The organism is Vibrio sp. D417a, assembly GCF_030248595.1.
Lineage (GTDB): Bacteria > Pseudomonadota > Gammaproteobacteria > Enterobacterales > Vibrionaceae > Vibrio > Vibrio alginolyticus.
The window spans coordinates 57,672-115,342 of sequence record NZ_JAHGAM010000010.1; the positions used below are offsets into that span (position 1 = coordinate 57,672).

A 57,671-nucleotide genomic window follows, 5' to 3' on the forward strand; every position below is an offset into this window, starting at 1 on the left:
ATTGGCCGAACAAGGTATGGAAGGCTTAGAGCAGTTTGAGGAAATCTTCAATGCAATGCCAGTGATGTTATGTGGTCTTACCCAGCGCGGTGTTGCATTAGCTGAAGAACAATAGACGCAACGCTGTCGACCATCAAGATTGAACGGCTGAATAGACAAAAAGCTCTCCAAATGGAGAGCTTTTTTGATCATGTTAAAATTACATGTGGAATATACCGCGCCATATCTTGAGTCACTAAGCTACTGTCTTCCCTAATCGAAATACCGGCAGCTCTATCATTGACCAACCAACTGCCAATTAACGTATGGTTTTGCCCAAACTTAGGTAGTGGATGGTATTGCTGGACGATATTGAATTGAGATTCATAAGGCCCTGACGTTTTAACAAAACGTTTTCCATCGATGACGATCTCGATGTTCGCGCCCTCTCGAGAAAATAGTGGCTTGATGACATAATCTCTCATAGTGTTCGCTTTTGAATCGTTAGCAAAATAAGCGGGCAAAAGGTTCGGGTGGTTAGGAAAGCGCTCCCACAATAACGGTAAAAGTGCTTTATTGGATAGAATCGACTTCCACATCGGTTCTAACCAGTTTACGTTCGCAGTCGCTAAGTACTTCGCATATTCCTCTTCAAACATAAACTCCCAAGGGTAAAGCTTAAACATCCAACGAATCGCTCTGTCGTCAGCATCCACAAACAGACCATCTTCCGTCACTCCAATATCTTCGACATGCACGAATGCCGTTGCTAACCCTGCCTCTCGCGCGCAATCCTCTAAATACTGGACAGTCCCTTTATCTTCTTCAGTGTACTTGCAGCAGCTAAAGTGAAGTGTTTGTCCTGGTTGGTATTTTGCTATTTCGGCAAAGCGCTCGATCAAAAAGTCTTGAAGAATATTGAATTGATCCGCGCTCTGGTGAACTCGACCTTTATTTACAACATCTTCTAGCCACACCCACTGCCAAAAGCCAGTTTCAAACAAGCTGGTTGGCGTATCCGCATTGTTTTCCAGTAATTTTGCTGGCGAGGTCCCGTTGTACGCGAAATCCAGCCGCGAATAAAGCGAAGGTTCGCTTCGTCTCCATGAAGAAGCGACCTGCTCCCACATAGATTCAGGGATCGCACATTGCGTCAGCAACCACTCACTCCGAACGACTTCATCCACAATAGCCAGGCACATCTGATGCAGCTCTTCAGTGGGCGCTTCTATATCGCGCTCAATTTGCTCAAGCGTGAATTGATAGTAAGCACTCTCATCCCAATACGGTTGGTCATACATGGTATGGAAACCAAAACCAAACTGGCGTGCTAATTCACGCCAGTTTTCGCGCTCTTGTATTTCTCGTCGAAACATAGTGCTTTTTAACCGCCTCGACTGACCGACACCGCTTTACCAAACCCGCCTCGAGACATCGCCCTGCCAATGGTGCCGCCACCACGTTTGTTAAGGCTATTCGTCGCGACTTTGGTCGGCTGATTTCGGTAGGAGCCAAAGAATTGTCCTGCTCCATTATAGAATTTGGATTTATAACGGTACATCGGCTCTGAGTAATAGCTCTTGTTATAACCTTTCAACCCGCTTAATGAGCGACTGTAAAAAAAACCGCCAAAGTTAGGTACATAAGCTCGGGAACTGGAACTGTAGTAACAATCATCCTCGTAGAAATCATTCTCGCATTCGAACTCGCTGCGGTAGCGAGGGGCATTTTGTTCGGCACGAGCTAAAGCTTCTTGGTATGCAATGTCACACTGTTCACTAAACTCAGGCGAGTTAGATTTACACTCATCGGCATCAGAAAAAATGTACCCTTCTGTTTTTGACTCGTACGTAGCAAAGAAGAAAATACCACCAAAGGCAGCAAAGGGAAGAATTTTCCCAAGCTTTAAGCTTTTGTCCATGGAAGAACGTTTAACGTTAGAACTCCGCTTCATCGTTCCTCCTAGTAAGTCATGCAAGCGGCATTCAATACGCCGACCGAAACAGAAACTGCTGCTAATACGATACCGGCTGGCAGTTCATCTTTTTCGATACGCTCTGCCACTTTCGGAAGTAAAATAAAGCGTACAATTGCAAATGCGATAATTTGAGCAAGCATTGCGACAACGCCCCAAACCATAAAATCGACGATATTGACTGAGTTTTTTGCCGCCCCCGAAATCGCGAGACAGTAACCAAGGAAAGCCCCACTTAGCGCAATCGCTGCTGCTGTATTTTGTTTTTCTTTAATCAGATGCCACTCATCGTATGGCGTCAACTTGACGTAGATGAACTTAAACGCCAATACAAAAATAATAGAAACAGAGAAATAGAGTAAAAAGTTTGGGAAGCCTGCTAACAGGCCGGCAATCATGTGCATTATTGTTCCTTGTTCATTTCTTTCCAGGCAAAATCTTCAATACGTTCATCTGCAATGTAAAACAGCTTGGTACTCGCGGGTACTTCAGCATCTAAATCTGGGTTGAGTTGAATACCATCGCCAATATCAAAAGCAATCAGCGTGGCATGATGGCGTCTTTTGAGAAAAACGAAGAGATTCTCAATAGTGGTGGCAGACTGCCCCTCAGGATAAATAACTGAGTATTGCGTCATACCTCGTGTTGAAGCCAAAAGCTCCTGATGAAGCGCACTTGAGCCCGGGTCAACCGCCGCTTTTGCCAACATTTCTGCGCCAACAGCAGGTATGCATTCCGCTTTCGGGCAATGCTGACTTAGAAGTCGGCCTAGCGCTTCATCTTTAAAGTAAGCGACCAAATGAGCGGAAGGGTTTACAGATGCGCAGTATAGAGCGGCTGACAAGGTAATGTCGTCCGAGAGATTATCCACAATAATGCAAGCGGCTTCGGCAATATTGGCGTTTTTCATTTCTTGCGAATCGGTATAACTGGTCACTTTGATAAAACTGATTTCGCCAGGTAACGGGTTCTCTATTTCTGAACGGCTGCATAAAACAATCGGGCGCTTTCCCTCTTCTTCATGTTGTAACATGCGAATAAGGTGCATCGTTCTCGATCCATTCCAGCCCAACAATACAATATGGTTTTCCACTCTTACTCTCCGTTTTCCTAAAATACCCGCTCGCCAATAGTCCATCGCTGCTCCAGCGACACGCCCCAATAATGCGGCGAATAAGCTCAAACCGCCGGGGATTACAAATAGTACGACAAACCATTTACCCATATCTGTTACTGGAGAATGGTCGCCATAACCCACCGTACTCGCCGTAACCATGAGGTAATAGATAAAGTTAGCGAAACTGTCTGTTAATGCTGTTTCACCAGCGAGAACCAGCAGCCACCATGAAAGGCTCACATATAAGCCACTAAAGATGAGAAGGCTTCGGTTGCTCAATTTAAAAAGGTGGGAACTAAGCCACTTTTTAACTACTAACCACACCGCCATAAATTTATGACCTCGATATTCATTGATTGCATCAATAGTAACTCATTGATAGTAAGACACAAAAAAACCAGCCATATTCGGCTGGTTTTTGAGATTTACTTTCAGTTACGCCTACTTTTTAAGCATTACCTTTCACTTGCATATTTAGCTGCTCAGCAAAATCTAGCATGCGGTTCAGTGGGATAAGTGATTTCACACGTAGCGCTTCATCAACAAAAATTTCGTGCTCTTCACCACCTTCACTAAGCGCTTTCTCAATTGCTTTCAAACCGTTCATTGCCATCCAAGGACAGTGTGCACAGCTGCGACATGTTGCGCCTGCACCTGCGGTTGGCGCTTCGATAAGTTCTTTCTCTGGCACAAGTTGCTGCATTTTAAAGAAAATGCCTTTGTCTGTCGCAACGATCATTTGTTTGTGAGGAAGCTCTTTCGCTGCTTTGATCAGCTGACTCGTTGATCCAACGGCATCGGCAAGTTCTACGACGCTTGCTGGTGACTCAGGGTGAACCAAAATAGCCGCATCTGGATACACGCTCTTCATTTTTCGTAGCGCATCAGCAGAGAACTCATCATGAACCACACACTCACCCTGCCAAAGCAGCATATCTGCGCCAGTTTTGTTAGCGATGTACGATCCTAGGTGACGGTCTGGTCCCCAAATAATTGGCTTATCTTCAGCGTCTAAGTGTTCCACGATTTCAAGCGCAATGCTCGATGTAACGACCCAGTCGGCACGGGCTTTAACCGCTGCTGAAGTATTTGCGTAAACTACAACCGTATGATCAGGGTGAGCATCACAAAACTCGCTGAACTTATCCGCAGGACAGCCAAGGTCAAGCGAACATTCCGCTTCCAACGTTGGCATTAGAATGCGCTTTTCTGGTGTCAGAATTTTGGCCGACTCGCCCATAAAGCGAACACCACCAATAATCAATGTACTTGCAGGGTGACGATTACCAAACTTCGCCATTTCCAACGAGTCACCAACAAACCCGCCAGTGTCTTCAGCTAGGGCTTGAATCTCAGGGTCGGTATAATAGTGTGCGATAAGTACCGCATCTTTTTCTTTGAGTAACTTTTTAATACGCTCAATGTAAGATGCTTTTTCTTCTTCGCTTAATGGAACTGGTTTCGGTGGGAATGGGTAAACAGTGTCGATTTTATCTAATATATGGCTCATTGCTCTTGCTCTACGCAACTTCCTTTAATCCGAGTATTGTAACCTCGTTAATTTTCAAAAACCAACTTGTCGCGGGGATTTCTAGCGGTCTAGCCGTATATCTTTGTTACAGGTAGCATTTCCGAGTAGCGAAATTCGGTGTAACACAAGGTCAGAGGCTCTGCATCATTGCTATCGACTTAGCCGTTCTGCACCAACAGAAAATGGAAAAGAAAAAGGAAGCCGAGGCTTCCTTTTCAAAACATAACGTCTTACAGCTTAGAGCTGGCAAGTTTTGCAGATGCACTACCTGGGTATTCATCAACCACTTGTTGGTAGTACTTTTTCGCTTGAGCTGCATTGTTATTACGCTCAGCGATTTCGCCTAACTTAAGCAACGCATCGGCTCGCTTGTTGGAGTCTTTATAAGACACAACAGCGGCAAAACTTTTCACTGCATCCTCATCCTGCTTTTTAGCGAAGTACAACTGACCTAACCAGTAGTGAGAATTCGCTGAATATGTAGAATCAGGATAATCTTTCTGGAACTGCTGGAACGCTGCAATTGCGCCAGTGTAATCACGCTTTTTGAGAATGAGGTCAACTGCATTCTGATATGCCGTTTGCTCATCAACATTTGGAGTGTACTGGCCACCTGTTTTCACAGGTTGTGCTTCTTGTGCAGGTGTGGATTTTATCTCTCCACGAACACGATCCAGCTCGACAAACAACTCACGTTGACGTTGCAACATTTGTTTCATTTCGTAGCTATTTCGCTCTAATTGACCACGCAATTCACTGATCTCTTGTGACATTTGGTCAATTTGCTGTTGCATTTGGAGCTGAACGCGATTGCGATTTTGTAGCAAACGTTCTAGACGTTCTACTTCCGTTTCAGATGAACGGCTCTTAGAGACGGATGATGTGCTGTTGAGATCGGATACTGGAGCTGGTGCAGCGAACGCAAAGTTCGCTGCACTTGCCAGTAACGTAAGCGCAACAGCGCGCTTAGTGTTACTGAACATGAGGATTACCTCGAATTAGTATACTAGAACCGCGCGACGGTTCTTAGCGTAAACTTCATCTGATTGACCTAGAAGAAGTGGCTTCTCTTCACCGTAGCTAACGATTGAGATTTGGTCAGCTTGAACACCTAGTGCTTGTAGGTAGTTCGCTACTGCTTCTGCACGACGCTCACCTAGAGCAATGTTGTACTCAGGTGTACCGCGCTCATCAGCGTGACCTTCGATAGTTACGTTAAGTGCTGGGTTCTTGCTTAGGTAAGAAGCGTGAGCCGCTAGCATCTCTTCGTAATCTGCTGCAATTGTTGAGTTGTCAAAAGCAAAGTAGATTGTTTGAGTTTCACGTAGCGCTTGCTCTTTTAGCTCTTGCTCTGTCAACTGACCGCTTTGATCAATTGGCGTAGCTACTGTTGTTTCCACTGCGCCATTGTTGTTTGTTGCTGCACCAGTGTTAGAAGCAGCGTCGTCGCTTGAACTACACGCTGTAACAGCCATTACAGGAAGCGCGATTAGTAGCCCTTTTAGAACCTTGTTCAGTTGCATCTTATTTTCCTTTATTAATCAAACTTATTACTACAAAAACGGTGACCATGCAGGCGCTCGAACACGCCCATTTGTTGCCGGTAATCTAGCTTTGAATCGACCATCAATTGACACCATCGATAGTACGTTTTTCTTGTTGTAAATCGAGCTATACACAACCATGCCACCGTTTGGGGCAATACTAGGAGACTCATCAAGCAAGGTCTTAGTTAAGACTTGAAGAGCACCAGTTTCCAAATCTTGTTTCGCCAAATTAAATCCTGCGTTGCTGCGGTTCACCATAACTAGGAATCGCCCATCAGGAGTAATCTGACCACCCAAATTTTGGCTGCCTTGCCAAGTCAAACGGTCAATAGAACCGCTGCCCAAATTTACTTGATAAATCTGTGGTTTACCACCCCTATCCGATGTAAAAATCAACGATTTTCCATCCGGATGCCAGAACGGTTCCGTATTATTTGATCTGCCACGCGTAATTTGCGTCAGCTTACGAGTGTTAAGGTCAAACGTATAAACATGAAGCGAGCCTGTTTTAGAAAGAACAATCGCTAACTTATTGCCATCTGGCGAAAATCTTGGCGCACCATTGTGACGTGGGTATGAAGTAATTTTCTCACGTTCACCGGTGTAGATGTTCATGATGAAGATTTCTGCTTGGCCATTTTGGAAGCTAACATACGCAAGCTTTTTACCATCTGGTGACCACGCTGGTGACATTAATGGTTGCTTAGAACGTAAAACCAGACGCTCATTGTAGCCATCGTAATCAGCGACTCGAAGTTGGTAAGGGAAACGGTCTTTATCGTTCACTACCACATATGCGATACGAGTCATGAAAGCGCCACGGTCGCCAGTTAACTGTTCATACACCAAATCAGAGATACGGTGAGCGTACTCACGCATACGAGGCCCTTGAACAGTGGCTACTTTATTGAACAGCACATGATCTTTTGACAGAACCAATTCACCGTCACTACCAAGCGCCTTACTCTTCCCACCTGTTAACTGACCACGCACAATATCAACAAGTTGATAGTTGATAACGTAGTCACCTTGGTCGTTTTGCTTGATTGAACCAGTCAATAGCGCATCCACACCTAAATTGGTCCAAGCATCAAAATTAACTTCTGATTCACTGAACGGTGTTTGTGGCATTTTGCTCGTTGGAACTGGGCTGAATTTACCACTACGTTGTAAATCCGAGGCGATAACAGCAGAAACATCCGTTGGAAGCGCTTGTGTGCCCTCCCACTTAAACGGAACAACAGCAATTGGTCGTGCTGAATCAATACCATCGGTAATGACCAACTCTAATGCGGCATTCGCCACATTTGTCATACTGCTAAACAGTACAAACATTCCTAGTAAAAGGCGTCTAATCACGTCTTATTCCTTTTAGTCCAAAGCAACAGTTATGTTGATGTCTTTTAGTCTTTCATTGACCGCTGATTCTGAAGATTTAGGGAACGTCCCTACCTGAGCTATTGCTCGCTTCGCCGCAGCACATACTCGAGTATCGCCACTCAAAACGGTAACACCAGAGACCATCATATCAGTTCCTGTCGGAATCAATTTGATGTTTACCCTACACTCCTTTCCCAGCAAGTAGTCATCCTTAATCAGCTTTTGCTGAATATTTTGAGTATAGATGGATGACATACGAGAAAGTTCGTCGTCAATAAATTGATTGCGCGCAGCACTGTTTTTACTGACCTCATCCTCGAGACCCGCAAAAATATCATCTAACGCGGCTTCTTGAGCTTTACGCTCACGCTCGGCACGCTCAGCTGCTTCTCTCGCTTTACGCTCTCGCTCCGCTGCCTCTTTTGCCGCTTTCTCTTTTGCAATGCGCTCTTGTTCAGCTTTTTCAGCAGCTTCACGCTCACGACGTGCTTTTTCTTCCGCTTCTTTTGCTGCTTTTTCACGAGCCAAACGTTCTTGCTCAGCTTTTGCTATAGCCGCTTCTTTTGCTAAACGCTCCTGCTCAGCTTTACGCACGGCTTCTTCTTTTTCCTTGCGCTCTTTTTCTAGCTTAGCAGCTCGCTCTTTTTCTTTGCGAACACGTTCTTCTTCCTGCTTGCGCTCTTGCTCTTTTTTCTTACGTGCAGCTTCTGCTTCTCGCGCCGCTTGAGCATCTTTCGCTTGCTGCTCTTTCAACTTGCGAATTTGCTCTTCTTCAGCTTTGCGGTTTTTTTCTAGCTGCTCTGCTTCGCGTCTCAGTTTATCAAGACGCTCTTGTTCTTTTTTCGCTGCCTTTTCGCGTTGCTGGCGAATTTCTTTCGCTTGTTGCTGCACAAGTTTTGGATCGATGACAACAGCTTGAACCATTTGCCCTGTAGGCTCTGGTTTAGACATGTTGAAGTCCGTCCCCCAAAGCAGGGCTGCAACTAGAATTGCATGCAAACCAACCGATATTGCTATCGGTTTGGCGTATTGGTTGGGTTTCTTCTTGTGATCTTTCATAGATAATTGATGTCTATTCCCTGATATCGGTCATTAGACCTACCTTAGGGATACCAGCTCGACTTAGTTCATCTAGCAATAGAACAACATCGGCATATGGTGTTGCCGCGTCGCCACCTACCGCAACTGGTGAATCCGGCTTAACCTCTCGCTCCGCTTTCACTCGCACAATAACATCTTGCAACGACAAACCTCGCTGAACTTCTTCATCATTTACGCTTAGGCCTAAATTACCCTCGCTATCAATTTCGATGATAATAAAGCTACTGTCAGTCTCGCCAGCAAGGTCTTGCATAGATTCTGCGGTCGATGTTTTCGGAAGATCAACGTCGACGCCTTGAGTCACAAATGGAGCGGTCGCCATAAAAATGATCAACAGTACGAGCATTACGTCGATATACGGAACAACGTTGATCTCCGCTGTCATTTTTCGCTTTTTAGGTTGATAACCCGCCATGCTTTATTCCTTATCCGCGCTGTCTCGGCCAGCCATCGCTTGACGATGAAGGATGCTGTGGAATTCTTCAGAAAATGTTGCGTAAGTGTGCTCTAGTTTACTCACTTTATTGCTTAGGCGGTTGTACGCCATTACTGCCGGAATAGCCGCAAATAGACCCATCGCTGTCGCGATAAGTGCCTCGGCGATACCCGGTGCAACCATAGACAGCGTAGCTTGCTTTACTTCACCCAGCGCAATAAAGGCGTGCATGATGCCCCAAACGGTACCAAATAGGCCGATATAAGGGCTTATAGAGCCGACTGTTGCCAAAAACGGTAAGCTTGTTTCTAGCTCATCTACTTCACGAGAAACAGCAACGCGCATTGCGCGGCCAGTGCCTTCCATGATGTAAGCTGGTGAATTTGCGTTGCTCTTACGTAGGCGAGCAAACTCTGTAAAACCTGCGTAGAAGATTTCTTCTGTGCCTTCAATTTCGTCTTTACGCGCTTTTACTTTTTGGTAAAGCTGAGAAAGATCAGTACCCGACCAAAATTTGTCTTCAAACTGCTCTGCATTTTTTGATGCTTGAGAAAGCACTTTGCTGCGCTTGATGATCATTGCCCATGACACAATTGACATGCCAAGCAACGTCAGCATCACAAGCTTTACCAACAGACTGGCCTGAAGAAAGAGATCTAAAATGGAAATATCAGCAGTCACTATTTGTTAGCTCCGAATTTATAAAGGTTGGAATAGCTATTGGTTTCATTTTCTTATTATCGATACATGCTACCTTAACCGAGGCCTTGCACAATATCTTGCCTTGATCATTGACCAACTCTTGACAGAATTGCAGAGAAGCACGTTTTATTTCTGACACTCGGGTTACGACTGTCAGATGCTCGTCCAGCCTAGCGCCTTGGTTGAAATCGATATCCATGTGTCGGACAACAAAGCCGATATTTTGTTCCAGTAACACATGTTGAGAAATGCCTTTAGCACGTAACATCTCTGTCCGTGCGCGCTCAAAGAATTTTAGATAATTAGAATGATATACAACACCGCCCGCATCAGTGTCTTCATAGTACACAGTGATCGGCCAGTGAAAGAGATTTGATGTGCCTTGCAAGGGAGTACCAATATATTCAATTCTTTAAAGTAATTACTATAACTGAAGCGACAGCAATTGGTACCGAGCTAAGGAAATATTTTTGAAATTTGTAGAAAAAATAAAAGCTAGGCGAGATACCTAGCTTTTATTCGGTGATTTAGTAACCGACTTTATTACAGCATATTTCAGCCTAAATGAAATAAAGTGCCGTTAGATAAATTAAGATAGCTAACGAGAAATAAGGACTAAACAAAACTTGCCAGTACCAGTTTCTTGGCTTGAAGCCCACCCCATACACCATGCTTGAACATACAGACCAAATCAGTGCTGGTGCGATGATTGAGTTAAAACCACCAATTGCTTGATGGTAAGCTTCAGGGTCCCACATCACCAATCCTACGTGCATAAAGCCAAGGATGAGAGATAAGACTCGTAGCAGAGTCTTATCCATTGGTGCGTGAAGTTTCGCTACCTTATCAGCGAGGTTACTCACTGTCTTTATCCATCATTTCTGAGTGCTCTAGCCAAAGAGCGTTGATGATACCGAATGCACAAGCAAGTAGTACACCTAGAATCCATGCGAAATACCACATAGTAAATGCTCCTTAGTAAAGTGAGTTTTTGTTGTCTTCAATGTACTGGTCATCAAGGCGACCAAACATCTTGTAGTAAGTCCAAGATGTGTAACCAAGGATGATTGGCACCATAACAAACGCAACGCCTGTCATTAGGTTCAGAGTCAGCTCAGATGACGTTGCATCCCACATTGTTAAGCTGTGGCTTGGCATTAAGTCTGAAGGCATGATGAATGGGAACATCGCAAAACCTGCAGTAAAGATAACACCAGCAACACCCAAGCTTGAAGTAATGAACGAAATCGCACATTTTTCAAGACGAGATGCCAATACAGCGAGAAGCGGCATTGCAACACCTAGTACAGGAGCAGCCCATAGTAATGGGTAGTTTTCAAAATTCTTCATCCACGCACCAGCTTCACGGATAACCTCTTTGTTTAGAGGGTTAGAAGCAGCGTTAGTGTCGATACCGCCAACAATGACGTAACCATCGATATTTTGGATCCAGAAACCAGCCGCTACAAACGCAGCAACCGTCAGTAAACCAGCCAACTGAGCAACGTTGCGCGCACGCACATGCACTTCGCCTGTTGTTTTCATTTGTAGCCAAGTAGAACCTTGCATCAAAATCATGAATAAGCTTACTAGACCACACAACAGTGCAAATGGATTTAGTAGACCAAAGAATGAGCCATGGTATGTTGGCATCAAGAACTCACTCAATTGGAATGGTACACCTTGTAGAAGGTTACCAAACGCCACACCAAAGATGATTGGCGGAACAAAACCACTGATTGAGATACAGATATCCCAGGTATTGCGCCATTTTGGATCTTCGATTTTAGAGCGGTAGTCTAGGCCCAGAGGACGAAGCCATAGCGCTGCTAGTGTCAAAATCATCGCTAAGTAGAAGCCTGAAAATGACGTTGCGTAAACCAAAGGCCAAGCTGCGAACAGTGCACCACCAGCAGTGATAAGCCAAACTTGGTTACCATCCCAGTGAGGAGCAATTGAGTTAATCATGACACGGCGTTGCGTGTCGTTTTTACCGATGATAGGTACAAGCGCGCCTACACCCATATCGAAGCCGTCTGTTACTGCAAAACCAACTAGTAGAACACCGATTAGTACCCACCAGATGAGTCGCAAGATTTCGTAATCAAACATCTTGTTATCTCCTTACCTTACGCTTCTACTTGGCGACTAACTTTGTCTTCAACAGAGTCAGCATTTTGCTCGAAGTGGTAGCGACCCGTTTTCAGGCTACTTGGGCCTTTACGAGCGAATTTCAACATTAGGTAAACTTCTGCAATCAGGAATACCGTGTATAGCGCCAGAATTGCGAAGAGTGAAGTCCAGATTTCACCTGCAGTTAGCGCAGAAGCTGCAACATGCACTGGTAGAATTTCACCTACAGCCCAAGGCTGACGGCCGTACTCAGCGACGAACCAACCCGCTTCAATTGCAATCCAAGGTAGTGGAATGCTAAATAGTGCAGCTTTTAGAATCCATTGTTTCTGTTCAATCTTCTGACGACACGTTTGGATAAACGCCGCACCAAAGACAAACAACATGATGAAGCCACAAGCAACCATGATACGGAATGACCAGAATAGCGGCCATACTGTTGGGATTGAGTCGTCCGCAGCAGCTTGGATTTGCTCTTCTGTTGCATCAACAACATTGTCTGTGTAGCGTTTTAGAAGTAGACCGTAACCTAGGTCACCTTTCACTTCATCAAACGCAGTCATGTTTTCTTCTGACTTGTCGCCCGCACGAAGCTTCTCTAGAAGTTCATAAGCGTACATGCCGTCACGAATACGATCGACGTGTTCATCACGTAAATCACGAAGACCTGTTACTTGCTCATCAAAAGAGCGTGTCGCGATAATACCCATTACGTAAGGGATCTTAATTGCGTAATCGGTATGCATCGTTTCCTGGTTAGGAACACCAAATAACGTAAATGCGGCAGGTGCAGGTTCAGTGTGCCACTCTGCTTCAATTGCAGCGAGTTTCACTTTTTGAACTTCACCAAGCTCGTAGCCAGATTCGTCACCAAGAACGATGGTAGATAAGATAGCTGCAATACCGAAAGAAGCAGCAATAGCAAACGAACGACGAGCAAACGCAATGTCACGACCTTTTAATAGGTAGTATGAACTGATGCCTAGAACAAACATTGCGCCACAAGTGTAACCAGAAGCAACCGTATGCACGAACTTAACCTGAGCAACTGGGTTTAGTACAACCTCAGAGAAGCTCACCATTTCCATTCGCATGGTTTCGAAGTTGAAATCTGCGCCTACTGGGTTTTGCATCCAGCCGTTTGCGATAAGAATCCAAAGAGCAGAGAAGTTAGAGCCTAGTGCCACAAGCCAGGTAACCGCTAAGTGTTGGCGTTTAGATAGACGATCCCACCCGAAGAAGAATAGACCAACAAAAGTTGACTCCAGGAAGAATGCGACAAGTGCTTCGATCGCTAGCGGTGCACCGAAGATATCACCTACATAGTGGGAGTAGTAAGACCAGTTCGTACCAAACTGGAACTCCATGGTAAGGCCTGTCGCCACACCAAGTGCAAAGTTAATACCGAATAGCTTACCCCAGAACTTGGTCATGTCCTTATAGATTTGCTTGTTCGTCATTACGTACATCGATTCCATAATGGCCAGAAGGAAGGCCATACCAAGGGTCAATGGTACGAATAGGAAGTGATACATCGCTGTCAGTGCAAACTGCAACCGCGATAGATCAACTACGTCAATCATGGTAACTCCTATGTGTCGGCTGAATGACACTCTCTACATATTGCAATCCATATTCAGGTGTTATTTACACTTGAAAAATGTTGAATTATCACAACTCATTGTTGCAAAAATGTGCTTCATTGGTTAGTTAATTGTTAAGCATCAGCTAATATAGCTGGGGCTAATATTACTTGTAAAAACAGATTGTTTCAAAAGGTTTATAGCCGTAACGCGCTTTGATATACATCAATGTTTATGCGCGGAATTTGCACAAAAATCCATCACATTGATCTAGATCAACCAGTATTGGATACGGATGTTAAGAGAGAGTAATCAGGAGAGAAATTAACCAGTTGCAAGCAAACATCGAGTTAACAATCAATGCTTTTTACTTACTAAACCAGTATGAGAAAAAATTCAAAAAATGTGAGTTTGGTCAACTTTAATGAAGCGCTGGGCAACAAAGGCCCAGCGAGGGAATCTTATTTTTCAATTCCGAAATGCAAATACGCACGATCTGTCGCGATTCTTCCACGCGGAGTGCGTTGTAAATAACCTTGCTGAATAAGATAAGGTTCAAGAACGTCTTCAATAGTGTCCTTTTCTTCACCTATCGCCGCTGCCATGTTGTCGAGCCCGACCGGACCACCACCAAATTTTTCCATAATCGCGAGTAGTAGCTTACGGTCCATGTAATCGAAGCCTTCGGCGTCCACATCAAGCATATTCAACGCCTTATCGGCAACATCGGCACAAATGTGACCATTGCCTTTTACTTCCGCATAATCACGAACACGACGTAGCAAACGGTTAGCAATACGTGGTGTGCCACGCGCACGTCTTGCCACTTCCAATGCACCTTCAGGTTCCATTGATAAACCTAAACAATCCGCGCTTCGCTGCACGATATCTTGGAGGTCTTTTATCTTATAAAACTCAAGGCGCTGAGTAATACCAAAGCGGTCGCGCAATGGTGACGTTAAAGAGCCCGCTCGGGTCGTCGCACCAATTAACGTAAATGGTGGTAAATCGATCTTAATAGAACGAGCGGCCGGACCTTCACCGATCATAATATCCAGTTGATAATCTTCCATCGCCGGATACAGCACCTCTTCAACCATCGGGCTCAAGCGGTGAATCTCATCGATGAACAACACATCGTTTTCTTCGAGGTTGGTTAACAGCGCGGCCAAATCGCCTGCTTTCTCAAGTACAGGGCCTGAAGTAGTGCGAATGTTCACTTCCATTTCATTGGCAACGATATTCGCAAGTGTGGTTTTACCCAAACCTGGGGGACCAAAAATCAAAAGGTGATCAAGTGCTTCGCTACGTAACTGAGCAGCTTTAATGAAGATCTCCATTTGGTCACGGACATGGTCCTGACCTTGGTAATCCGCTAATTTTTTTGGCCGAATAGCACGATCAATGACATCTTCATCACGAAAGGCAGGGTTTTCTGGCGCGATTAAACGATCGGCTTCAATCATCTTTTTACCTTGAAAAATGGTTACCTGAGAGAATAATGCCGCTCGTTTAACAGCAAGTGGCATATTTCTATATCTCGTCATCCTGTACAGCGACGAAGGAGCGTGATACAGGATCTTCTATCCGAGCGATTTATGGTCAAATTGTTTCATTAACCGCTCAGCGTGCTGCTATTAGATTCTCAGTCTCGCCAGGCTCGCTGGAATGACACAAAAAACATCGTTAAGCGATTGGCATTAACCTTAGAGAATGAGTTATCTTGAACAAATGTTCACTGTGCAACCAGCGTTACACCATTGATTTTAGAGCTTCACGGATCATTTGCTCACTGCTCATGTCCGGTTTAGCGATCTGAGATACCACTTTCGACGCTTGAGTCGGCTTGTAACCTAGAGCTAGAAGCGCACTGATTGCCTCTTCTTCTGCGTTGTTGGATGTTGCACCAGAATCCGCAGGAGCAGCATCCGTAAATGGCGTAAATAGATCGCCAGCGCCCCACCCTTTCAAGCGGTCTTTCATTTCAACAACCAATCGCTCTGCGGTTTTCTTGCCAACGCCTGGAAGCTTAACCAGCGTAGAAACGTCTTCATGTTCCACACAAGTAACAAATTGCGTTGCTGTCATACCAGAGAGAATACCAAGACCGAGTTTAGGACCAACGCCATTGGCTTTGATCACTTCACGGAAAAGTGCTCGTTCTTTTACTGTGTTGAAACCGTATAGCAATTGCGCATCCTCACGGACAACAAAGTGAGTATAAATAATGGCTTCTTCGCCAACATTTGGCAGTTCGTAAAAACAGCTCATTGGCATCTGGACTTCATAACCAATGCCATTAACTTCAATTAATACTTCAGGTGGTTGTTTTTCAATCAGTATGCCACGAAGACGTCCAATCACTATAAATACTCTTTGGAAATGAATTTGCGACAGGATAATAAAGAACTGGATAGACATCCAGTTAATTTTAACGGTAGCGCCCTTTTCTGGCACTGGTTGCTTTGCCCGCTAACGCAACGAGAGTCTTGTTAGTATTGGCATGACAAATCGCCACACCTAAAGCATCGGCTGCATCCGCTTGAGGCTTGGCGGGCAATTTAAGCATCTGCTGAACCATATGCTGAACTTGCGCTTTGTCCGCGCCACCAGTGCCGACGACAGCTTGCTTAATAAGACGAGCCGCGTATTCAAATACCGGCAACTCCGCATTCACCGCAGCAACAATTGCACTGCCACGAGCTTGGCCAAGTTTTAGCGCTGAATCCGCGTTTTTGGCCATAAACACTTGCTCGATCGCGAAAACGTCCGGTTGAAACTGGGTAATGATTTCCGTGACGCCTGCATAAATCTGTTTAAGCCGACCCGGAAGTTCTTTTTCTGAAGTACGAATGCAGCCACTACCAAGGTATTGCAAGTGGCGTCCATTTTGACGAATGACCCCATAGCCGGTAATGCGCGAACCTGGGTCAATGCCCAAAATAATTGACATGAATGTTCCTAAAAATGAGGCCTAATTCGGCCTCAGTCTTTTTATTATTACTTGCTAACTTCGGAGCAAATACCGCTCCCGACACCTTGAGTTTAATCTAGCGTAGCCGCAACGTCGTCAGAGATATCACCATTGTGATAAACCTCTTGAACGTCGTCCAGATCTTCCAAAGCGTCAATCAAACGAAGTAGTTTTGGCGCAGTATCCGCGTCCAAATCTGCTTTCGTAGATGGGATCAGCGACACCTCCGCGTTCTCTGCCTCAAACCCTGCGGCATCAAGAGCATCTTTTACGAGCCCAAAATCGCCTGGGGCCGTGTAGACATCAATCGAGCCATCTTCTGCCGTTTCAATGTCATCAGCACCACTTTCTAATGCTACTTCCATTACCGCATCCTCATCTAAACCTGGGCCATATGAAATCACGCCTTTCTTGTCGAAAAGATAGTTGACGCTACCATCCGTCCCCAGATTACCGCCTGACTTTGAGAATGCATGGCGTACGCCAGATACCGTACGATTTCGGTTATCCGTCATACATTCGACCATGACCGCCGTACCACTTGGACCATAACCTTCATAGATCACGGTTTCCATGTTGTCGTCGCCTTCACCACCAGCACCTCGGCTGACAGCACGGTTGACAGTGTCACGTGTCATGTTGTTAGACAGTGCTTTATCAATTGCTGCTCGCAAACGTGGGTTATTTTCTGGCTCACCGCCCCCCTCTTTTGCCGCAACAACGATTTCACGAATTAATTTAGTAAAGATTTTGCCGCGCTTCGCATCTTGCGCTGCTTTACGGTGACGAATATTCGCCCATTTACTATGACCAGCCATAATTCACCTTTTAATGTATTTTGACGCTTAATAACAAAACATGTTCTAAAAAGCGTTGCTTGGGAAATTGCTTTGGAAGTTTCTTGGGTTTATTTAAACAAAAACTCCCGCAGTTGCGGGAGTTTTCTTCAAATGTTGTGCGCTTATTCTGCGTCTTTTTCTTTCGCTGCAGTTACTGCGATTGCTAGCTCTTCTAGCGCTGCTGGGTTCGCAATACTTGGTGCGTCTGTTAGTAGACACGCCGCTGCTGTTGTTTTAGGGAACGCGATAACATCACGGATGTTCTCTGTGCCACATAGCAGCATTACTAGACGGTCTAGACCAAATGCAAGACCAGCATGTGGAGGCGTACCGAATTTCAGCGCATCAAGCAGGAAACCGAACTTAAGCTGTTGCTCTTCAGGTGTGATACCTAGAATATCAAATACGGCTTCTTGCATATCTGCGTTGTGGATACGAACAGAGCCGCCGCCCACTTCGTAGCCATTTAGAACCATATCGTAAGCGTTAGAATTTGCCGCAGCAGGGTTTGCTTTTAGCTCTTCTGCAGTCACACCTAGAGGCGATGTGAATGGGTGGTGCATCGCGTGTAGGTTGCCTTCGTCATCTTCTTCGAACATTGGGAAGTCAACAACCCATAATGGAGCCCATGCAGACTCATCCGTTAGCTCTAGGTCTTTACCTAGTTTCAAACGTAGCGCACCCATTGCTTCTGCAACGATACCCGCTTTATCAGCGCCAAATAGGATAATGTCACCAGATTCCGCTTGAGTACGATCTAGAATGCCGTTGATCACGTCTTCATTTAGGAACTTAGCGACTGGAGATTGGATACCTTCCATGCCCGCTGCACGGTCATTAACCTTCATCCAAGCTAGACCTTTCGCACCGTAGATGCCAACGAATTCACCGTAGCCATCAATTTGCTTACGAGTCAAAGATGCACCACCTGGAACGCGAATAACGGCAACGCGGCCTTTTTCGTCGTTTGCTGGACCTGAGAATACTTTGAACTCAACGTCTTTCACTAGGTCAGCAACGTCTACTAGCTCTAGTGGGTTACGTAGGTCTGGCTTGTCAGAACCGAAACGACGAATCGCTTCGCTGAACGGCATTACTGGGAATTCACCTAGGTCAACGTTTAGTAGCTCTTGCCACATTTCACGAACCATTTTTTCAGTCGTTGCACGAACTTGGTCAGCCGTCATGAATGACGTTTCGATATCGATCTGAGTGAACTCTGGTTGACGGTCAGCACGCAAGTCTTCATCACGGAAACACTTAACGATTTGGTAGTAACGGTCAAAACCAGACATCATTAGAAGCTGTTTGAATAGCTGTGGAGACTGAGGAAGCGCGTAGAAGCTGCCTTTGTGAACACGGCTAGGTACTAGGTAGTCACGAGCGCCTTCTGGAGTCGCTTTTGTTAGGACTGGTGTTTCGATGTCTAGGAAACCGTTGTCATCTAGGAAGCGACGAACAAAGCTAGACGCTTTAGCACGTAGCTTGATGCGGTCGCTCATTTCTGGACGACGTAGATCTAGGTAACGGTACTTCAGGCGTTGCTCTTCAGAGTTCTTTTGGTTGAAATCTAGAGGCAGAACATCAGAACGGTTGATGATTTCAAGACCTTTCGCAAGGATCTCGACTTCACCTGTTGCCATGTCTTTGTTTGCTTGGCTCTCTGGGCGAACGCGCACTTCACCCGTTAGTTTGATACAGAATTCATTACGAAGTGTGTTAGCCACTTCATACGCATCCGCCATATCTGGATCTACAACTACCTGAACGATGCCTTCACGATCTCGCATATCGATAAAAATAAGACCGCCTAAATCACGGCGACGGTTAACCCAGCCGCAAAGTTCTACAGTTTGTCCTGCAAGGGACTTGTTCAGGTGACCACAGTAATGGGTACGCATAATGAAATTCCCAATCTCTCAAATGTTGTTAACTACGCTCTGTCAGCCTCATTGCTAAGCAGAGTAAAGATTCAGTTATACGCTGAATGTCCACGAAAATCGACTACTCAACATACAATTACGTGTGTTTTATCATTCACTGGTGCTTTTTAGTACAACAAATGTTCAAAAGCGCACCAAAGCGAAAAAATTGGGGAGGATTATAGCGTGAAATTACCTATTTCAGCAAAACTCTCGTAAAGTATTCACACGAGTAGCAAGCAGTAAAGAATAATGGATAACTTACCTCTTCGACTTGGATTGACGATGTGGTCGCACAATCAATGGCAACAAAGTTTTTACGGCAGCGGGACAAAGCCCGCTGAACGTTTAGAAAGGTATGCGCAAGTGTTTCATACCGTGGAAGGCAACACGACATTTTATGCCACACCGACGCTCAATACAGTGCAAAACTGGAGAGCCGCAACCCACGATGATTTTCGCTTTACTTTCAAACTTCCTAAAGCCATCACTCATGAGCAAATGCTAAGAGGTTGCAGCGAACAACTGAGAGACTTCATGAAAGTCATGGAGCCTTTGCATGACCGTGTGGGTCAATGGACAATTCAATTACCAGCCTCATTTGGTCCTGAGCACCTTGATCGGCTGAAAAAGTTCTGTGCGAACTTTCCACCTAACTTCCCTCTCGGTGTTGAGGTTCGCCATATGGCATTTTTCTCCAAAGGCGAAGAAGAGCGAGCACTTAACCAATGGTTAGTAGAGAATAATATTGACCGCATTATTATGGATAGCCGCCCAGTCTTTGCCGCTAAGCCCGACAATGAGGCGATTATTGATGCACAAATGAAAAAACCACGAGTCCCTGTTCACGCCATTGCTACCGCTTCACACCCTTTGATTCGCTTTATTGGTCATCCAGAAGAACAGCAAAATTACGAGTTTTTTAAACCATGGCTCAACAAGTTGCCACAATGGATTGCCGAAGGTAAACAGCCATATGTCATGATCCATACCGCAGACAATATAATTGCTCCAGAGTTGGCCGCAAACCTATATAAAGACATACAAAAACGTATCACGCTCCCTGAGTTAGCGCCTTTCCCAGCTGACGATGGCAACTCGCAGTTACAGATGTTCTAACGCAACACATGACAGAGGCGCGAAATTCCCATAAAATACGCGCCTTTTTTGGTGCCTGACATTTTCAGGCGGCTTGTATGCAGAGACTTAGTTATGAACCCTAAGAGCAATCCAGATACTATTTTTTCGGCTCCAATCGATAAAATTGGGGATTTCACGTTCGATGAACGCGTAGCGGAAGTATTTCCTGACATGATTCAACGTTCGGTACCGGGTTACAGCAATATCATTTCTGCAATCGGTATGCTGGCAGAGCGTTTTGTAAAACCTCACTCAAACATCTATGACCTTGGCTGTTCTTTGGGTGCTGCAACATTGTCTATGCGTCGCCATATCAAACAAGAAGGTTGCCAAATCATCGCAGTGGACAACTCTCCTGCGATGGTTGAGCGTTGTAAACTTCACGTCAACGCTTACCGCAGTGACACTCCTGTGGATGTAGTAGAAGCAGACATTCGCAATATCGAAATTGAAAACGCGTCAGTGGTGGTGTTGAACTTCACTTTGCAATTCCTCTCTCCAGAAGATCGTTACTCCTTGCTCGAAAAAATTTACGCTGGCCTTCGTCCGGGCGGCATTTTGATTCTATCTGAGAAATTCGTCTTCGAAGATGAAGTGTCGAACGAACTGTTAATTGACCTTCACCACGACTTTAAACGTGCGAATGGTTATAGCGAACTAGAAATCAGCCAAAAGCGCAGCGCGATAGAAAACGTAATGCGCCCAGATTCAAAGAAAGAACATAAAGAGCGTTTCGCTAAAATTGGCTTTTCTAGCTACGATGTTTGGTTCCAATGCTTTAACTTCGGCTCCATGTTCGCAATTAAATAGACCATGCACACAAAGCCTGAACCATACCGATTTCGGTTTTTGTTAATAATTTATACCCATCAACTCAGCGATTAACTAACTATGTTTAACTTTGCAAATTTCTACCAATTGATTGCCCAAGACACTCGTCTTCAACCTTGGCTTAATGTGCTTCCGCAACAGCTAACGGATTGGCAAAATGCAGAGCACGGTGACTTTGGTCGCTGGTTGAAAGCCCTGAACAAAATCCCAGCGGGTAGACCGGACAACATCGACATTGTTGATTCTGTCACGATTTCAAACAATGAGCCCATGCCTCAAGGGGAACTTAAAAAGCTAGAAAGCTTACTTCGTACATTCCATCCTTGGCGCAAAGGCCCATACAACGTACACGGCATCCATATTGATACTGAGTGGCGCAGTGATTGGAAATGGGACCGCGTGCTTCCGCATATTTCACCATTAAAGAATCGCAGCGTACTCGATGTAGGTTGTGGTAACGGATACCACATGTGGCGCATGCTAGGCGAAGGTGCACGCTTAACTGTCGGTATCGATCCATCTCACCTGTTTCTAATTCAGTTCGAAGCAATTCGTAAACTAATGGGCGATGACCAACGTGCACACCTATTGCCATTGGGTATTGAACAACTACCTAAGTTAGAAGCGTTCGATACGGTATTCAGCATGGGCGTGCTTTACCATCGCCGCTCGCCTCTCGATCATTTAGTGCAACTAAAAGATCAATTGGTATCTGGTGGTGAACTTGTATTGGAAACACTCGTGATTGAAGGTGATGAGAATGCAGTACTGGTCCCGACTTCTCGTTACGCGCAAATGCGTAATGTCTATTTCTTCCCTTCAGCAAAAGCCCTAAAAGTGTGGTTAGAATTGGTCGGTTTTGAAGATGTTCGTATCGTTGATGAAAACATCACATCCGTAAATGAACAACGTACCACAGATTGGATGACGCATAACTCTCTACCTGACTACTTAGATCCGAACGACCCAAGCAAGACTGTAGAAGGCTACCCTGCCCCTCGCCGAGCGGTTCTTGTCGCTCGCAAATCATAATTCGCTGAGATTCCTGACATTGTCTTAACTCATTTTACGAGTTAAGACATTACCCTCTTTCCTCGTAATGAGCGAGTTTGTTTTTTGAATCCATTTTTCACGTCAAAATATAAGCACGCTCTAAATAAGGATGCGCTTTTATGTCCTTGATTTTTGGCTTTTCATCACTATTCCTCAAACAATAAGTAATAGAGAAACATTCTTACTTGTGAGGCTTTATCGATATAAGCTAAACTCCTAAAAAATAAACAACTTAATCCAATCCCAAGGTTTTCAATGTTATTACGATTGACCCCGATTGTTGCCATCGCCTTACTATCTGGATGCTCACTAACCAAAGGCGAACAGTACCACCAAGAAACGTTAGCGGCGATTCAAAATTCAGAAGCGAATGTCAATAATCGCATTACCAACCTAGAGCTACAGCTCAGCAACCAATCGGACTATATCGACAGCCTTGAAGAACAAGTCGATAAACTACAGGTTGAACTTCTTACATTTCGCGATGAAGCAATGGCAGAAGTAAAAAAACCGAAAGAGCCGATTATTGTCCAATCTCCCGCTCCTGTGGAACCAACCCCAACTCACGATATTGTCCTTGGCTCTATCGAAAAGGTCACTGTAGAGTCGATTAAGCAAACTTTTGATGCACGTATCGACACTGGTGCCGCGACGTCGTCTTTAAATGCCGTTGATATTGAAGAGTTCGAAAGAAATGGCAAAAAATGGGTCCGATTCCACTTAGCAGACACCAGTAAATCCGAAGAAGAGAAAAGTACTTGGATCGAAGCTCCTGTCATTCGCTACGTCAAAATCCGCCAGGTTACCAGTGAAGAGTTAGAACGCCGCGCTGTGGTAGAACTTTGGGTGCGCGTTGGAAAAATTCATGAAAAAGCGCAATTTACGTTGGCAGATCGCTCACATATGAACCATCCTATTTTACTGGGTAGAGAATTTATGCGCGACATAGCACTTGTCGATGTAAGTCGTACCTATATCCAAACGGACGAAGATAAAAAATAATAAGGTAGATTATGACGTCAAAAATACCGTTTTACCTTTCTATCATCTTATTGGTGATTGCGGGCATTGCTCTGAGTGTTTTCAGGCATGAAAACTACGGCGTGCCTTGGACGCCAGGCGAAACTCGCCAGGTGTGGGATGTAGAAGCTCGTATTGAGTTCAATGCTAACGGCAACGAAGTAAAAGCGTCACTTGCAGCACCTCATACGCAAAGTGGTTACACACTTATAGGTGAATCTGCTTCCTCATCAGGTTATGGCGTTTCCTACATCAATGACGATTCAGGCCGTCGTGCAGAATGGTCAATTCGCCAAGCTCAAGGGCCACAAACCATATACTACAAAGCCCAGTTCTTAGTAGACCCTCAGGCTAAAGTCACTCCTTTACCGCCAACGGAAGACATTACGCCACCAACGCTATCAGCACCACAAGCAGCAGCGGCAAATGCCCTTATCGAACGTGCGATGAGTCGCTCAGCCGATAATGTGACGTTTACTCGTGAGCTTATCAAAGCGCTTAATGACCCAGATAGCCAAAACTCGTCGCTACTACTGAACGATTTCAGCCGTACTGATGCACTGCATAATATTTTGCTTACCGCAGGTATACAAAGCAAAACCGTCGGTGTTATCGAACTAGAAGATGGTCGTCGACGCCAAACAATTCAACCAATGGTTCAGGTTTGGTCAGGTAAAGATTGGGTACTGTTTTCGCCAAAATCCGAACAAAAAGCAGTGAAACCCAACTTGTTAGTGTGGGATGAATCAAACGTATCCTTACTTGACCTTGTTGGTGGTAAAAATAGCCAAGTGCATTTCTCGATGATTAAGCAAGAAATGACACCACAACAAGCTACAAACAACAAAATAGAAGCAGATGGATTACTGAATATTTCAATTCATAGCCTACCTTTGGAAGAGCAAGCGATGTTCAAAACCATCATGCTCATCCCTATTGGTGCTCTGATCGTTGTGTTCTTGCGTGTGATTATCGGCCTGAAAACATCCGGTACCTTCATGCCTGTGTTGATTGCCGTTGCTTTTGTTCAAACTCAACTATTAACGGGTATTGTCGGTTTCTTGCTAATTGTAGGTACAGGCCTGATTATTCGGAGCTATTTGTCTAGGTTGAACTTATTGCTGGTAGCAAGGATATCTGCGGTCATTATTACCGTTATTATGATCATCTCGGTGTTCACCGTTGTTGCGTTTAAAATGGGCTTAACAGAAGGCCTAACAATTACCTTCTTCCCTATGATCATCTTGTCTTGGACGATTGAACGTATGTCAATCCTATGGGAAGAAGAAGGTGCGAAGGAAGTTGCTCTGCAAGGTGGTGGTTCATTGCTGACAGCGGTATTAGTTTACCTTGCAATGACGAACTCATACATTCAACACTTAACCTTTAACTTCATTGGTCTACAGTTGATTGTTCTGGCCGGTATTCTATTACTAGGTACTTACACAGGTTACCGCCTCACTGAGCTACGACGCTTCAAACCACTAGCGGAGGACTAAACGATGTTCGAAAGTTTTACTTCGCCGTCTAAGCTTCGCCATAAAGGCATTATGGGGATGAACAAGCGTAACCACAGCTATATTGGCCGTTACAATGATCGTTCTAAATACCCACTTGTCGATGACAAGCTAAAGACCAAAATTATTGCACAGGCAGCAGGAGCAACAGTTCCTGCCCTGATCGGTGTCATTCATAACCAAGCTGAAGTTAAGACTATCCACAAAATGGTTGAGAACTGGCCTGGTTTTGTAATCAAACCTGCACAAGGTAGTGGCGGTAAAGGCATTCTGGTTGTTACGTCTCACAAAAACGGGGTATATACCAAACCCTCCGGCTCTACAATTGGTAGGGATGAGGTCGAGCGTCACATTAGTAATGCGCTTGCTGGCCTTTTCTCTCTTGGTGGTAAAAATGACGTTGCTGTGGTTGAAAACTTAATCAAGTTTGATGACTGTTTTGATGGCTTCAGTTATGAAGGCGTACCAGATGTTCGGATCATCGTATTTAAAGGTTATCCAGTTATGGCGATGATGCGCTGTTCTACAGCGGCTTCCGACGGCAAAGCAAACCTTCACCAAGGTGCGGTAGGAGTAGGCATTGACATCGCGACAGGTAAAGCCGTCAGAGCGGTGCAGTTCGATCATCCAGTAACTCATCACCCTGATACAGGTAAAGACCTTTCGACCCTTCAAGTACCGCATTGGGAGCGCTTGCTGGAGCTTGCGTCAAGTGCCTGGGAAATGACAGGTTTGGGATACATGGGTACGGATATGGTGCTGGATAAAGATGAAGGACCTATGGTTTTAGAGCTTAACGCTCGCCCTGGTCTGGCAATCCAAATCGCTAATGGTGCAGGCTTGCTTCCTCGTTTGAAACACATAGAGAGCCTTGGTACACCTGCTGAGTATCCAAAACCGATTGAACGCGTCGCTTACGCGGCAGAGCAGTTCGGTGTGAAGCCGTTGTTCTAACCCTCCGACATAATGTTCGTTATTACTCGCCAGTAATTGTCATGATTACTGGCGTTTTTGTTCCCGCATCCAAAAACCTTGCACTTGCTCTCCTTATTAAACACATCCTTCTCATATATAAGTTGAATCAATGATCGAGCTAACAAAATCAACATAGATCGTTTCTTTTCTACTTTGCCTTTTGAGTATGATGAGAGCTCCCCTTACTCAACTTGAGAGGTTGGGAAATGCTAATACAAGAAACAAATAATGATGAACCAGAGCTTGAAGAACAAGAGAGCTTAGACCAACACCTACAACGCTTGTCTGAGCTTTCTGTCCAAGCACTTGAAGAGCTTGCTGAAATGATCGAAGTCAGGGACGATATTCCAGAGGAATAAACGTCGCTTCCTCATTAAGTTCCGTTAATAAGCCGAGACTGCCGTCCTACAGTCTCGGCTTATCTTATGTATTTCGAAGCCTGCCTCGTAAACAGATACAAAAACGCCCGCGTTCATTGCGGGCGTTTTGTTAGATTCGCAGTTTACGATTCAAACTCTTCAATCATCTCTTGTGCTTCAGTCTTAGGCTTATCCGTTTGACCAAAACCACGCAGACCAACCACGTGTACGTGTTCGTGATCTTTAAACACCTTACGCACCAGTTTGTAGGTAGTCCCCTTCTCTGGGCTGATGTTTTCAGGCGCTGCGATAAGAAGCTGCATATCCAGACGGTCACACAATTCGAACAATGTCGCGATCGATTTTGCATCCAGACGCGCTGCTTCATCCAAGAAAAGCAAACGACAAGGCACAATGTCTTTGCTGCGTAGACGACGAGACTCTTCTTCCCAGCTTTGTACTACCATCAATAGGATTGACTGACCAGTACCGATCGCTTCACCTGTTGATAGCGCGCCAGACTCAGCCTGTAGCCAACCATCTGTACCACGGTTCACTTCTACACTTAGCTCTAGGTAGTTACGGTAATCCAGTAGCTCTTCACCCAGAACCTGAGGAGAACGTTGACCCATATCAATATGTGGGTTCACACGTTGGAACAGCTTCGCCATTGCTTCGGAGAAAGTAAAGCGAGTCGATTCAAACAGGTCTTTGTGCTGCTCTTGCTGTGTCGCTAGACCGTTCAGTAGCACTTCGTGACTTTCGCGGATCTTCACGTTTAGACGTACGCCCTTCACCTGACCAAACGAGATGTTCGACAGGCCTTGGTTCAGCATACGAATACGGTTTTGCTCACGCTGAATCGTCTTCTTGATGATGCTCGCTACTGACTCAGAGCTGATCGCTAAGCGATTTTCACGTTGCGTTAGCTCTTCCGTTAGACGCGCCAGCTCTACTTCCATCTCTTCGATCGCTTCTACAGGATCATCAGTACGGATGATATCCTGACGAATACGCTCACGAAGATGTTGGTAAACCGCAATGTAGAACAGAACTTTACGCTCTGGGCGAGCGTTGTCTTCTGATAGACGCAGCGCATCACGCAGGTCGTCATTGTTCGCAACCGCTAGACGCAGCGCACCCAGTGATTTATCCGACATCGAACGCAGTTCATCCGCTGACATGTAAGCCAGTTCACGCTTGTGTAGACGACGCTCAACATCGTTCTCACGCGCCAAACGAAGTACTGAACACCAGCCAGCTTTCGCAGCAACCACGAACGTACGCAGCTCAACGTATTCTTTCTGAACTTTCTTCAGACGTTTTGCCAAGCCTTTCATCTCTAGTTCAGTAGAGGTGATCGTGCGCTCGTATTCGCTCTTACGGCTGCGAGACGTGTGTAGACGCTCGTGCAATTCGTCACGACGACGCATTGCACGTTCTTCCGCACCTTCGTCTGCATTAACACCAAACTCTTGAAGTTCTTGTTTGAACTCTTGAATCGTTTCCAGTTTCGCTTGGTGTGAACTCTTCAATGATGCCAATACTTGGTTGTATTGGTTCATTTGACCTTGCGATTGCTTCAACTCTTCACGAGAGCGAGTACGCATTTGTTCAGCTTGAACCAGTTTAGCTTTTAGCTGTTCACTCAGTTCGCTGCTCTTGTTCAGTAGGTCTACTGAATCAGAGTAAGCGAAGTAGTGGCGGCGTTCAACGAGATCCGAGAGTGCAAAGATTTGCTTCTTAAGATCTTGTAGCCGCTCGTCTGCCGCTTTGTATTCTGCTTCTAGTGCATCGAATTGCTCTGGGTCAGCATCAAGCGCAGACGCAATATTCTCTAATTGCGCGACGGCTTTTGCATGGTTGCTTAAGAAGTTCTTCGCCTCTGCAAGCTGAGCGATTTTCTCTTCTAGCTCATCAAAACGCGCTTGCAATGACTCATCTTCAACAAGCACCATGTGTGACGCTAGCTTGTCCAGAGAAGACAACGCTTGCTTGCTGGTTTGAAGCTGAGAACGTTGTTGTTGCTCTTTCGCATCCAGATCCGCCAGCACGCGAGCAATTTGGTTACGCTTATCACGAATAGTTGCCAGTGCTTGTTCTGGATCGGCGTCAAAAGCAACCTGAATGTGGTTAGACACAAATAAGTTAAACGCTTGGTACAAGCGCTGCATTTTCTGAGAATCAAACGCCGCTTTTGCGTGTTTCTCTACCACTTCTTCTCGTTCGTTACGCAGCAACTCTAGACGCTGCTCACGTGCCGCACGGCCAAACAATGGGATCTCAGGCAAGCGAGAGTAACGCATTTGGCGATCGTTCATACGAACGCAAACCGCGCCCTCTAACTCTTCTGCATCGAACGAGCTGTCATCAAAGGCATCGATGTCACCTTCAATGATGTACAAGTCTTCTGGACAGTCGTCTAGCTCTACCAGTTTCTCTTCGATGCCTGACAAGTCAGAAACAACGATAGCGTGACGAGCCGGACCGTACATCGCACTGAAGTAAGGCGCGTCATCAATCGTGATGTCATCGTAGATCTCTGACAGCAATACACCGCCCAGCGTATCTGCCAAACCTTTCAGGCGAGGGTCATTTGAACCACCAGGAGAAGCAAGACGCTCAATCTCAGAGTCTAGCTGGCTACGGCGCTCAGCAAGCTTATCTTTAGCTAAAGACAACTCCCTTTCTTGTTCAAGGACAACTTGCATGTGGTTCATTACCGCATGGCGATCATCAAGCTCTTCACCGCTCTGCTCTCTCAGTTTCTCTAGCGCATCGTTCGCCGCAATCCAAGCTGGTGCTATTGCTTCAAGCTTACTGATTTCTGCCACCGCGTTTTGCTCTAGACGGCGCTGTTCACCACGCTGATCACGAACTTCTTCTTGAGCTATCTCTAGTGATTCGATTTGCGTCGCATGACGTTCACGTTCTTGTTCAAACGTAACCTCATCGGTTAGTTCAACGTGATATTGCTTTTTGTATTCAGCAACCAGTTCACGTGCTTGACGCTGCTGGTTAAGGCTGCGTTCGAGATCACGGTGTTGTGCTCGCCATTGTTGTTCGTTTTGTGCAATTTGTTGTGACTCACGCGCTTTCGCAATTGCAGTTTTCGCATGCTCAGACGCGTCTTTGCGCTCAACTTGACCAACGATGCTTTGTACCAGTTTAAGCGCGGTTTCAAACTGCTCTGCCGCTGCAGAAGACATGTCCAGTTTGTGCTTAACCGATAGCAACGCATTGGTGCTTTCTGATTCTTTGCTCTTAAGCTCAGAGACAAGCGCTTGAGCCGATTCCGCCGTTAGGCTGTCATCGCCAAGTAGCTGCTTCGCTTTCTCCAGCGCTTGAACTGCTTGTTGATATTGAAGGGCGCGAGTTTGCTGAACGTCAAGAGCTTGCTGGTAATCAGCAAGTTGCGTCTTAAGGCTATCCACCTCTTCTTCTGCAACGGTCGCTTGCTCTTCTACCATCATCACGCGTTCTTGCGCTTCTTCCACGACCATCATTTGTTCTTCAAGACGCTCACTTAGCTCTTCAAGATCTTCTTGGTAGCGTTCGATCTTCTCTTGCTGGCGCAGTGCGTTTTGCACCAGTTGCAAGTGATCCGAAGCCGCTTGGTAATCTTGCTCTAGCGCCGATTCCGACTCGATCAACAGTTCCAGCTCTTCTTGAACGCGGTTAAGCAGATTGTTTTGCTCAATCAAGGTCTCGCGAGAACCAAATAACTCTGAACGCAAAGACAATGTCTGTTCTAGTTTTTTACGGCGCTCGTTAGCATGGCGCATATAGTCCGCTGCCACGTAGTTAGTCGACTCTGTGATCAAGTGTTTGAACAAGTCACGGTCTGCTTGCGTAGTTTTGATCGCTTCTAGCGTCATGCGGTTTTCACGCAGCGCCGATTCCATATCTTGGAACGCTTTCTTCACGCCGCCGTTTTGTGGCAGAAGGTAGTCACGTAGCGAACGGGTAATCGCACTTGAGATACCACCGTAAAGCGATGCTTCGATCAGGCGGTAGAATTTAGAACGGTCACCAGAGTTACGCAGTTTCTTCGGAATCACACCGAATTCAAACATTTGCGCGTGGTAATCCACGATCGAAGAGAAGGCTTTAAATTGAACACCTTCAAATTCTGCGATCGATTCTTTTACTTCATTGATTTGACGTACACGAGCTTGAGTCGCTGATACGCTTTCAATCAAGATATCCGTTGGTTTCACATGGCTTGGAAGACCTTGGATAACAAACGGTTTGATGTCTACTTTCTTATCACGACCCGCAACTTGCTGCAGTTTTACTGCGAACAATAGGCGTTGGTTACGTGAGTTCACCACATCTAGCGCCGCATAACATGCGCCCGGCTGTAGCTTACCGTACAAACCTTTGTCGCGAGACGATTGGCTGCTGCCTGCTTCTGTGGTGTTACGGAAGTGCAGTAGCGTTTGGTCAGGAATCAATGCGGTGATGAACGCCGCCATTGTGGTTGATTTACCTGCACCGTTACCACCTGATAGCGTGGTGACCAGACCATCGATGTCAAACGTACGGGCAAAGAAGCCGTTCCAGTTGACCATGGTCAGCGATTGGTATTTACCGCGTTCAATCATGCTCATGCTTCACCCTCTTCTGTCGTTTCTTCTTGGGCTTGGTCGTCTTGATCTTCTTCAGACAATAGGCTGCCTTGGCTTGGCTCTTTGGTGTGCACTACTGCTTCACCATCACGGATCAGACGCAGTTGCGCTTCACGCATGTCATCGCCAATACGTACATCGGCACCAAAGCGGAATACCGCTTCACTGATGCTGAACTTACCGGTTTCACCGATGTTGATGATCATGCCTAGGCGACGCAGACGACGAAGTGACGTACGTACTTTTTCAAACAGCTTTTCTTTATCAAGGTCAGAACCGGTAGCACGGTTCGTCACTAGCTTCATCAGCTTATTTTCATCTGCTAGAGCAAGCAGTTCGTCGTACAGCTCTTGGTTAGTAAAGATGCCTTCGTGCGCAAGACGCTCTGGGCTTAGATAAAGGAAACACAGTACCTTACCCACCAGCATATCCAGTTCAGAAAGAACACTACGGCCAATCAGAGACGTTGAACGTGGACGAAGGTAGAAGAAACCTTCTGGCGCTTTCACCAATTCGGTGTTGTAGCGTTGGTAGAAAGAAGAAAGCTCAAGTTCGAAATCCGACAACAACGCGTGATTGTCTAGATCTTCACTTGAGATATGACGCCCTGCTCGAAGCATGCTGTCTAGCGCTGGGAACAGAGGGTTAGAAATTGCTTTTGCCAGATTCTCTGACATGTATTCATTAGTATCGGTCGATGACATTCGCTTGTACCTTTGCCCCAAATTCGTTGATTGCTTTCCAGTCTGGTTGAATCGCTTGGTAATCCGATTCTGAATACCCTAGACGTACAGCTTGATCGACGATAATGCGAGCTAAATCAAAATGATGAGTGTAAGGGTGCTGTGCAAGGTAATCTCGCAGTACCACACTCAAATCGATTGGTGTGCCTTGATCTTTATGCGCTTTTAGCATGTCACCAATTCGTTCAGACAGCTCATCATTGACTTGTTGAAACTCTTCGTATTCTACTTCCATCGGAACTTGACCCGTGACCTCGTCATCACGCAGTACTAGGGCCTCATCACGAAGGTCAGAAAGCCTCTCCGCATCTGCATAAGTCAGATACCAAGGCGCATCGAAGTAATCTTTGACGGATTGACGCAGACGCGAGCTAAACGCACGGTTCTTATCCATATCGATTGCAGTACGAATAAACTTGTGCACGTGTCGGTCATAACCAATCCAAAGGTCGATCGCTTGCTGGCCCCAGCTTGTGATTCGGTCCAGCTTCATTTGCAGACCAAACAAGGCTTCTTCGATAAACTCCAGCTCAGGGTCACCGTAAACAATTTCTTGAATATCGAGGATCTGAGTTTGCAGTTCATCACTGGCGGCTTGCAGCGTATCTTGAAGTTCACGCAACGTGCTTGATGTTTCTGACAGAAGTGCTTCACAGTTGTTGATCGCTTCGCGCCAGTCTTTGTTAAGCAGGTCAGCAATCTGTTGTTTCACTGACTGTTGCTGCTCATCCATAACACGTTGGTTGAGGTCAATTTGATCGAAGATTTCGCCTACAGAATATTTTAAAACACCGTATACGTTTTTCTTCCAGTGACCCGGTGTGCCACCTTTTTGTGCTGCCTCAATCGCTTTCGCCATTTCATCCGCTACCATGGATAGCTGGATAGATAGACGCAGTTTTGAGAACTCACGATGACGCACGTAGTAGTCGGTTATTCCTATCGCTAATGGCGACAAGCGGTAAATGCTCGCTCCGTCAGTAATCTCACTGACAAAACGGCTCATAAGACGCTGCTTAACCATCTCGTTGATCGCATTGTTCGCACGAAAAGCGGAGGCTTCGCCGGTCTCATCAAATAGTCGAGTGACGATGGCAAATGCATCATGCAGTTCACCTTCACCCAGTTCTTCATCGAACCTTTCATTACTCAGTACGGCAATGGCTATTAAAAATGCCAATCGCTCTGTGGTCAGGTTCAACGAGAAATCGTGCTGCTTAACCCAGCCAACCAGCTCATCGATTGGTTGCTCTGCAGCATTGAGAGTCATCTCACTCATTGTTATTCCTGTTTATCGTTCTTTTTAGCCCACACATGAATGTAGCGGCCTAATGAGAGGTATGGCTCTTGTCGACAAAGTTGTTTTTCTAGCGCCAACACATCTTCAAACTCGTAATCACCCATGTATTCCATATTGCCTATGTAATCACTAAATGAGCGAATACCAGATTTGCCACAAATATTAAAACCTGAATTTTCTATCCACTGGTAGACTTCTTCAGGTTTTAAGCCTTTTTGCGGCTGTAGTTTAAATCTTTTTCGGTGAGGCATGCCGTCTAATATATGAGGAATGTTGCCACAAACCACGTTTTTATAGACTAAACCGTGGTGGTTGTAGAACATGACTGATGCGATGCCTCCCGGTTTTACTTGTTCAAGAACTGTTTCAAGTGCGGCCTTAGGATCAACCAGCCACTCCATCACAGCGTGGAACATAACCAGATCGACCTGTCCATCCATATGTTCACCGATGGATTGGACAGGCGAATGAATCAGGCGATACTGCTCAAGCAAACCGTTTTTTTCAATATCCTGCTTAGCCAACTGCAGCATTTCCGAAGATAGATCACATAAAGCGATTCGATGTCCGAGCTTAGCAAGCTTTTGCGACATTTGTGCCAAACCACCACCAGCGTCTAACACTTCTAGGGGTTGCTGGTCAGCATCTAATTCACTTAGAATCTGTAGAAAATCTTCCCACACAATGATTTGGCGGATCTCCCCTTTATCGGAGCCGTAAATATTTTTTGCAAATTTGTGGGCGATATCGTCGAAATTGCGGTCTTCTGTCACTTCTGCTGAGTTATCATAACGGATTGTGCCGCTATTCTGGCACAAGGAAAGCAGGAATAAAGAGGGATACCCTCATTTTTATTATCAATTGATGTTTTTTCGGACTATTTATGTATGTTTGAGCTGAAAAAAGTAGTGTCAGCCATGCTTATGCCCCTTCCGGCATTGCTGCTGATAGGCTTGTTGGGTCTTGCTCTCATTAGTTTTACTACAAAACGTAAAACTGGCTGCTTCGTTGTTCTATTCTCTTTTGTTGGCATTTTTCTTGTTGCCTTCCAACCTGTTTCAACCAAGCTTCTTATGCCGTTAGAGCGAGAGCATAAAGCCTTTTTGCCAGTTTCTGGCACCATCGACTACGTGATGGTTTTAGGGAATGGTCATGTTATCGATGACGAGATTCCACCCACCTCGCAGTTAAGCCGTGCAGCATTAATGCGCTTAACTGAGGGCATTCGTATTTTAAGAATGTATCCAGGCGCGAAATTAATCTTATCCGGCTATGCTGGCGGATCTGAAATTAGCCACGCGCGAATGATGGCGAACGTTGCCCTTGCGTTGGGAGTCGCGAAATCCGATATCATTTTATTAGAAGATGCGAAAGATACGTGGGAAGAGGCGCGTCAAGCGGCTGCATTCGTTCAACAAAAGGAGATTGTGTTAGTCACTTCTGCGAGTCACATGAGCCGTGCATTGTATGAGTTCAACGCAGCAGGCATTAAACCAATCCCAGCCCCGACCAACTTCTTAGCTATTAGCGAGATAAGTCAACCTTGGGATAAATACTCACCTAAAGCGCGTTACTTAGAACAAACAGAGCTTTATTGGCATGAGTACTTGGGCAGTATTTGGCAAAGGTTGCGTGATACTGTCGGCCAAACACCAATGGTTGAAGCAAACTAGTATTATCTTGAAGCCACAAAAAAGGAGAGCCGAAGCTCTCCTTTTCTTTTTACGATTGAGTTATGTTCAAACTAGTCACCAGCAAACATATAGCCTTCGCCGTGCACCGTTACAAAAATCTGTGGGTTCTTAGGATCGAACTCCATTTTTGCGCGCATACGTCGAATAAGAACATCAATGGTGCGGTCATTCGGCGCATCCACTCGATGGCTGATCATGTTCAAAATACGCTCACGACTTAACACCTGGTTAGGGTAAGACGATAATGCCACCAAAAGTTCATACTCTGCTTTAGTTAGTTTTACTGGCTCACCGTTGCGGCTAAGTGCGCGACGTTGAATGTCGAATGTCCACTCCCCAAAGCGCACAATGTGCTCTTCACTGGTTTCATTCGCTTTCGAGCTGCCACTGCGCGCTGCTGAAATACGCCACAGCAAGTTTTTAACGCGAACTAACAGCTCTCTCAGTTCAAAAGGTTTTGTCACATAATCGTCAGCACCCATTTCTAGGCCTACGATTTTATCAATGCTATCCGTGCGTCCTGTTACTAATATGATACCAATATCCGATTGGCTACGTAACTCACGAGTAAGCATCAGGCCGTCTTCACCAGGCAGGTTAATATCCAGCATGATCAGGTCTACATCGCCCGCTTGCAAAACTTCACGCATTTCTGCGCCACTCTCTGCTTCGCTGACTTGGTAGCCCTCATTTTGGAAATATCCCGCAAGCTTACTACGAGTTACAACATCATCTTCTACGACTAATACGTGATAGCTCATTTACACCACTTTTCTGTCTTCTTATTATCCAAGACGTATTCTATTCATAACTAGTAACATTTCTAGTCATAGATACATTAAAACGCAAGATTTAGCGTTTTTATTGATTCAAAACAAGCTTGCCCATTGCTATTAATAAACGGTCATTTTTGACCATAAAACATAACAATTATAGTTACTGCTATTCATTTTAATTGATTACACTTAGGGGATATCCCTAATTGACTTTGTGATGCATGACTTGAAGCATCATTCAGGAGCCCAAAATGCAAGAAGTGAAAGCTTTTAATGAAAAACGCGCTGAAATTTACTGGTGGTTTTCGAGCTTATTCGCTAAAGAACTCAGCGAAAAAGAACTAGAAACCTACCACAGTGTTGAAATTCGCAGTTTTTTAGCGGGCTTAGGTGAGAACGAATCACTCAAGCCAGCCGTTGATCGCCTAGTTGATGCCCTAAACCGACTCCAAGACCGCAATGATGCTCAACTAGAACTTGCAGCAGATTTTTGCGAGCTGTTCTTAAAAACAGATAAGTATGGGGCACTGCCGTACGCTTCTATGTACATTGGTGAATCAGGCTTGCTTAATGACAAACCTGCAGAAGAAATGGAAAAACTGATGGCAGATTTTGGGGTTCAGGTAGACGAAAACCTCAAAGAACCAGCAGACCATCTTGCTGTCGAATTGGACTTTTTGGGCAACATGATCATTCGCTCAAATGAGTTAGAGCAAGAAAAACATATGGAAGAGGCTTTCGTTAAACAAAATGACTTCATCCAAAATCAACTCATGTCTTGGTTGCCAAAATTTGCTGAAAAATGTAAGCAATTTGATGAATTTGGCTTCTACTTAAGCGTTGCGCAACTATTAATTGCATTTTGTAAACTGGACAGCGCTTACCTTCTTGGTGAATAATCACCGCCTATTTTTAGGGAGCCTGCCTGTCGGGCTCCCTATTTTATTCGCTTGCTTTTAATCTGGCTCAAAGACGTTCGTTCATTTAGCAGTCAAAATGTGACTTCAAATACACAAAACTCTTGCTGAAAATATTGCCAGTCAGCCCACATAGGGCTAAAATGCGAACGCAAACGATTAAATATGATTTATATGTAAACCGCTGAAATATAGCGGTTTTTGTTTTTTATTAATAGGTTGATGACCACTTCCTCATATTTAGTAGGAAGCCGAGTACCTTCAACCAAGTTGCTACAAATCTTTTTATACCGATTTCGGTACAACCGCTGCCTACTAGAATAGACACTACTGTTGTTGTGGTGTTTAGTTTGCGCAAAAAACTAAGCGTATGGTTGTATTCACTACGGTATTAAGTAGCTCGATACAGGACATCATTTATGGCCACTATAAAAGACGTTGCTCGCTTAGCCGGCGTTTCCACTACGACAGTTTCGCACGTTATCAATAAAACGCGTTTCGTTGCAGAAGCAACGCAAGAAAAAGTAATGAAAGCCGTTGACGAGCTGAATTACGCGCCAAGTGCCGTTGCACGCAGCCTAAAATGCAACTCAACTCGTACGATTGGCATGTTAGTAACTCAATCAACTAACCTATTTTTCTCAGAAGTGATTGATGGCGTTGAGAGCTACTGTTACCGCCAAGGCTACACTCTGATTTTATGTAACACAGGCGGGATTTACGAAAAACAACGCGATTACATTCGTATGCTGGCTGAAAAGCGCGTTGATGGCATCCTAGTGATGTGTTCTGACTTAACCGAAGAACTAAAAGAGATGCTTGACCGTCATGCGGACATTCCTAAAGTGGTCATGGATTGGGGCCCAGAGAGCTCGCAAGCAGACAAAATCATGGATAACTCAGAAGAAGGTGGCTACATTGCGACCAAACATCTGATTGACAATGGTCATACGGATATCGCTTGTCTAAGCGGTCATTTTGAAAAGCTTGCTTGCCAAGAGCGCATTGCAGGTTTCCGTCGCGCAATGAGCGAAGCGAACCTAGCTGTAAATGAAGACTGGATCCTTGAAGGTAACTTTGAATGTGATACGGCCGTATTAGTTGCAGATAAAATTACCGCAATGGACAAGCGCCCGACGGCGGTATTCTGTTTTAACGACACAATGGCTCTAGGCCTAATGAGCCGCTTGCAACAAAACGGGATCAAAATTCCTGAAGATATTTCAGTGATCGGCTACGACAACATCGAGCTTGCAGAATACTTCTCTCCACCGCTAACGACTATCCACCAGCCTAAACGTCGTGTTGGTAAAAATGCATTCGAAATTCTACTTGAGCGTATCAAAGATAAAGAACACGAAAAACGAATTTTCGAAATGCAACCTGAGCTTGTAATTCGAAATACTGTGAAAAAAATGAACTAAATTTCACTGTATTTAACCGTGTTAAATAAGCGCTCTACAGGGGCGCTTATTTTTTTGGAAAAATTAAGCAATCTCTAATACTTAACCCCGCTCTAATAACAATTGACTAACGTTAACTCCCTGTTTTATATAAATGTAATATATATTAATAACTCCTTTTCAAAGGCCAATTTGCACCTTTCCATATGCAAAATAGAGCATTCAATCTATCATTTTTATTGAACCAAAATCACACTTTTAACGCTAAACCGTGATGTTAATTCAATATAAGAAGTATGCTCATTGTGTCACGCACAGGGCAAACCATTCGAAAGAGTGGGACGCAAAGCCTCCGGCCTGAACCATATTACGATATGGAAGGTAGCGGGGTTACCGATGGCAAGTGTGTAAGCAATGACTTTACTCTGTAATGACATTGTTTTTACGCATGTTTGCTACTCTCTCGGACCTGACTTTTGGTGGCGTAATATTAATTACACCGAGATAACAAAACATGGATAAACCGATACTCAAAGACTCTATGAAGCTATTTGAGGCACTTGGTAATATCAAGTCGCGCTCAATGTTTGGTGGCTTCGGACTATTCGCTGATGAAACAATGTTTGCACTAGTGGTAAACAATCAGCTTCATATCAGAGCAGACCAAAAAACTTCATCTGACTTCGAGAAACAAGGGCTAAAGCCTTACGTTTATAAAAAACGTGGCTTCCCAGTCGTTACAAAGTACTACGCTATTTCCAGCGATTTATGGGAATCAAGCGAACGCTTAATCGAAGTAGCGAATCAATCATTGAAAAAGGCAAAGCTTGAGAAAGAACAGCAAGCAAGTACAAAGCCTAACCGTTTGAAAGATTTGCCTAACTTACGACTGGCTACCGAGCGCATGCTAAAAAAAGCCGGCATCGAATCCGTAGAGAAGCTTGAAGAGGAAGGTGCGCTTAACGCCTATAAAGCGATAAGAGATACGCACTCTGCAACCGTCAACATTGAGTTGCTATGGGCACTAGAAGGTGCTATCAACGGCACTCATTGGAGTGTGGTACCTCAAGCTCGCCGAGATGAGTTGATGAACGGCCTCCAATAAAAGTCGGCCTAAAAACTATCTTGTAAAACCGCAGTCTAATCTGCGGTTTTTTTGTGAAATTTTTTCGGTTTTCCTACTGTCTTATTACATATATCCCAAATTGGAATCAAAATTATGAATAAGAAACTGATTTTAGGTCTCATCCTACTAGCGGCTATCGTCTTTTTAGGTATTAACTTTGGCCAGTATTTAACCTTAGAGAATGCAAAAGCCCAACAAGAAGCACTAACTACATACATCGATCAGAATTTTGTATTCTCGGCTGCGATTTACTTTTTTACCTACATTGCAATTACCGCTTTTTCTATCCCAGGAGCGGCAGTAGTCACCTTACTTGGTGCAGCCTTATTTGGTTTTTGGACAAGCTTGCTACTGGTTTCTTTCGCTAGCACTATGGGGGCAACACTGGCCTTCTTGAGCAGCCGATACTTATTGCGTGACTGGGTACAAAACAAATTCGGAAATAAACTCAACGCAATTAATCAAGGTGTCGAAAAAGACGGAGCTTTTTATCTATTTTCCTTGCGTCTAATCCCTGTATTCCCTTTCTTTCTAATCAACTTACTGATGGGCTTAACACCGATGTCTGTAGGTAGATTTTATCTCACTAGCCAAATAGGTATGCTGCCAGGCACAGCCGTATATCTGAATGCAGGTACTCAATTAGCAACAATTGAAAGCCTATCGGGCATTGTTTCACCCGCAGTATTAGCGTCTTTTGCGCTATTGGGACTATTTCCAATCATCACTAAATGGGTTATGAATAAAGTAAGGCCGACACCAAGTCAGCAAAACTCGTAATTGGTGAAGTGGGTATTTTGATGAAAATATTTATCGCTAAAAACCCAGCAGAAGCACACATTGTATGTGAGCTGCTTAAAGTGGAACAAATTTACTGTGAAGTTCGTGGAGAAGGTATTTTCGGCTTAAAAGGAGAACTGCCGTTTGGTGATGATACCGATCCTTATGTGTGGCTTTTTGACACTGCACAAAAGATGAAAGCTGAAGAAATAGTAAAAGCATATCGAAAACAATCCGATAGGCATGAGTATCAAGATTGGCAATGCCCAAAATGTCATGAAATAAACGAAGGGCAATTTGGTGCATGTTGGCAATGTGGATATCAACTAGGAGAGCTATAGCGGCTCTCCTATTCAGTGGATGCACTCAGTTTTAAGCACATACAGCTTGCTGTTTAATAAACTCGATGGAGTGTTGATTGAAGTCTTCTGGACGCTCTACATTGCATACATGACCACAATTCGGGATTTCTCGTAGAATGCTGAGCTTATGTGCTGCAACCATTTCTTTGACAGGTTTAATAAACATGTAATCCCTGTCGCCCATTAAGTAAAGAGTCGGAATGGGTAACTCTCGATCTTTAAAATATTTCATTAACGGATTTACATCAGCGGCAAGAATAAACCAACGTTTAAATTCTTTTTGGCAAAGCTTCTTGGCTTCGCGAATAAAAAGGTGGCGAGATTCTCGTTGGCTTCTTTGAGGCATAACAATATAAGCGAACAGTTTGTAGAGCCACATGTACGGTAGGATATGCTTACAAAAATTACCTAATTTCACCAATATCTGAGAACGAGTGTTAAGCCTTGTGACAGCACCGCCGAGCACCATCGAACGTACACGCTCTGATGACAATTCAGCAAGGTTTCGAACAATAATAGTACCAAGCGACATACCGACAAAATGAGCGGATTGGATCTTTAAATGGTCCAATACTTTCAAAATATCTTGGGTAACTTCCGTAAAGGTATAACGGCTAGCAATGAGCTCTTTAAGTAACTGATTTGACTTTCCATGACCTCTTAAATCGATCAGCAATAAGTTAAAGTGTTGCTTGTAAGCTTTAATTTGCTTGAACCAGATAGAAGAGCTACCACCAGCACCGTGCACAAATACAACCCACTCATTACTAGTAGGGTGCAAATAGGTTTTATGAAAAAGTAGCGGCTGGGTCATATTGAGTATCAAAAAGATCGTGCTATTGAGTAAAAAGCCATTCTACCACACTCCCCTGACTCAAGATAATAAAGGCACCTCATTCGGTGCCTTTCGTTACAATTTTAAGTCAAACTAACGCTGAGTGGTAAAGCTGCAAATAAGATTCTGCGGCCTTTTGCCAACAAAAGTCTTGTTGCATCGCGTGCAACTGTACTTTATTCACTTCAGGCTCGTTTTGAGCGTAGAGCAACAGTGCCCTTAGCATCGTTAACAACAATGCCTGCGGTGTCGGTTCGAAAAAAACAAACCCCGTTGCTTCAGATGGGTTTACATCATAATCGCTAACGCTGTCCTTTAAGCCACCAACACCGCGTACTATCGGTAATGTCCCATAAGCCATACTATAGATTTGGTTTAAGCCACATGGTTCAAACTCAGAAGGCATCAAGAAGAAATCAGAACCAGCTTCAACGATATGCGCAAGTTCATTGTCATACGCTTCTACAAAGGCAAATTTGCTAGAAAACTGCGCGGCAACCTCTCGTAACTGAGCGGCAAGAACAGGGTCTCCGGTCCCAACGACAACTAGCTGAACATCGTGCTTCAAAAAATCGGCCAAAGCAGGCAACAAGTAATGAACGCCTTTCTGCTGGGTCAACCGACAAACCATACCGAACATAGCTACATTTTTTTCGGGCAAATTTAGTCGTTGTTGTAATGCTTTTTTACAAGCTTTCTTCCCTTGCGACATACTTTGCTGGTCGGCGCAGTAATTAACCGGCAAGTAGGTATCAGTTTCCGGATTCCAAGCGCTGTAATCACAACCATTCAAGATGCCGACTAAGTCCTGCGCACGTTGCTGAAACTCCCAAGCCATGCCGTGACTGCCAAGCTCTGTTTTTAGTTCCTCTGCGTACGTAGGGCTAACCGCGTTTATCTTATCTGCATTCATTACACCAGCTTTAAGCATCGTAATATGCGTTGCACTCACCGCAGCATCGGGAACGTTTCTACAATGAAACTCTGGCAAACACTGCACGTCTTCATAACTAAATACGCCTTTAAAGACCGCATTGTGAATTGAAATGACGCTTTTAGTATGAGCAAAAAACGGATCATTGCCATACCTGTGCTTGAGCAAAAATGGAACAAGACCTGTGTGCCAATCGTTCGCGTGTATGATATTAGGTTGAAAGGCGAGCTTGGGTAACATATCGAGACATGCTGCACTAAAAAACGCAAAGCGCTCGCCGTTATCAGTATACGCTTGGTTGTTCTCCGCATACATTGATGGTCGATTGAAATACGGCGGACAATCAATCAGGTAAACAGGATTTTGACCTAATATGAGCCGCAAAACTCGATACTCCGTATGCGGCCATGATGTTAATTCTGTTTCTAATACAACTTCTGCGTCTGCGAGTTTATCAATACTGCTGTACGCAGGGATGGTAATTCTTACGTCTTGCTGTAGGTTTTGAAGGGCTTCCGGTAGTGCCTTGGCAACATCTGCCAAGCCACCACTTTTAATGAGGCCTTCAACCTCAGAAGCTACAAACAGAATAGATAAGTTGTTAGTAGCCAACTCGAGCTCCTTTCGGAATAACAACAATGCCCTCCTCAGACACGTGGTAGTGTTTTTTATCTTCTTGAAGATTCACACCAATCTGAGTACCAGGAGCAATATCGGCATCCTTGTCGACAATCACACGACGTAAAACACATCCTTCGCCAATTTTTACGTCACCAAGAAGTATACATTCGCTGATATCGCAAGCAGAAGCAATATTACTGCGAAAACCAAGCACCGACTTTTCGATTCTTGAGCCTCTAACATAGCTGCCATTACACACTAAACTATCGATTATCTGCACACGACCATTATCAGAGTCGGTAAATGTCGCAGGTGGCAATGGTGGGTAGTAGGTGTGCAATGGCCATTTACGGTTGTACAGCGAAAATGGAGCATCTTTTTCTAGCAGATCCATATGCGCTTGCCAGTACGCATCAATAGTTCCGACATCACGCCAGTACACCTCTTCTTTTTCGCCACTGATTTTGTTGGTACTGAAGTCATACACGAACACATCACCTCTAGGGAACATCTTTGGAATGATGTCCTTTCCAAAATCATGTGATGAAGCTTCATTATCCGCATCTTCGACCAACTCTGAGAACAATACCTGAGCTTCAAAAACATAGTTACCCATTGAAACTAAAGCGTAATCAGGGTCCCCAGGAATCGACTTCGGATTTGCTGGTTTTTCTTCAAAGCCAATCATACGACCTTCACTATCCACTTCGATAACCCCAAATTGCGACGCCTCTTTTAGTGGCATGCGCAATGCAGATACCGTCAGAGAAGCCTTCTTTTCTGAGTGGAAGTTCAGCATTTGTTTGATATCCATCTTATAGATATGGTCAGAGCCAAAAATACAAACTTGCTCTGGTTCCTCTAATTCCATAAAACGCAGGTTTTGATAGATCGCGTCCGCCGTCCCTTCGTACCAACGTTTACCAGTACGCATTTGAGCGGGAATAGGATCGATAAAGCGGTCTGTAATGCCGTTGATGTTCCACCCCTTTTTTAAGTGATGGAATAAAGATTGAGATTTAAATTGGGTTAGGACGTAAATGCGCATCAGATCCGCATTAACAAAATTGTTTAGAGCAAAATCGATCAATCGATAACTACCACCAAACGGTACCGAAGGTTTACTGCGAGATTCCGTTAAAGGTCTCAAACGAGAGCCTTCACCGCCAGCAAGAATCATTCCCAAAACACCAGCCATTTGTTGTTCTCCATATCGTTATAGCTTGGATTTGGTACTCGCTTGAATGAGTCAAACTCGGGGAGTCAAGCGAATACATTTAGCAACCGTCTCTGAGTTTCTGTGAACTCTTACAACACGGATAAAAAAGCTACGGCACTTCCAGTATGCAACGTCCACTCTTTCCTTATTTTTTGACGCAAACAATGCACACAGTTGCACTAATTTTTGTAATAAATTATCTAAGCGGGTTCTAAATTACAATTTTTAATACGCCATTCTGTGTACCATACAGCTCTTACGTACTCAAGACGATATCTAGATCACACATGGAAAAGCAAACGATTACATTGTGAAAACAATTTACGAACGGATTCACTACACCGCCGATTTTTTTAGCTCAATGTATAACAAATATGTGAATGCAAAATGAAAGTTACAACGAATATTTTTTACATAAAAAATACATCAGCGACTACGAAATATTGATGCTGGGATCTTCTCGCGTCAGCAAAACTCAGTCAAAGCAGCAAAGATCTATACGAACAACACAATGGCCTTTACGCAAAAACAAAACGCAAAAAAGGCAGCGATATCGCTGCCTTTTTACATCACTTAGATCGTACGTTTTTATGCTTTCGCTTTTTTACGCTTATCAGTGACTTCCCACTTACCGTCAACAAAGAGCGCTGTCCAACCACTTGGCTTACCGTTCTCTTCCGAACGAACGTAGTTCTCTTTTGTTTTGCGACTAAAGCGTACGACTGCAGGACGACCATCAGGATCTTCTTGCGGTGCGGTCGCTAGGTATTTGAACTTCTCAGGTAAACGCTCTTCAAAACGTGCCAGTTCAGCAACCAAAGGAGCACGTGTCTCGCGCGATTTCGGGAAGTTGCTTGCCGCCATAAATAGACCTGAAGCACCATCACGAAGTACGAAATACGCATCTGAGTTTTCACATGGCAACTCGGGGAAATGAACAGGATCTTCTTTCGGTGGCGCGACTTCGCCATTCTTAAGAATCTTACGAGTGTTCTTACACGTTTCGCTCGTACAATCCATGTATTTACCAAAGCGACCGTTCTTAAGCACCATATCAGAGCCACATTTGTCACACTCAACAACTGGACCATCGTAGCCTTTTACTTTGAACTCGCCGTATTCAACAAGGTAGCCTTCACAGTTCGGGTTATTACCACAAACATGCATCTTACGCTTGTCATCAATCAGGTATGCGTCCATCGCTGTTTCACAGATCGGACAACGCTTTTTAGCACGAAGAGCTGCGGTTTCAACGTCTTCTTCTAGAACGTTAATAATACCTTCTTCGTCACCCAAGTTGATGGTTGTCTTACAACGCTCTTTTGGTGGTAACGCGTAACCTGAACAGCCTAAGAACACACCTGTCGAAGCAGTACGGATGCCCATTGGACGGCTACACGTCGGACACTCGATATCCGTCATGACGATGTGGTTTAACTTCATACCGCCTTCTGACTCATCCAGCTCCGCTTTTTCAAGATCGCCAGTAAAATCAGCAAAGAAGTTGTCTAACACAGCTTTCCAGTTCACTTCACCTTCAGCGATTTGGTCCAATTTCTGTTCCATACGCGCAGTAAAGTCGTAGTTCATCAAATCGTTAAAGCTGTCATCAAGGCGGTCAGTAACAATTTCACCCATTTTTTCAGCGTAGAAACGGCGCTGATCAACTTTCACGTAGCCACGATCTTGAATCGTAGAAATGATCGATGCGTAAGTCGACGGACGGCCAATGCCTCGTTTCTCCAGCTCTTTAACCAGTGCTGCTTCAGTGTAGCGCGCAGGTGGCTTTGTAAAGTGCTGTTTAGGGTCAAGTGACTCTAAGCTTAGCTTATCGCCAAGTTGTACCGCTGGAAGGATTGTATCCTCGTTTTTGCCCATTGGACGCTGTACACGAGTCCAGCCGTCAAATTTAAGGATACGGCCTTTCGCTTTAAGCGTGTATTCTGCCGCTTTTACGCTAATGGTTGTTGAATCGTATTCTGCTGGCGTCATTTGACACGCTACAAACTGATTCCAAATCAAAGCATAAAGTTTGTGTGCATCAGCATCGACACCTTGCAGGTCTTCCGCCTTAACACCCACATTTGAAGGACGGATCGCTTCGTGCGCTTCCTGTGCTCCTTCTTTGCTACCGTACGTCAATGGTTTCGCTGGTAGGTACTTATCACCAAACTCAGAACCAATAAAGTCACGTACAGCGTCCACAGCCTCGGCACTTAGGTTAGTCGAGTCAGTACGCATATAAGTGATGTAACCGGCCTCATAGAGGCGCTGAGCTAGCATCATGGTCTTTTTCACGCCGTAGCCCAGACGTGTACTTGCTGCCTGTTGAAGCGTAGAGGTGATGTAAGGTGCTGAGGGCTTGCTCTTTGTAGGGCGGTCTTCACGCTTACATACTTCGTAACTTGCATTCTCAAGTACAGACATCGCTGCTTTGGTTTCTGCCTCATTAACTGGCTTAAACGCAGAACCGTCTTTCTGAGCAACAAGCAGTTTAAAGTCCGCTTTGTCTTTCGTTTTCGTATTCGCATGAATGTCCCAGAATTCTTCTGGTACAAACGCGTTAATCTCACGCTCACGCTCAACTAACAGTTTCACCGCAACAGACTGCACGCGACCAGCAGATAAACCACGAGCCACTTTTTTCCAAAGTAAAGGTGAAACCATAAAACCAACGACACGGTCCATGAAGCGACGTGCTTGTTGGGCATTTACACCATCCATGTTCAGCTCGCCAGGTGTCTGGAAAGCTTGTTGGATCGCGTTTTTCGTAATTTCGTTAAAAACTACACGTTTGTATCGCTCTTCATCGCCACCGATGATCTCACGAAGGTGCCATGCGATTGCTTCTCCTTCGCGGTCCAAATCGGTTGCGAGATAAACGCAATCTGCGTCTTTGGCGAGTTTTTGTAGTTCGTTGACAACTTTTTCTTTGCCTGGAAGGATTTGGTAATTCGCTTCCCAGTCATGATATGGGTTAATCCCCATTTTTTTGATCAACGCTTTGCGGTCTTTCTCTTTTTTAACGCGCGCTTTCTCTTCCGGACTCATCCCTTTAGTTGAGATGGCTGCGGCTTTTTTCTCACCAGTGCTTTGACCGGCCGTAGGCAGATCACGCACATGACCAACACTAGACTTAACAATAAAGTCTTTACCAAGGTACTTATTTATCGTCTTTGCCTTGGCTGGTGACTCCACTATAACGAGTGATTTACCCATAACTGACTCTAACGTCCTTCATAATAATGCGGGTAGAAACCTTGTTTAAAGGCCACCCGCATAATGTTCTATTTCATTGCTTCTTTTTTTACTATTGTGCGAGATGAAAAGAAGATCAACTGCTTTTTTGAAATTCAGATCCGATTGGTTGACAATTCATCGTCTTTATACTTCAAAGAGACAGGGTTCTGAAAGGTATTGAGCGGCATATCTAAACAGGCAAACTTAGCATCCGCTAATCCAATGCAATAAATTTTGTTACCCATCACAAAATAGTTTGGTTCAATGCTCTGCCATCTTCCTCCGCATCATGCTTATACTCTAAAAATTGATCTGTTTAGTCTTACTGAACGATTGACTGAATTAATCATGCAAACCCATTTTAGTTGTAGGTATACTCAGCGTTCTTAACTGAATAGGATGGTAGAAAGAATATGTCTGATAGAACGTTTATCGAAGAGTTCGACCTTCTTTTGATCGCTAACCAAATCATCCAAGAGCACGATGATTACATCGAGGGAATGCGAGCAACAAGTGTAGAAGAAAAAGAAGGTGTTTTAGTTTTTAAAGGTGAATACTTCCTTGATGACAAAGGTTTACCAACTTCAAATACGACTGCAGTATTCAATATGTTCAAATACTTAGCGCATCACCTTTCTAAGGAATTTACGCTGGTTAAATAGTATTGGGAAACAAAAAAGCCAGAGTGTTATTCACTCTGGCTTTCCTGTTTCAGGTCAGAATATTTAGCAGCTTAAAGCCTTAAGTTTGTCGAAGTAGTCAGGGAACGTTTTCGACGTACACTTTGGATCGTTAATCGTCACAGGCGTATCACTAAGTGCCACCAGCGAAAAACACATCGCCATTCGATGATCATCGTAAGTATCAATCGCAGCATGCTTTAACTGAGAGACAGGTTTGACGATGATGTAGTCTTCCCCTTCTTCCACTTCCGCACCAACTTTACGTAACTCAGTCGCCATAGCTGACAAACGGTCTGTTTCTTTTACACGCCAGTTATAAACGTTACGAATAGCGGTAGTGCCTTCGGCAAATAACGCTGTTGTCGCGATGGTCATTGCAGCATCAGGGATATGGTTGTAATCCATATCAATGCCTTTTAATTGACCAACACGTGAAATTACGTAGTCATCACCCCATTCAATTTCTGCACCCATTTTTTCAAGCGCATCAGCAAATTGAATATCACCTTGAATGCTGTTTTTACCGATACCCGTGACTTTAACTTCTCCGCCTTTGATGGCTGCCGCCGCCAAGAAGTAAGAAGCAGAAGACGCGTCACCTTCAACCAAGAAATCACCTGGAGCGATGTATTGCTGACCGGCTGGGATCACAAACTCTTGATAGTCGTTGTTGATCACATCGACTCCAAACTGCTTCATGATATGCAGGGTGATATCGATATAAGGCTTAGAAACCAAATCGCCTTCGATGTTGATGCGAATTTCACCTTCAGCCAATGGCGCAGACATTAAGAAAGCGGTCAAGAACTGACTTGAAATGGACCCATCGATAGAAACTGTACCTGCTTTTAGGCCAGTACCAATTATTTTGAGAGGCGGAAAGTTCTCGTTTTCCATGTACTCAACGTTCGCACCAGCATCTTTCAGTGCCGTGACAAGGTGACCAATTGGACGCTCTTTCATACGAGGTTCGCCCGTCAGTACATACTCCCCTTCTCCAAGACAAAGAGCCGCAGCTAATGGTCGCATCGCAGTGCCAGCATTGCCGAGAAATAATTCTACTGGTTCTGAGACAGAAAACGGACGCCCAAGGCCTTCAACGAGACATTCTGTTTTATCTTCGGAAAGTTGGTATTGAACGCCTAGTTTAGTCAGCGCATTCAGCATATGACGAATATCATCACTGTCGAGGAGATTAGTAAGGCGAGTTCTGCCTTTAGCAAGAGCAGCAAGTAAAAGAGCTCGATTAGAAACGCTTTTAGAGCCAGGAAGGTTCACTTCCCCTTGAATTTTATTGATAGGTTGTAACGTTAGGCTTTCCATTAAAAGTTGATAATCCTTTGTGCCCTCAACATACGATTTTTTATGAGGGCTAAACAATTCTTCGTGAATTCAGACTACCCAAAAAAACACGACAAAACCAGAGTAAATCGGCGCTAATTTATGAATATCCTCAAGCAGCCTAAAGATACAGAATTAAAGGCATTGCCAGCGATGTAAATAAGAGCGAAAGAAGCACGGCGAAACAGCAAACTATTTCGACTTGATTTGACAATAAGCCAGCCCGACTGTACATGCCTGATTAAGCTTCGTTAGGCTAAAACAACCTAGGGTTAATAAGTGATATCAACCCTGACTCCATCATCAAAATATAAAATACGAACTTCATCCCCTCGACTAAATAACATATTTTTATCAACATCTTGGATGACATTAATTAGCTTATCACCCTTCACTTTGATGAGTAGCTCAACTAACTTATATTCAACCGTGTATTGGTAATTACTTTGGTTTTGAGCAACTGCGGCACCTGCAAGCGCACCCACTGCCGTCGCGACTTCTCTTCCCGTACCGCCACCAAATTGATTACCGACTAAACCACCGATAGTGGCACCAAGTAGTGTCTTCCAACCGTTACTTTTCGATTGAACAACCTCTTGTTGAGTAATATAACGGACAGAGTCAATCTTCCCGTAAACTACTTCATTAACTGGCTTGGCAACATTTCTTTCATAGGCTGCGTTGGCGACAAGTGGTAAAAACAGTATGATCCCAAGCCATACTTTTACGATATTTCTTAACCAGGTCATCATAAACTCCTCTGACTCCAATGTTGGTAACGACTTCTTATGGCTATTTATTTAACTGAACTCGATGAAACGTTCAACTTTCCCTCACCCTATAAAGCACTCAGCGACCCCAATGGTTTGCTGGCTTTTGGTGGTGACTTAAACCCCATGAGAATCCTCAATGGTTACTATCAAGGCATTTTCCCTTGGTATGGTCCTGGTGAACCTATTTTATGGTGGAGCCCTTCTCCGCGCGCTGTGTTTGACCCATTGCAGTTTAAGCCATCTAAAAGTCTCAAAAAATTTCAGCGTAAACATAACTATAAAGTAACACTCAATTTCGCGACAGAAGAAGTGATTAGACTATGTTCTTCAACACGCCCTGCAGAGGAAACATGGCTCAACGAGGAAATGCAAACTTCCTACATTGAGTTAGCCAAACTTGGTCACTGTCACTCTGTAGAAGTATGGCATGACAACAACCTGATTGGCGGACTATATGGCATCTGCGTGGGCCAACTTTTTTGCGGGGAGTCGATGTTTAGCCTAAAAGATAACGCATCCAAAATTGCATTGTGGTACTTATGCAACCATTTGGCGTCAAAGCAAGGTCAATTAATCGATTGCCAAGTTATGAATTCTCACTTGGCATCACTTGGCGCATTTGAACTTGAGCGTGACGAATTTATGCAAAAACTACTATCTTTAAGAGAAAAGCAAACACTATTTGATGCCTATCAGCCCCAAGTTTTGCAGGATTCAGTATGAGTACGGATATACAACATATTCGAATAGGGTTGACGAATAATCACCCTTGTAGTTATTTGCCTGAACGGCAAGAGCGGGTTGCGGTGGCACTTGATGAAAGGCTGCATACTGAAGAAAATTACCAGTTGCTCATGGCTAACGGTTTTCGTCGTAGCGGAGATACCATATATAAACCGCATTGCGAGCATTGCACCGCTTGCCAGCCAATTCGAGTCTCGATTCCAGACGTTAGACTATCAAAAAGTCAGAAGAGGCTGCTTAATAAAGCACAGTCTTTACGCTGGGAAATGAAACCTGAAATGGATGAGGAATGGTTTGAGCTTTACAGTCGGTACATCTGCAAACGGCATAGAAACGGCACTATGTACCCACCAAAGCGTGATGAGTTTGCTCGATTTGCTCAAACCAGCTGGCTGACAACGTCGTTTTTACACATTTACGATGAATCAGATCAATTGCTCGCCATTGCAGTGACAGATTTGATGCCACAATGCTCGAGTGCTTTTTATACTTTCTTTGACCCTGACTACGAGTTATCTCTTGGGACATTAGCGGTGCTTTATCAAATTAAATACTGCCAAGAAAACAAACAACAGTGGCTATATTTGGGATATCAGATTGATGAGTGCCCAGCAATGAGCTACAAAACACGCTTTCAACGCCACCAAAGGCTAGTAAATCAGCGTTGGCGAGGGTAGAATACGCCTCAACTTTACATAATTACTATTTAGCGGCAGAATATAGCCCGCTAATATTGCCTAATTTCTAAAGAGGATTAAATGGCTAAAGAAGACGTAATCGAGATGCAAGGCACAGTCCTTGACACTCTACCAAACACTATGTTCCGTGTTGAACTTGAAAACGGTCACGTTGTGACTGCTCACATCTCTGGCAAGATGCGTAAGAACTACATCCGTATCCTAACGGGTGACAAAGTAACTGTAGAGATGACTCCATACGACCTGTCAAAAGGCCGCATCGTCTTCCGCGCTCGTTAATCTCTGATTTTCGGATGCAATAAAAAACGGAGCAAGCTGCTCCGTTTTTTATTGCACAATTTTTTCCGATTTAGTTCAGATAAAAAAACGCACGATTTTCTCGTGCGCTTTTGCGTTTGTTACCGACTAACGATTAATGCATCGCTGTCTCTTTCTCACTTAAGTATTCAAACTCAAGCGTATCGTTGACCAGCGTTACCTTCACTGTACCGCCGTCAACTAAAGATCCAAACAACAGTTCGTTAGCCAAAGGCTTCTTAAGCTGTTCTTGGATAACACGCCCCATTGGGCGAGCCCCCATAGCTTTGTCATAACCTTTATGTGCTAACCAATGGCGAGCGTCTTGCGATACTTCCATTGAAACGCCTCTCGCATCAAGTTGCACTTGCAGTTCAACAATGAACTTATCAACCACTTGATGGATAACGCTTTCATCAAGGCTGTTAAACCAGATAATGTTATCAAGACGGTTACGGAACTCAGGAGTAAACACCTTCTTAATTTCCGCCATTGCATCGTGACTGTTGTCTTGTTGAATCAAACCAATTGATTTCTTCTCGGTTTCCGCCACACCTGCGTTAGTTGTCATAACAAGAATGACATTACGGAAGTCTGCTTTGCGACCATTGTTGTCCGTTAGCGTACCGTTATCCATGACTTGCAACAACAGGTTAAAGATATCAGGGTGCGCTTTTTCAATCTCATCAAGTAATACGACTGAATGTGGGTGCTTAATAACAGCATCAGTTAGCAAACCACCTTGGTCATAACCGACATAACCAGGAGGCGCACCAATCAAGCGACTTACGGAGTGACGCTCACCATACTCAGACATATCAAAACGAAGTAGCTCGATACCTAGAAGCTTAGATAACTGCACCGTCACCTCTGTTTTACCAACCCCTGTTGGGCCTGCAAACAAGAATGAACCAACAGGTTTGTTGTCTACACCTAAACCTGCGCGTGTCAGCTTGATCGCCTCGGATAATGCATCAATCGCATTATCTTGACCGAATACCAACATCTTCATTTTGCTATCTAAGTTTTTCAAAATGTCTTTATCTGAAGAAGAAACCGACTTCTCTGGAATTCGCGCCATTTTGGCAACCATTGATTCGATATCAGCCACTCCGACCGTTTTTTTACGACGGCTTGCAGGAGCAAGACGACTACGAGCACCAGCTTCATCAATGACATCAATGGCCTTATCTGGTAGATGGCGTTCATTAATGTATTTAGCCGACAGTTCTACCGCGGCACGCAGTGCTTTATTGGTATAACGTACTTCATGGTGAGCTTCGTACTTCGGCTTCAAGCCCATCAAGATTTTAGTTGTATCATCCAATGAAGGCTCTACAACGTCTATCTTTTGGAAACGGCGAGACAACGCACGCTCTTTCTCGAAAATGTTGCTGTATTCTTGGTATGTCGTCGAACCAATACAACGCAACTTACCGCTACTTAAAAGAGGCTTAATAAGATTTGCTGCATCGACTTGACCACCAGATGCCGCGCCTGCACCGATGATGGTATGTATTTCATCGATGAACAAAATGGCATCTTCTTCTTTTTCAAGTTGTTTCAAAATCGCCTTGAAGCGCTTTTCAAAATCACCGCGATATTTGGTACCAGCGAGCAAAGAGCCAATATCTAGTGAATAAATCACGCTGTTTTGAATAACCTCAGGGACCTGCCCTTCGACAATTCTCCATGCAAGACCTTCCGCTATGGCTGTTTTACCAACCCCTGCCTCACCCACTAGTAGTGGATTATTCTTGCGGCGTCGACAAAGTACCTGAATAGTGCGCTCTAACTCTTTATCACGTCCAATGAGTGGGTCGATGTTTCCATCTTTAGCGACTTGATTAAGATTCGTCGCAAAGCTTTCTAAGCGTTCTTCAGAATTAGGCTCTTCAACACTTTCTGAGCTAAACGAGTCTGATGATGAATCCTCACCTGCACCTGATGCTTTAGTAATACCGTGGGAGATGAAGTTAACAATATCTAATCGGGAGATGTCATTTTTCTTCAGTAGGTAAGCGGCATGCGACTCTTGCTCACTGAAGATAGCAACAAGCACGTTGGCGCCTGTTACTTCATTACGACCAGACGACTGTACATGAAAGACGGCGCGTTGTAGTACACGTTGAAAACTCAAAGTCGGCTGCGTTTCACGCGTCTCATCACTATCTGGGATAAGAGGCGTAGTTTGATCGATGAAAATATCGAGTTCGTTGCGTAAAGCGTCAAGATCCGCCTTACAAGCTAGAAGGGCTTCCTTAGCTGCATCATTTTCCAACAATGCAAGTAGGAGGTGTTCGACAGTCATAAACTCGTGGCGTTTATCGCGCGCCCGAGCAAATGCACCGTTAAGGCTTGACTCTAGTTCTTTATTTAGCATAAGTACCTCCCGAAAAAACAACTGGGGTTGTTCGAGCAAGTCTTCTTTGTTTACGCTTGCTCCATAGTGCAAAGTAGCGGATGTTCATTTTCCCTTGCGTACATCGTAACTTGCGCTACTTTTGTTTCGGCAATTTCTGCGCTGTATGTGCCGCAGATTGCCTTTCCTTCATAGTGGACCTGAAGCATGATTTGAGTTGCTTTATCAATATCATGTGAGAAAAATCGCTCAAGCACCTCTATGACGAAATCCATAGGTGTATAGTCATCATTATTGAGTACGACATTGTACAGCTTAGGTGGCTGGACTTTCGTACTTTCTCGCTCCAGAAGATCAGAGTCCGGAGTGACCCATTCAAAATTTTTACTCATGGCAATCTAAAGATATCGTATCAAAGGGTTGATGTTTTCGACCTATAAAAACAATCTACCACAAGCATGCAGCGCGGTGTAGTGAGTTATGGCACCGAATTCGATCTTTGATCGATAAAAGTTGCTACCTAATATAGAGACTAATGCACGTCTTGATACGGCGCAAATAAAAGATGCTTGTCGATAAGTTACACATTTTTTCTTATAAAAGAACTTTCTATTTATTGCTCTCGGACTATTGCAAACCACCCCATCATCTTCTATCTGGATCACACTTCCTCATTGAGAATACGGTAATTATCACGAAAACTTCATTTTTTATTCAGTCAGAGGATTCTTCTCCCATAAGCAACACGGACAGTATGGCTTTTTCAGTATGAGCCACTTCATAGGCAAATTGACTAAACTTCTGCGTATATACGAAAAACTGTTTGCAAATTTGTTAATCTCAAAAGTGATTTGTTTTCAATTATGTTTCTGTTTGTTGCTCACTGCTATTGACTGTCGAAATTCATTGACTACAGTGGAAAGTGTCGATGCATAAATCATCATTTTGAAACTTCTCTTCTTTAAGTGGTTTGATGAATGTGACTTATCATTGATTTGACGTTTGTTGGCATTCGCTGACAATGGTAGTACCAAGTTAAAGGTATAACTTGGTTGCAGTAACAACATCAGTAAAAAATGCATGAGGGATGTAAAGCATGGCTACAGGTACAGTAAAGTGGTTTAACAATGCCAAAGGATTTGGGTTTATTTGTTCAGATGAAGAAGAGGGAGATATCTTTGCCCACTACTCAACTATCCAGATGGACGGTTATCGTACACTGAAAGCAGGCCAACAAGTCTCTTACGAGATTGAAAAAGGTCCCAAAGGCTGTCACGCGAGTAGCGTCGTGCCTCTTGAAGGCCAAGCCAAATAATTAGAGCGCTGTCGAAATATAAAAATATTGCTCTCGAAACGCCACGTTGATGTTTTGAAGAGAAAAATAAACCCGCCAAGATAGCGGGTTTCTTACTATTTAGAGCACGTGTTACAAAAGGAACACTTACAACGCACTTATAGGATAGGAAACACGCCGAAAACGACGTGTTTTTTAACACTAACTTACTTGTTAATGATTGCGTTAAAGGTTTCGCTTGGACGCATCAATTTAGAAACCAATGCATCGTCTAGTAAGTAGTAACCTCCTAGCTCACCTTTCACGCCTTGCGCATTATTTAGCTCAGCAACGATCGTTTCTTCCTGCTCTGACAGCGCTTTTGCAATTGGTGCAAATTCAGCAGCAAGATCCGCATCATCCGTTTGCTCTGAAAGCGCTTTCGCCCAGTAAAGTGCAAGATAGAAGTGGCTTCCACGGTTATCTAGCTCACCCACTTTGCGTGACGGAGATTTGTTGGTGTCTAAAAACTCACCGGTCGCTTTGTCTAGTGTATCTGCTAGAACCTGAGCCTTAGGATTGTTTGTCGCTACACTTAAATGCTCTAACGAAGCTGCAAGCGCTAGGAACTCGCCCAAAGAATCCCAACGAAGGTGATTCTCTTTTTCTACTTGTTGAACGTGCTTAGGAGCAGAACCACCAGCGCCTGTTTCAAATAGACCACCACCATTCATCAATGGAACAATAGATAGCATCTTAGCAGACGTACCTAACTCTAGAATTGGGAACAAGTCTGTTAGGTAGTCGCGAAGAACATTACCTGTAACAGAGATAGTATCTAGGCCCGCTTTCATACGCTCTAGTGAGTACTTACAAGCTTCAACAGGAGATAGGATCTTAATCTCTAGACCGTCAGTATCGTGATCTGGTAGGTAGGCGTTTACTTTCTTGATGAGCTCAGCATCGTGCGCACGGTTTTCGTCTAGCCAGAATACAGCTGGAACACCTGTTGCACGTGCGCGAGTCACTGCTAGTTTAACCCAATCTTGGATTGGTGCGTCTTTAACCTGACACATACGGAAGATATCGCCTTCTTCAACCGCTTGCTCTAACAGTACGTTACCTGAAGCATCAACAACGCGAACAGTACCCGCAGCGTCTAGAATGAATGTCTTGTCGTGAGAACCATATTCTTCAGCTTTCTGAGCCATTAGACCAACGTTAGGCACGCTACCCATAGTGGTCGGGTCAAATGCGCCGTGCTCTTTACAGAAATCAATAACCGCTTGGTAAATACCTGCGTAGCTACGATCTGGAATCATCGCTTTGGTGTCTTTTTGTTTACCATCTGGTCCCCACATTTGACCCGAAGAGCGAAGCATTGCTGGCATAGAAGCATCTACAATAATGTCACTTGGTACATGTAAGTTTGTGATACCACGATCAGAGTCAACCATCGCAAGTTCTGGTTGAGTTTGGTAAACCGCTTGAATGGCCGCTTCAATTTCTGATTTTTGCGCTTCAGGTAGAGACTCAATTTTTGAGTAAACATCACCGATGCCATTGTTTACATCAACGCCTAGCTCTTCAAACAGCTTACCGTACTTATCGAAAACGTCTTTGTAGTAAACTTTTACTGCATGGCCGAAAATGACAGGGTCAGAAACTTTCATCATCGTCGCTTTCATATGAAGAGACAGCAGCACGTCTTGCGCTTTCGCTTCTGCAATCTCTTTCTCGAAAAATTCAACCAACGCCTTCTTCTTCATTACTGAAGTATCAATGACTTCTTTATCTAGTAATGGGAACGCAGACTTAAGCTCTTTAACTGTACCATCATTACCGACAAACTCGATTTTGACCTCTGTTGCACCAGAGATAGTTGTAGACTTTTCGCTACCAAAGAAGTCATTGTCTGACATGCTCGCAACATGAGACTTAGATTCTGCTGACCATGCACCCATTGAGTGTGGGTTTTTCTTCGCGTAGTTCTTAACCGAAGTCGGAGCACGACGGTCTGAGTTACCTTCACGAAGTACTGGGTTAACCGCACTACCTTTGATTTTGTCGTAAGCCGCTTTAATCGCTTTCTCTTCGTACGTGCTCGGCTCTTCTGGGTAGTTTGGTAAATCGTAACCTTTCGCCTGAAGCTCTTTAATCGCCGCTTTAAGCTGAGGAACTGAAGCTGAAATGTTAGGTAGCTTGATGATATTTGCTTCTGGAGTTTGAGCTAGTTCACCAAGCTCAGTCAACGCATCGCCAATGCGCTGTTCTTCTTTTAGATGCTCTGGGAAGTTAGCGATAATTCGACCTGCTAGTGAAATATCACGAGTATCTACATTGATGCCAGACGATGCTGTGAATGATTGAATGATTGGTAGTAATGAATAAGTTGCTAGCGCCGGCGCTTCATCAGTGATGGTGTAGATAATTGTAGGTTTTTCTGTAGGCATGAAATTTCCCTATTTTTTAATCAACTTGTTGGCTGATCAACTCAGCGTCTGAGTTGGTTTAATTGACGCATTGCTGCACGTTAGCAGTACATGTCTCCTCACTAACGCCACATGCGGTTCGCACTCTTTGTTGTAGTTTGAAGCTCTAAGCTCTGAATCCATGAGTGCACTGATATAATTAAACAAATAACACGAATTAGTCTATCATTCTGTGCGCGTTTGTTAGTTTTAGGCGCGCAAATCATATCCGATCATGAGAAAACTTAAAACTTTCAAACACAGTTCATTTACATTTTTGCAGGGTAGTTAACATGTCATCTCGTACAGGTCAGGAAAAAGGTCGCAGTCGTAA

At 44.4% G+C, this 57,671-nt stretch carries 55 protein-coding genes and 1 riboswitch (2 of these 56 cut by a window edge); of the genes, 20 read left to right on the plus strand and 35 right to left on the minus strand.

The features are described from left to right. A protein-coding gene (locus KI742_RS11195) for a YecA family protein (protein ID WP_005378278.1) crosses the window boundary here: on the plus strand, window positions 1-115 show its 3' portion. 497 nt of this gene lie to the left of the window's left edge; 115 of the gene's 612 nt are visible here — the last part of the coding sequence; its start codon lies off the left edge, out of view; its stop codon occupies window positions 113-115. A 73-nt stretch (window positions 116-188) separates the two neighbouring features. Here KI742_RS11195 and KI742_RS11200 read toward each other — a convergent pair whose 3' ends face one another. The 21 genes from KI742_RS11200 to aspS all read right to left on the minus strand — a co-directional run bounded on the left by KI742_RS11200 (window position 189) and on the right by aspS (window position 19,198). After that, window positions 189-1,355, minus strand: a complete 1,167-nt coding sequence (locus tag KI742_RS11200) for a glutathionylspermidine synthase family protein (RefSeq protein WP_285386174.1) — start codon at window positions 1,353-1,355, stop codon at window positions 189-191. An 8-nt stretch (window positions 1,356-1,363) separates the two neighbouring features. Then, window positions 1,364-1,933: a DUF1190 domain-containing protein gene (locus KI742_RS11205; protein ID WP_025766906.1), complete on the minus strand. Its 570-nt coding sequence runs from the start codon at window positions 1,931-1,933 to the stop codon at window positions 1,364-1,366. An 8-nt stretch (window positions 1,934-1,941) separates the two neighbouring features. Then, window positions 1,942-2,358: a DUF350 domain-containing protein gene (locus tag KI742_RS11210; protein WP_005378281.1), complete on the minus strand. Its 417-nt coding sequence runs from the start codon at window positions 2,356-2,358 to the stop codon at window positions 1,942-1,944. Next, on the minus strand, window positions 2,358-3,401 hold the full coding sequence (locus KI742_RS11215; RefSeq protein ID WP_213963977.1) for a potassium channel family protein: 1,044 nt from the start codon (window positions 3,399-3,401) through the stop codon (window positions 2,358-2,360). Before KI742_RS11215 ends, KI742_RS11210 begins: the two co-directional genes overlap by 1 nt. A 118-nt stretch (window positions 3,402-3,519) precedes the next feature. Next, on the minus strand, window positions 3,520-4,581 hold the full coding sequence (gene nadA / locus KI742_RS11220; protein ID WP_017820046.1) for a quinolinate synthase NadA: 1,062 nt from the start codon (window positions 4,579-4,581) through the stop codon (window positions 3,520-3,522). Between the two features lie 251 nt (window positions 4,582-4,832). Next, window positions 4,833-5,585 (minus strand): tol-pal system protein YbgF, encoded by a 753-nt coding sequence (ybgF, locus tag KI742_RS11225; protein WP_005378285.1) that lies wholly within the window; start codon window positions 5,583-5,585, stop codon window positions 4,833-4,835. 15 nt (window positions 5,586-5,600) lie between these two features. After that, window positions 5,601-6,125 carry a peptidoglycan-associated lipoprotein Pal gene (gene pal, locus KI742_RS11230; RefSeq protein ID WP_054729597.1) on the minus strand — a complete coding sequence of 175 codons (525 nt, stop codon included), beginning with the start codon at window positions 6,123-6,125 and terminating at the stop codon, window positions 5,601-5,603. A gap of 30 nt (window positions 6,126-6,155) precedes the next feature. After that, entirely contained in the window at window positions 6,156-7,508 is a 1,353-nt protein-coding gene (gene tolB / locus KI742_RS11235; protein WP_005387925.1) for a Tol-Pal system beta propeller repeat protein TolB, read from the minus strand. Window positions 7,509-7,520: 12 nt separating this feature from the next. Then, the gene (gene tolA, locus KI742_RS11240) at window positions 7,521-8,588 is read right to left on the minus strand and encodes a cell envelope integrity protein TolA (RefSeq protein WP_042522108.1); all 1,068 of its coding nucleotides are present in this window, start codon (window positions 8,586-8,588) and stop codon (window positions 7,521-7,523) included. A 13-nt stretch (window positions 8,589-8,601) separates the two neighbouring features. Then, window positions 8,602-9,045, minus strand: coding sequence for an ExbD/TolR family protein (locus KI742_RS11245; RefSeq protein ID WP_005378298.1), 444 nt, complete (start codon window positions 9,043-9,045; stop codon window positions 8,602-8,604). A 3-nt stretch (window positions 9,046-9,048) separates the two neighbouring features. Further along, entirely contained in the window at window positions 9,049-9,747 is a 699-nt protein-coding gene (tolQ, locus tag KI742_RS11250) for a protein TolQ (RefSeq protein WP_005378301.1), read from the minus strand. Then, window positions 9,737-10,156, minus strand: a complete 420-nt coding sequence (ybgC, locus tag KI742_RS11255) for a tol-pal system-associated acyl-CoA thioesterase (protein WP_017820044.1) — start codon at window positions 10,154-10,156, stop codon at window positions 9,737-9,739. The genes tolQ and ybgC overlap by 11 nt, the downstream gene beginning before the upstream one ends. A 172-nt stretch (window positions 10,157-10,328) precedes the next feature. Beyond that, complete coding sequence (ybgE, locus tag KI742_RS11260) at window positions 10,329-10,631, minus strand: cyd operon protein YbgE (RefSeq protein WP_005378304.1); 303 nt, start codon at window positions 10,629-10,631, stop codon at window positions 10,329-10,331. Continuing rightward, window positions 10,624-10,731, minus strand: coding sequence for a cytochrome bd-I oxidase subunit CydX (cydX, locus tag KI742_RS11265; RefSeq protein WP_000270284.1), 108 nt, complete (start codon window positions 10,729-10,731; stop codon window positions 10,624-10,626). Before cydX ends, ybgE begins: the two co-directional genes overlap by 8 nt. Window positions 10,732-10,743: 12 nt before the next feature. Next, complete coding sequence (cydB, locus tag KI742_RS11270) at window positions 10,744-11,880, minus strand: cytochrome d ubiquinol oxidase subunit II (protein ID WP_006742909.1); 1,137 nt, start codon at window positions 11,878-11,880, stop codon at window positions 10,744-10,746. A gap of 17 nt (window positions 11,881-11,897) precedes the next feature. After that, window positions 11,898-13,484: a cytochrome ubiquinol oxidase subunit I gene (gene cydA / locus KI742_RS11275; protein ID WP_285386171.1), complete on the minus strand. Its 1,587-nt coding sequence runs from the start codon at window positions 13,482-13,484 to the stop codon at window positions 11,898-11,900. Window positions 13,485-13,945: 461 nt separating this feature from the next. Continuing rightward, on the minus strand, window positions 13,946-14,950 hold the full coding sequence (gene ruvB / locus KI742_RS11280; protein ID WP_005378312.1) for a Holliday junction branch migration DNA helicase RuvB: 1,005 nt from the start codon (window positions 14,948-14,950) through the stop codon (window positions 13,946-13,948). 286 nt (window positions 14,951-15,236) lie between these two features. Beyond that, complete coding sequence (gene ruvA / locus KI742_RS11285) at window positions 15,237-15,848, minus strand: Holliday junction branch migration protein RuvA (RefSeq protein WP_005378313.1); 612 nt, start codon at window positions 15,846-15,848, stop codon at window positions 15,237-15,239. Between the two features lie 67 nt (window positions 15,849-15,915). After that, window positions 15,916-16,437: a crossover junction endodeoxyribonuclease RuvC gene (gene ruvC, locus KI742_RS11290; RefSeq protein ID WP_005387909.1), complete on the minus strand. Its 522-nt coding sequence runs from the start codon at window positions 16,435-16,437 to the stop codon at window positions 15,916-15,918. Between the two features lie 92 nt (window positions 16,438-16,529). Next, window positions 16,530-17,276, minus strand: a complete 747-nt coding sequence (locus tag KI742_RS11295; protein WP_285386170.1) for a YebC/PmpR family DNA-binding transcriptional regulator — start codon at window positions 17,274-17,276, stop codon at window positions 16,530-16,532. A 143-nt stretch (window positions 17,277-17,419) separates the two neighbouring features. After that, window positions 17,420-19,198: an aspartate--tRNA ligase gene (gene aspS / locus KI742_RS11300; RefSeq protein WP_005378401.1), complete on the minus strand. Its 1,779-nt coding sequence runs from the start codon at window positions 19,196-19,198 to the stop codon at window positions 17,420-17,422. A gap of 273 nt (window positions 19,199-19,471) precedes the next feature. Between aspS and KI742_RS11305 the strand changes: the two genes are divergently transcribed. The 7 genes from KI742_RS11305 to KI742_RS11335 all read left to right on the plus strand — a co-directional run bounded on the left by KI742_RS11305 (window position 19,472) and on the right by KI742_RS11335 (window position 26,114). Next, window positions 19,472-20,338, plus strand: coding sequence for a DUF72 domain-containing protein (locus tag KI742_RS11305; RefSeq protein ID WP_285386169.1), 867 nt, complete (start codon window positions 19,472-19,474; stop codon window positions 20,336-20,338). A 93-nt stretch (window positions 20,339-20,431) separates the two neighbouring features. Continuing rightward, a complete protein-coding gene (cmoA, locus tag KI742_RS11310) occupies window positions 20,432-21,169 on the plus strand; it encodes a carboxy-S-adenosyl-L-methionine synthase CmoA (protein WP_017635063.1) in 738 nt (245 codons plus the stop codon). A gap of 81 nt (window positions 21,170-21,250) precedes the next feature. Further along, a complete protein-coding gene (gene cmoB / locus KI742_RS11315; protein WP_054575108.1) occupies window positions 21,251-22,222 on the plus strand; it encodes a tRNA 5-methoxyuridine(34)/uridine 5-oxyacetic acid(34) synthase CmoB in 972 nt (323 codons plus the stop codon). Between the two features lie 276 nt (window positions 22,223-22,498). Next, the gene (locus tag KI742_RS11320; protein WP_005378391.1) at window positions 22,499-23,245 is read left to right on the plus strand and encodes an ATP-dependent zinc protease; all 747 of its coding nucleotides are present in this window, start codon (window positions 22,499-22,501) and stop codon (window positions 23,243-23,245) included. Window positions 23,246-23,256: 11 nt separating this feature from the next. After that, on the plus strand, window positions 23,257-24,762 hold the full coding sequence (locus KI742_RS11325; protein ID WP_005378389.1) for an inactive transglutaminase family protein: 1,506 nt from the start codon (window positions 23,257-23,259) through the stop codon (window positions 24,760-24,762). A 3-nt stretch (window positions 24,763-24,765) separates the two neighbouring features. Beyond that, window positions 24,766-25,734, plus strand: a complete 969-nt coding sequence (locus tag KI742_RS11330; protein ID WP_005378387.1) for an alpha-L-glutamate ligase-like protein — start codon at window positions 24,766-24,768, stop codon at window positions 25,732-25,734. Window positions 25,735-25,961: 227 nt separating this feature from the next. Next, a complete protein-coding gene (locus KI742_RS11335) occupies window positions 25,962-26,114 on the plus strand; it encodes a hypothetical protein (RefSeq protein ID WP_285386168.1) in 153 nt (50 codons plus the stop codon). A gap of 143 nt (window positions 26,115-26,257) precedes the next feature. Here the strand turns inward: KI742_RS11335 and mukB are convergent, their stop codons facing one another. From mukB to cmoM, 4 genes are read right to left on the minus strand one after another with little or no spacing between them, the layout of a single operon-like run. Next, window positions 26,258-30,721 carry a chromosome partition protein MukB gene (gene mukB, locus KI742_RS11340; RefSeq protein ID WP_285386191.1) on the minus strand — a complete coding sequence of 1,488 codons (4,464 nt, stop codon included), beginning with the start codon at window positions 30,719-30,721 and terminating at the stop codon, window positions 26,258-26,260. 2 nt (window positions 30,722-30,723) lie between these two features. Continuing rightward, window positions 30,724-31,449 carry a chromosome partition protein MukE gene (mukE, locus tag KI742_RS11345; protein ID WP_005378379.1) on the minus strand — a complete coding sequence of 242 codons (726 nt, stop codon included), beginning with the start codon at window positions 31,447-31,449 and terminating at the stop codon, window positions 30,724-30,726. Beyond that, window positions 31,430-32,767, minus strand: a complete 1,338-nt coding sequence (mukF, locus tag KI742_RS11350; RefSeq protein ID WP_017634722.1) for a chromosome partition protein MukF — start codon at window positions 32,765-32,767, stop codon at window positions 31,430-31,432. Before mukF ends, mukE begins: the two co-directional genes overlap by 20 nt. A gap of 2 nt (window positions 32,768-32,769) precedes the next feature. Next, window positions 32,770-33,561 (minus strand): tRNA uridine 5-oxyacetic acid(34) methyltransferase CmoM, encoded by a 792-nt coding sequence (gene cmoM, locus KI742_RS11355; protein WP_025766915.1) that lies wholly within the window; start codon window positions 33,559-33,561, stop codon window positions 32,770-32,772. Between the two features lie 114 nt (window positions 33,562-33,675). Between cmoM and elyC the strand changes: the two genes are divergently transcribed. Next, window positions 33,676-34,461 (plus strand): envelope biogenesis factor ElyC, encoded by a 786-nt coding sequence (gene elyC, locus KI742_RS11360; protein WP_005387893.1) that lies wholly within the window; start codon window positions 33,676-33,678, stop codon window positions 34,459-34,461. A 71-nt stretch (window positions 34,462-34,532) separates the two neighbouring features. On the opposite strand, the gene torR is transcribed toward elyC, so the two are convergent. Beyond that, window positions 34,533-35,243, minus strand: coding sequence for a two-component system response regulator TorR (gene torR / locus KI742_RS11365; RefSeq protein WP_005378370.1), 711 nt, complete (start codon window positions 35,241-35,243; stop codon window positions 34,533-34,535). 266 nt (window positions 35,244-35,509) lie between these two features. Between torR and torD the strand changes: the two genes are divergently transcribed. The 5 genes from torD (at window position 35,510) to KI742_RS11390 (ending at window position 39,825) form a co-directional block, all read left to right on the plus strand. Continuing rightward, window positions 35,510-36,157 (plus strand): molecular chaperone TorD, encoded by a 648-nt coding sequence (gene torD, locus KI742_RS11370; RefSeq protein ID WP_020904011.1) that lies wholly within the window; start codon window positions 35,510-35,512, stop codon window positions 36,155-36,157. 437 nt (window positions 36,158-36,594) lie between these two features. Continuing rightward, window positions 36,595-37,599 carry an HTH-type transcriptional repressor PurR gene (gene purR, locus KI742_RS11375; RefSeq protein ID WP_005378368.1) on the plus strand — a complete coding sequence of 335 codons (1,005 nt, stop codon included), beginning with the start codon at window positions 36,595-36,597 and terminating at the stop codon, window positions 37,597-37,599. A 287-nt stretch (window positions 37,600-37,886) separates the two neighbouring features. Beyond that, window positions 37,887-37,976: riboswitch (cyclic di-GMP riboswitch) on the plus strand. Window positions 37,977-38,092: 116 nt separating this feature from the next. Further along, window positions 38,093-38,683 (plus strand): TfoX/Sxy family DNA transformation protein, encoded by a 591-nt coding sequence (locus tag KI742_RS11380; protein WP_005378367.1) that lies wholly within the window; start codon window positions 38,093-38,095, stop codon window positions 38,681-38,683. Between the two features lie 114 nt (window positions 38,684-38,797). Beyond that, window positions 38,798-39,484 (plus strand): TVP38/TMEM64 family protein, encoded by a 687-nt coding sequence (locus tag KI742_RS11385; protein WP_005378366.1) that lies wholly within the window; start codon window positions 38,798-38,800, stop codon window positions 39,482-39,484. Window positions 39,485-39,504: 20 nt separating this feature from the next. Next, window positions 39,505-39,825, plus strand: coding sequence for a DUF2007 domain-containing protein (locus KI742_RS11390; protein WP_017820033.1), 321 nt, complete (start codon window positions 39,505-39,507; stop codon window positions 39,823-39,825). A 31-nt stretch (window positions 39,826-39,856) separates the two neighbouring features. Here the strand turns inward: KI742_RS11390 and KI742_RS11395 are convergent, their stop codons facing one another. The 4 genes from KI742_RS11395 to topA all read right to left on the minus strand — a co-directional run bounded on the left by KI742_RS11395 (window position 39,857) and on the right by topA (window position 46,674). Further along, complete coding sequence (locus KI742_RS11395; protein ID WP_017820032.1) at window positions 39,857-40,660, minus strand: alpha/beta fold hydrolase; 804 nt, start codon at window positions 40,658-40,660, stop codon at window positions 39,857-39,859. A 109-nt stretch (window positions 40,661-40,769) separates the two neighbouring features. Further along, window positions 40,770-42,227, minus strand: coding sequence for a glycogen synthase GlgA (gene glgA / locus KI742_RS11400; protein WP_285386167.1), 1,458 nt, complete (start codon window positions 42,225-42,227; stop codon window positions 40,770-40,772). Further along, window positions 42,217-43,434, minus strand: a complete 1,218-nt coding sequence (gene glgC / locus KI742_RS11405) for a glucose-1-phosphate adenylyltransferase (protein ID WP_285386166.1) — start codon at window positions 43,432-43,434, stop codon at window positions 42,217-42,219. The genes glgA and glgC overlap by 11 nt, the downstream gene beginning before the upstream one ends. A 609-nt stretch (window positions 43,435-44,043) precedes the next feature. After that, complete coding sequence (topA, locus tag KI742_RS11410; protein ID WP_005378351.1) at window positions 44,044-46,674, minus strand: type I DNA topoisomerase; 2,631 nt, start codon at window positions 46,672-46,674, stop codon at window positions 44,044-44,046. A gap of 434 nt (window positions 46,675-47,108) precedes the next feature. Between topA and KI742_RS11415 the strand changes: the two genes are divergently transcribed. Continuing rightward, on the plus strand, window positions 47,109-47,357 hold the full coding sequence (locus tag KI742_RS11415; protein WP_005387884.1) for a YciN family protein: 249 nt from the start codon (window positions 47,109-47,111) through the stop codon (window positions 47,355-47,357). A gap of 63 nt (window positions 47,358-47,420) precedes the next feature. Here KI742_RS11415 and aroA read toward each other — a convergent pair whose 3' ends face one another. Then, complete coding sequence (aroA, locus tag KI742_RS11420; protein WP_005387883.1) at window positions 47,421-48,701, minus strand: 3-phosphoshikimate 1-carboxyvinyltransferase; 1,281 nt, start codon at window positions 48,699-48,701, stop codon at window positions 47,421-47,423. Between the two features lie 290 nt (window positions 48,702-48,991). After that, on the minus strand, window positions 48,992-49,468 hold the full coding sequence (locus KI742_RS11425) for a glycine zipper 2TM domain-containing protein (protein WP_005378348.1): 477 nt from the start codon (window positions 49,466-49,468) through the stop codon (window positions 48,992-48,994). 39 nt (window positions 49,469-49,507) lie between these two features. On the opposite strand from KI742_RS11425, the gene aat reads away from it, so the two are divergent. The 3 genes from aat (at window position 49,508) to infA (ending at window position 51,213) form a co-directional block, all read left to right on the plus strand. Next, a complete protein-coding gene (aat, locus tag KI742_RS11430) occupies window positions 49,508-50,215 on the plus strand; it encodes a leucyl/phenylalanyl-tRNA--protein transferase (protein WP_005378347.1) in 708 nt (235 codons plus the stop codon). Beyond that, the gene (locus tag KI742_RS11435; RefSeq protein ID WP_047100846.1) at window positions 50,212-50,913 is read left to right on the plus strand and encodes an arginyltransferase; all 702 of its coding nucleotides are present in this window, start codon (window positions 50,212-50,214) and stop codon (window positions 50,911-50,913) included. Before aat ends, KI742_RS11435 begins: the two co-directional genes overlap by 4 nt. A gap of 81 nt (window positions 50,914-50,994) precedes the next feature. Continuing rightward, window positions 50,995-51,213 (plus strand): translation initiation factor IF-1, encoded by a 219-nt coding sequence (infA, locus tag KI742_RS11440; protein WP_001040192.1) that lies wholly within the window; start codon window positions 50,995-50,997, stop codon window positions 51,211-51,213. A 133-nt stretch (window positions 51,214-51,346) separates the two neighbouring features. Here the strand turns inward: infA and clpA are convergent, their stop codons facing one another. Continuing rightward, window positions 51,347-53,614 carry an ATP-dependent Clp protease ATP-binding subunit ClpA gene (gene clpA / locus KI742_RS11445; RefSeq protein WP_005387879.1) on the minus strand — a complete coding sequence of 756 codons (2,268 nt, stop codon included), beginning with the start codon at window positions 53,612-53,614 and terminating at the stop codon, window positions 51,347-51,349. Between the two features lie 50 nt (window positions 53,615-53,664). Continuing rightward, window positions 53,665-53,985 (minus strand): ATP-dependent Clp protease adapter ClpS, encoded by a 321-nt coding sequence (gene clpS / locus KI742_RS11450; protein WP_005378419.1) that lies wholly within the window; start codon window positions 53,983-53,985, stop codon window positions 53,665-53,667. Window positions 53,986-54,689: 704 nt separating this feature from the next. Here clpS and cspD point away from each other — a divergent pair. Continuing rightward, entirely contained in the window at window positions 54,690-54,908 is a 219-nt protein-coding gene (cspD, locus tag KI742_RS11455) for a cold shock domain-containing protein CspD (protein WP_005378407.1), read from the plus strand. Between the two features lie 185 nt (window positions 54,909-55,093). Here the strand turns inward: cspD and KI742_RS11460 are convergent, their stop codons facing one another. Beyond that, entirely contained in the window at window positions 55,094-57,319 is a 2,226-nt protein-coding gene (locus KI742_RS11460; RefSeq protein ID WP_025766922.1) for an NADP-dependent isocitrate dehydrogenase, read from the minus strand. 311 nt (window positions 57,320-57,630) lie between these two features. On the opposite strand from KI742_RS11460, the gene KI742_RS11465 reads away from it, so the two are divergent. Continuing rightward, window positions 57,631-57,671, plus strand: the start of a protein-coding gene (locus KI742_RS11465; RefSeq protein ID WP_005387874.1) for a pseudouridine synthase. The gene runs 661 nt beyond the window's last position; only the first 41 of its 702 coding nucleotides appear in the window; it begins with the start codon at window positions 57,631-57,633; its stop codon lies off the right edge, out of view.

Coding starts and splice junctions, on each gene's coding strand:
- KI742_RS11200 (WP_285386174.1), bottom strand. CDS start 1,355: ATGTTTCGACGAGAAATACAAGAGCGCGAAAACTGGCGTGAATTAGCA.
- KI742_RS11205 (WP_025766906.1), bottom strand. CDS start 1,933: ATGAAGCGGAGTTCTAACGTTAAACGTTCTTCCATGGACAAAAGCTTA.
- KI742_RS11210 (WP_005378281.1), bottom strand. CDS start 2,358: ATGCACATGATTGCCGGCCTGTTAGCAGGCTTCCCAAACTTTTTACTC.
- KI742_RS11215 (WP_213963977.1), bottom strand. CDS start 3,401: ATGGCGGTGTGGTTAGTAGTTAAAAAGTGGCTTAGTTCCCACCTTTTT.
- nadA (WP_017820046.1), bottom strand. CDS start 4,581: ATGAGCCATATATTAGATAAAATCGACACTGTTTACCCATTCCCACCG.
- ybgF (WP_005378285.1), bottom strand. CDS start 5,585: ATGTTCAGTAACACTAAGCGCGCTGTTGCGCTTACGTTACTGGCAAGT.
- pal (WP_054729597.1), bottom strand. CDS start 6,125: ATGCAACTGAACAAGGTTCTAAAAGGGCTACTAATCGCGCTTCCTGTA.
- tolA (WP_042522108.1), bottom strand. CDS start 8,588: ATGAAAGATCACAAGAAGAAACCCAACCAATACGCCAAACCGATAGCA.
- KI742_RS11245 (WP_005378298.1), bottom strand. CDS start 9,045: ATGGCGGGTTATCAACCTAAAAAGCGAAAAATGACAGCGGAGATCAAC.
- cydX (WP_000270284.1), bottom strand. CDS start 10,731: ATGTGGTATTTCGCATGGATTCTAGGTGTACTACTTGCTTGTGCATTC.
- cydB (WP_006742909.1), bottom strand. CDS start 11,880: ATGTTTGATTACGAAATCTTGCGACTCATCTGGTGGGTACTAATCGGT.
- cydA (WP_285386171.1), bottom strand. CDS start 13,484: ATGATTGACGTAGTTGATCTATCGCGGTTGCAGTTTGCACTGACAGCG.
- ruvB (WP_005378312.1), bottom strand. CDS start 14,950: ATGATTGAAGCCGATCGTTTAATCGCGCCAGAAAACCCTGCCTTTCGT.
- ruvC (WP_005387909.1), bottom strand. CDS start 16,437: ATGTCAATTATTTTGGGCATTGACCCAGGTTCGCGCATTACCGGCTAT.
- KI742_RS11295 (WP_285386170.1), bottom strand. CDS start 17,276: ATGGCTGGTCATAGTAAATGGGCGAATATTCGTCACCGTAAAGCAGCG.
- aspS (WP_005378401.1), bottom strand. CDS start 19,198: ATGCGTACCCATTACTGTGGTCACCTGAACAAGTCCCTTGCAGGACAA.
- KI742_RS11305 (WP_285386169.1), top strand. CDS start 19,472: ATGGATAACTTACCTCTTCGACTTGGATTGACGATGTGGTCGCACAAT.
- cmoA (WP_017635063.1), top strand. CDS start 20,432: ATGAACCCTAAGAGCAATCCAGATACTATTTTTTCGGCTCCAATCGAT.
- cmoB (WP_054575108.1), top strand. CDS start 21,251: ATGTTTAACTTTGCAAATTTCTACCAATTGATTGCCCAAGACACTCGT.
- KI742_RS11320 (WP_005378391.1), top strand. CDS start 22,499: ATGTTATTACGATTGACCCCGATTGTTGCCATCGCCTTACTATCTGGA.
- KI742_RS11325 (WP_005378389.1), top strand. CDS start 23,257: ATGACGTCAAAAATACCGTTTTACCTTTCTATCATCTTATTGGTGATT.
- KI742_RS11330 (WP_005378387.1), top strand. CDS start 24,766: ATGTTCGAAAGTTTTACTTCGCCGTCTAAGCTTCGCCATAAAGGCATT.
- KI742_RS11335 (WP_285386168.1), top strand. CDS start 25,962: ATGCTAATACAAGAAACAAATAATGATGAACCAGAGCTTGAAGAACAA.
- mukB (WP_285386191.1), bottom strand. CDS start 30,721: ATGATTGAACGCGGTAAATACCAATCGCTGACCATGGTCAACTGGAAC.
- mukE (WP_005378379.1), bottom strand. CDS start 31,449: ATGTCATCGACCGATACTAATGAATACATGTCAGAGAATCTGGCAAAA.
- mukF (WP_017634722.1), bottom strand. CDS start 32,767: ATGAGTGAGATGACTCTCAATGCTGCAGAGCAACCAATCGATGAGCTG.
- elyC (WP_005387893.1), top strand. CDS start 33,676: ATGTTTGAGCTGAAAAAAGTAGTGTCAGCCATGCTTATGCCCCTTCCG.
- torR (WP_005378370.1), bottom strand. CDS start 35,243: ATGAGCTATCACGTATTAGTCGTAGAAGATGATGTTGTAACTCGTAGT.
- torD (WP_020904011.1), top strand. CDS start 35,510: ATGCAAGAAGTGAAAGCTTTTAATGAAAAACGCGCTGAAATTTACTGG.
- purR (WP_005378368.1), top strand. CDS start 36,595: ATGGCCACTATAAAAGACGTTGCTCGCTTAGCCGGCGTTTCCACTACG.
- KI742_RS11380 (WP_005378367.1), top strand. CDS start 38,093: ATGGATAAACCGATACTCAAAGACTCTATGAAGCTATTTGAGGCACTT.
- KI742_RS11385 (WP_005378366.1), top strand. CDS start 38,798: ATGAATAAGAAACTGATTTTAGGTCTCATCCTACTAGCGGCTATCGTC.
- KI742_RS11390 (WP_017820033.1), top strand. CDS start 39,505: ATGAAAATATTTATCGCTAAAAACCCAGCAGAAGCACACATTGTATGT.
- KI742_RS11395 (WP_017820032.1), bottom strand. CDS start 40,660: ATGACCCAGCCGCTACTTTTTCATAAAACCTATTTGCACCCTACTAGT.
- glgC (WP_285386166.1), bottom strand. CDS start 43,434: ATGGCTGGTGTTTTGGGAATGATTCTTGCTGGCGGTGAAGGCTCTCGT.
- topA (WP_005378351.1), bottom strand. CDS start 46,674: ATGGGTAAATCACTCGTTATAGTGGAGTCACCAGCCAAGGCAAAGACG.
- KI742_RS11415 (WP_005387884.1), top strand. CDS start 47,109: ATGTCTGATAGAACGTTTATCGAAGAGTTCGACCTTCTTTTGATCGCT.
- aroA (WP_005387883.1), bottom strand. CDS start 48,701: ATGGAAAGCCTAACGTTACAACCTATCAATAAAATTCAAGGGGAAGTG.
- KI742_RS11425 (WP_005378348.1), bottom strand. CDS start 49,468: ATGACCTGGTTAAGAAATATCGTAAAAGTATGGCTTGGGATCATACTG.
- aat (WP_005378347.1), top strand. CDS start 49,508: ATGGCTATTTATTTAACTGAACTCGATGAAACGTTCAACTTTCCCTCA.
- KI742_RS11435 (WP_047100846.1), top strand. CDS start 50,212: ATGAGTACGGATATACAACATATTCGAATAGGGTTGACGAATAATCAC.
- infA (WP_001040192.1), top strand. CDS start 50,995: ATGGCTAAAGAAGACGTAATCGAGATGCAAGGCACAGTCCTTGACACT.
- clpA (WP_005387879.1), bottom strand. CDS start 53,614: ATGCTAAATAAAGAACTAGAGTCAAGCCTTAACGGTGCATTTGCTCGG.
- clpS (WP_005378419.1), bottom strand. CDS start 53,985: ATGAGTAAAAATTTTGAATGGGTCACTCCGGACTCTGATCTTCTGGAG.
- cspD (WP_005378407.1), top strand. CDS start 54,690: ATGGCTACAGGTACAGTAAAGTGGTTTAACAATGCCAAAGGATTTGGG.
- KI742_RS11460 (WP_025766922.1), bottom strand. CDS start 57,319: ATGCCTACAGAAAAACCTACAATTATCTACACCATCACTGATGAAGCG.